At 70.6% G+C, this 49,396-nt stretch carries 40 protein-coding genes and 1 pseudogene; 17 read left to right on the plus strand and 24 right to left on the minus strand.

The window, feature by feature from the left end; all coding sequences use genetic code 11:
- A pseudogene (locus tag RT323_RS07685) lies at positions 1 to 203 on the plus strand (short-chain dehydrogenase); the annotation flags it as partial.
- Between the two features lie 3 nt (positions 204 to 206).
- Here RT323_RS07685 and RT323_RS07690 read toward each other — a convergent pair.
- The 5 genes from RT323_RS07690 to RT323_RS07710 all read right to left on the minus strand — a co-directional run bounded on the left by RT323_RS07690 (position 207) and on the right by RT323_RS07710 (position 6,183).
- Positions 207 to 1,478: an MFS transporter gene (locus tag RT323_RS07690; protein WP_313406665.1), complete on the minus strand. Its 1,272-nt coding sequence runs from the start codon at positions 1,476 to 1,478 to the stop codon at positions 207 to 209.
- Positions 1,479 to 1,558: 80 nt separating this feature from the next.
- Complete coding sequence (locus RT323_RS07695; protein ID WP_313406668.1) at positions 1,559 to 2,779, minus strand: dihydrolipoamide acetyltransferase family protein; 1,221 nt, start codon at positions 2,777 to 2,779, stop codon at positions 1,559 to 1,561.
- Entirely contained in the window at positions 2,776 to 3,747 is a 972-nt protein-coding gene (locus RT323_RS07700; protein ID WP_313406671.1) for a transketolase C-terminal domain-containing protein, read from the minus strand. The genes RT323_RS07695 and RT323_RS07700 overlap by 4 nt, the downstream gene beginning before the upstream one ends.
- Entirely contained in the window at positions 3,738 to 4,772 is a 1,035-nt protein-coding gene (gene pdhA / locus RT323_RS07705) for a pyruvate dehydrogenase (acetyl-transferring) E1 component subunit alpha (protein WP_313406674.1), read from the minus strand. The genes RT323_RS07700 and pdhA overlap by 10 nt, the downstream gene beginning before the upstream one ends.
- A 361-nt stretch (positions 4,773 to 5,133) precedes the next feature.
- Positions 5,134 to 6,183 carry a histidinol-phosphate transaminase gene (locus RT323_RS07710; protein ID WP_313406676.1) on the minus strand — a complete coding sequence of 350 codons (1,050 nt, stop codon included), beginning with the start codon at positions 6,181 to 6,183 and terminating at the stop codon, positions 5,134 to 5,136.
- A gap of 61 nt (positions 6,184 to 6,244) precedes the next feature.
- Between RT323_RS07710 and RT323_RS07715 the strand changes: the two genes are divergently transcribed.
- The 7 genes from RT323_RS07715 (at position 6,245) to RT323_RS07745 (ending at position 12,601) form a co-directional block, all read left to right on the plus strand.
- Positions 6,245 to 7,201 (plus strand): EamA family transporter, encoded by a 957-nt coding sequence (locus tag RT323_RS07715; protein ID WP_313406678.1) that lies wholly within the window; start codon positions 6,245 to 6,247, stop codon positions 7,199 to 7,201.
- Positions 7,202 to 7,211: 10 nt separating this feature from the next.
- Complete coding sequence (locus RT323_RS07720; RefSeq protein WP_313406681.1) at positions 7,212 to 7,589, plus strand: phage holin family protein; 378 nt, start codon at positions 7,212 to 7,214, stop codon at positions 7,587 to 7,589.
- On the plus strand, positions 7,586 to 8,071 hold the full coding sequence (locus RT323_RS07725; RefSeq protein ID WP_313406684.1) for a low molecular weight protein-tyrosine-phosphatase: 486 nt from the start codon (positions 7,586 to 7,588) through the stop codon (positions 8,069 to 8,071). Before RT323_RS07720 ends, RT323_RS07725 begins: the two co-directional genes overlap by 4 nt.
- A gap of 76 nt (positions 8,072 to 8,147) precedes the next feature.
- Positions 8,148 to 9,017, plus strand: a complete 870-nt coding sequence (locus RT323_RS07730) for a fructosamine kinase family protein (protein ID WP_313406687.1) — start codon at positions 8,148 to 8,150, stop codon at positions 9,015 to 9,017.
- Positions 9,018 to 9,034: 17 nt separating this feature from the next.
- Complete coding sequence (locus tag RT323_RS07735; RefSeq protein WP_313406690.1) at positions 9,035 to 9,727, plus strand: response regulator transcription factor; 693 nt, start codon at positions 9,035 to 9,037, stop codon at positions 9,725 to 9,727.
- Positions 9,724 to 11,136, plus strand: a complete 1,413-nt coding sequence (locus RT323_RS07740; RefSeq protein WP_313406693.1) for a HAMP domain-containing sensor histidine kinase — start codon at positions 9,724 to 9,726, stop codon at positions 11,134 to 11,136. The genes RT323_RS07735 and RT323_RS07740 overlap by 4 nt, the downstream gene beginning before the upstream one ends.
- A 70-nt stretch (positions 11,137 to 11,206) precedes the next feature.
- Entirely contained in the window at positions 11,207 to 12,601 is a 1,395-nt protein-coding gene (locus RT323_RS07745) for a trypsin-like peptidase domain-containing protein (protein WP_313406696.1), read from the plus strand.
- 118 nt (positions 12,602 to 12,719) lie between these two features.
- Here the strand turns inward: RT323_RS07745 and RT323_RS07750 are convergent, their stop codons facing one another.
- The 5 genes from RT323_RS07750 to RT323_RS07770 all read right to left on the minus strand — a co-directional run bounded on the left by RT323_RS07750 (position 12,720) and on the right by RT323_RS07770 (position 22,177).
- Positions 12,720 to 14,591 carry an anthranilate synthase family protein gene (locus RT323_RS07750; protein ID WP_313406699.1) on the minus strand — a complete coding sequence of 624 codons (1,872 nt, stop codon included), beginning with the start codon at positions 14,589 to 14,591 and terminating at the stop codon, positions 12,720 to 12,722.
- Positions 14,592 to 14,736: 145 nt separating this feature from the next.
- Positions 14,737 to 15,915, minus strand: coding sequence for a hypothetical protein (locus RT323_RS07755; RefSeq protein ID WP_313406701.1), 1,179 nt, complete (start codon positions 15,913 to 15,915; stop codon positions 14,737 to 14,739).
- A gap of 49 nt (positions 15,916 to 15,964) precedes the next feature.
- Positions 15,965 to 17,488, minus strand: a complete 1,524-nt coding sequence (locus RT323_RS07760; RefSeq protein ID WP_313406704.1) for a metallophosphoesterase family protein — start codon at positions 17,486 to 17,488, stop codon at positions 15,965 to 15,967.
- On the minus strand, positions 17,485 to 19,569 hold the full coding sequence (locus RT323_RS07765) for a UvrD-helicase domain-containing protein (protein ID WP_313406706.1): 2,085 nt from the start codon (positions 19,567 to 19,569) through the stop codon (positions 17,485 to 17,487). Before RT323_RS07765 ends, RT323_RS07760 begins: the two co-directional genes overlap by 4 nt.
- Positions 19,570 to 19,651: 82 nt before the next feature.
- Positions 19,652 to 22,177 (minus strand): PT domain-containing protein, encoded by a 2,526-nt coding sequence (locus RT323_RS07770; RefSeq protein ID WP_313406708.1) that lies wholly within the window; start codon positions 22,175 to 22,177, stop codon positions 19,652 to 19,654.
- A 357-nt stretch (positions 22,178 to 22,534) separates the two neighbouring features.
- On the opposite strand from RT323_RS07770, the gene RT323_RS07775 reads away from it, so the two are divergent.
- From RT323_RS07775 to RT323_RS07785, 3 genes are all read left to right on the plus strand, one after another.
- Entirely contained in the window at positions 22,535 to 23,320 is a 786-nt protein-coding gene (locus RT323_RS07775; RefSeq protein ID WP_313406709.1) for a hypothetical protein, read from the plus strand.
- A 139-nt stretch (positions 23,321 to 23,459) separates the two neighbouring features.
- Positions 23,460 to 24,260 carry a hypothetical protein gene (locus RT323_RS07780; RefSeq protein WP_313406711.1) on the plus strand — a complete coding sequence of 267 codons (801 nt, stop codon included), beginning with the start codon at positions 23,460 to 23,462 and terminating at the stop codon, positions 24,258 to 24,260.
- A gap of 191 nt (positions 24,261 to 24,451) precedes the next feature.
- A complete protein-coding gene (locus RT323_RS07785) occupies positions 24,452 to 25,678 on the plus strand; it encodes a Fic family protein (RefSeq protein ID WP_313406712.1) in 1,227 nt (408 codons plus the stop codon).
- 51 nt (positions 25,679 to 25,729) lie between these two features.
- Here the strand turns inward: RT323_RS07785 and RT323_RS07790 are convergent, their stop codons facing one another.
- The 9 genes from RT323_RS07790 to RT323_RS07830 all read right to left on the minus strand — a co-directional run bounded on the left by RT323_RS07790 (position 25,730) and on the right by RT323_RS07830 (position 36,824).
- Positions 25,730 to 26,392 (minus strand): DUF2510 domain-containing protein, encoded by a 663-nt coding sequence (locus RT323_RS07790; RefSeq protein WP_313406715.1) that lies wholly within the window; start codon positions 26,390 to 26,392, stop codon positions 25,730 to 25,732.
- 63 nt (positions 26,393 to 26,455) lie between these two features.
- On the minus strand, positions 26,456 to 27,202 hold the full coding sequence (locus RT323_RS07795; RefSeq protein ID WP_313406717.1) for an enoyl-CoA hydratase-related protein: 747 nt from the start codon (positions 27,200 to 27,202) through the stop codon (positions 26,456 to 26,458).
- Positions 27,203 to 27,213: 11 nt separating this feature from the next.
- A complete protein-coding gene (locus RT323_RS07800; RefSeq protein ID WP_313406719.1) occupies positions 27,214 to 28,380 on the minus strand; it encodes an acyl-CoA dehydrogenase family protein in 1,167 nt (388 codons plus the stop codon).
- A complete protein-coding gene (locus RT323_RS07805) occupies positions 28,377 to 30,287 on the minus strand; it encodes a biotin carboxylase N-terminal domain-containing protein (RefSeq protein WP_313406720.1) in 1,911 nt (636 codons plus the stop codon). The genes RT323_RS07800 and RT323_RS07805 overlap by 4 nt, the downstream gene beginning before the upstream one ends.
- 46 nt (positions 30,288 to 30,333) lie before the next feature.
- Complete coding sequence (locus RT323_RS07810) at positions 30,334 to 31,935, minus strand: carboxyl transferase domain-containing protein (RefSeq protein WP_313406723.1); 1,602 nt, start codon at positions 31,933 to 31,935, stop codon at positions 30,334 to 30,336.
- Positions 31,932 to 32,975 carry a winged helix DNA-binding domain-containing protein gene (locus RT323_RS07815; protein WP_313406725.1) on the minus strand — a complete coding sequence of 348 codons (1,044 nt, stop codon included), beginning with the start codon at positions 32,973 to 32,975 and terminating at the stop codon, positions 31,932 to 31,934. The genes RT323_RS07810 and RT323_RS07815 overlap by 4 nt, the downstream gene beginning before the upstream one ends.
- A 105-nt stretch (positions 32,976 to 33,080) precedes the next feature.
- Entirely contained in the window at positions 33,081 to 34,238 is a 1,158-nt protein-coding gene (locus tag RT323_RS07820) for an acyl-CoA dehydrogenase family protein (RefSeq protein WP_313406727.1), read from the minus strand.
- Entirely contained in the window at positions 34,235 to 35,980 is a 1,746-nt protein-coding gene (locus tag RT323_RS07825; RefSeq protein ID WP_313406729.1) for an acyclic terpene utilization AtuA family protein, read from the minus strand. The genes RT323_RS07820 and RT323_RS07825 overlap by 4 nt, the downstream gene beginning before the upstream one ends.
- A gap of 88 nt (positions 35,981 to 36,068) precedes the next feature.
- Positions 36,069 to 36,824, minus strand: coding sequence for a hypothetical protein (locus tag RT323_RS07830; RefSeq protein WP_313406732.1), 756 nt, complete (start codon positions 36,822 to 36,824; stop codon positions 36,069 to 36,071).
- Positions 36,825 to 36,983: 159 nt separating this feature from the next.
- On the opposite strand from RT323_RS07830, the gene RT323_RS07835 reads away from it, so the two are divergent.
- On the plus strand, positions 36,984 to 37,655 hold the full coding sequence (locus RT323_RS07835) for a hypothetical protein (RefSeq protein ID WP_313406734.1): 672 nt from the start codon (positions 36,984 to 36,986) through the stop codon (positions 37,653 to 37,655).
- Positions 37,656 to 37,676: 21 nt separating this feature from the next.
- Here RT323_RS07835 and RT323_RS07840 read toward each other — a convergent pair whose 3' ends face one another.
- From RT323_RS07840 to RT323_RS07850, 3 genes are all read right to left on the minus strand, one after another.
- Positions 37,677 to 38,285: a hypothetical protein gene (locus tag RT323_RS07840; protein ID WP_313406736.1), complete on the minus strand. Its 609-nt coding sequence runs from the start codon at positions 38,283 to 38,285 to the stop codon at positions 37,677 to 37,679.
- A 264-nt stretch (positions 38,286 to 38,549) separates the two neighbouring features.
- Positions 38,550 to 39,353 (minus strand): TIGR03084 family metal-binding protein, encoded by an 804-nt coding sequence (locus RT323_RS07845; RefSeq protein ID WP_313406738.1) that lies wholly within the window; start codon positions 39,351 to 39,353, stop codon positions 38,550 to 38,552.
- Entirely contained in the window at positions 39,350 to 39,952 is a 603-nt protein-coding gene (locus RT323_RS07850) for a TetR/AcrR family transcriptional regulator (protein ID WP_313406739.1), read from the minus strand. Before RT323_RS07850 ends, RT323_RS07845 begins: the two co-directional genes overlap by 4 nt.
- 172 nt (positions 39,953 to 40,124) lie before the next feature.
- Here RT323_RS07850 and RT323_RS07855 point away from each other — a divergent pair, with 172 nt between their 5' ends.
- Positions 40,125 to 42,788: an Ig-like domain-containing protein gene (locus RT323_RS07855; RefSeq protein WP_313406742.1), complete on the plus strand. Its 2,664-nt coding sequence runs from the start codon at positions 40,125 to 40,127 to the stop codon at positions 42,786 to 42,788.
- Positions 42,789 to 42,878: 90 nt separating this feature from the next.
- Here RT323_RS07855 and RT323_RS07860 read toward each other — a convergent pair whose 3' ends face one another.
- On the minus strand, positions 42,879 to 43,901 hold the full coding sequence (locus tag RT323_RS07860) for an alpha/beta hydrolase fold domain-containing protein (protein ID WP_313406745.1): 1,023 nt from the start codon (positions 43,899 to 43,901) through the stop codon (positions 42,879 to 42,881).
- Between the two features lie 121 nt (positions 43,902 to 44,022).
- On the opposite strand from RT323_RS07860, the gene RT323_RS07865 reads away from it, so the two are divergent.
- The 4 genes from RT323_RS07865 to RT323_RS07880 all read left to right on the plus strand — a co-directional run bounded on the left by RT323_RS07865 (position 44,023) and on the right by RT323_RS07880 (position 48,047).
- Positions 44,023 to 45,345, plus strand: coding sequence for an ATP-dependent 6-phosphofructokinase (locus RT323_RS07865; protein ID WP_313406747.1), 1,323 nt, complete (start codon positions 44,023 to 44,025; stop codon positions 45,343 to 45,345).
- Positions 45,346 to 45,437: 92 nt separating this feature from the next.
- Positions 45,438 to 46,727 (plus strand): bifunctional o-acetylhomoserine/o-acetylserine sulfhydrylase, encoded by a 1,290-nt coding sequence (locus RT323_RS07870; protein WP_313406749.1) that lies wholly within the window; start codon positions 45,438 to 45,440, stop codon positions 46,725 to 46,727.
- A gap of 4 nt (positions 46,728 to 46,731) precedes the next feature.
- Positions 46,732 to 47,715 carry a homoserine O-acetyltransferase gene (locus RT323_RS07875; RefSeq protein ID WP_313406751.1) on the plus strand — a complete coding sequence of 328 codons (984 nt, stop codon included), beginning with the start codon at positions 46,732 to 46,734 and terminating at the stop codon, positions 47,713 to 47,715.
- A 59-nt stretch (positions 47,716 to 47,774) separates the two neighbouring features.
- A complete protein-coding gene (locus tag RT323_RS07880; RefSeq protein ID WP_313406754.1) occupies positions 47,775 to 48,047 on the plus strand; it encodes a Rho termination factor N-terminal domain-containing protein in 273 nt (90 codons plus the stop codon).
- A gap of 148 nt (positions 48,048 to 48,195) precedes the next feature.
- Here the strand turns inward: RT323_RS07880 and RT323_RS07885 are convergent, their stop codons facing one another.
- Complete coding sequence (locus tag RT323_RS07885; protein WP_313406757.1) at positions 48,196 to 49,056, minus strand: alpha/beta hydrolase; 861 nt, start codon at positions 49,054 to 49,056, stop codon at positions 48,196 to 48,198.
- Between the last annotated feature and the right edge of the window lie 340 nt (positions 49,057 to 49,396).

Here is a 49,396-nt window from a genome sequence, read left to right on the forward strand (position 1 = left end):
ACGCCGGCGCCTGGCCGTCCCTGCGCGCGGCGACCGACCCGGCCCTGACCGGCGGCGAGCACCTCGGCCCGGACGGCTTCCGCCAGACCCACGGGCGGCCGCGACCCGTCGGCATGACGGCCGCCGCGAAGGATCCCGACCTGGCGGCACGGCTGTGGTCCGCCAGCGAGGCGGCGACCGGCGTCACCTTCGACGTGGCTTGAGGGTCAGCCCAGACCGGCGTGCCGGGCCCAGCGGTCCGGATCGTCGCGCAGCACGCGGGCACGTGTCCTGACCCGATAGCGCCAGACCTGGACGAGCCCCAGCGCCCAGAGCACGTACTGGAAGCTCATCGCGGCCTTGAAGCTCTGGTCCGTCCGGTCGAGGATCACACCGACTGCGATGACGGTGGTCAGGCTCGCGAGGAAGCCTGCCTGGTTGACGATCCCCGTCGCGGTCGAGAGCCGGTCCACGGGGTTCGACGTGCGCACGAGGTCGAAGCCGATCATCGACGCGGGCCCACCGACGCCGACCACGATGACCAGGACCACGAGCATCCACGGCGGTGCGTCACCGGGCCAGGCCAGCACGATCGTCCACACCACGACGATGGAGCTCACGATCACCAGCACGATGGTCGAGCGGTGCCACGGATGGTTGCCGATGAGTCGCCCCAGTACCGGTCCCGCGACCATGACGGCGACGACCATCAGCGTCAGCAGCGTGCCGGCGAACGCCTCGGACGTGTGCTCGCCCTCGACGAAGAACGGGTATCCCCACAGCAGCCCGAGCACCGTCGAGCTGAACTGCGTGACGAAGTGCATCCAGAACCCGAGCCGGGTGCCGGGGTGCTCCCACGACGCGGCCAGCGACCGGCGGATGTTCTTCCACGACAGCGGCGCCCCACGGACCGAGCGGGCGTGCGGCTCGTCGCGCACGAAGGCCAGCACCGCGAAGGTCACCAGCAGGCCCAGGGCGGCCGCGGCGAGGTACGCCTTGGTCCAGCCCAACTCGCTGAACGCCCAGGTCATCGGCACCGCGGCGATGATCGCGCCGGACTGGCCGATGGGGCCTGTCAGCAGGGTGATCTGCGGGACCCTACCCGGCGAGAACCAGGCGTTGACCAGGCGCAGCAGGCACACGAACGTCATGGCGTCGCCCAGGCCCACGAAGAACCGCGCCGCCAGTGCCGTGCCGTAGGTCTCGGCGAAGGCAAAGGCGCCCTGCGAGACCGTCAGCACGACGGCTCCGCCCAGCATCACCGCGCGGGGGCCGAAGCGGTCGACGGCCAGGCCCACCGGGATCTGCATGGCCGAGTAGACCAGCAGCTGCAGCATCACGAAGGTCGAGAGCTGGGCCGCGGTGATGTCGAAGCGCTCCGAGGCGACGAGCCCGGCCACCGCGAGGGAGGAGCGGTGGAAGACCGCGAGGAGGTAGGCGGCGAGGCCGACGAGCCAGACGACGTACGCGGCCCTGCTGTTCTGTCCGGCCACGTTCACTGATTCATTCTGCGCCTGTCGCCCCGGCCGCCACGTCCGGGGGTCGCCTCTCGTCGCCCCCGTCCGTGACGGCCTCCGTCTCAGAAGGTCAGGGCCATCGCCGGGTCGCCCAGGATCGTGGCCACGTCCGCCAGGAAGTGCGACGCCTGCTCACCGTCGGCGACGCGGTGGTCGAAGGTGACCGCCAGCGTCGTGACCCAGCGCGGCACGACCTCCTCGCCCACGACCCAGGGTCGCCTCGCGACCTGGCCGAGCGCGAGGATCCCCGATTGCCCGGGCGGCAGGATCGGCGTGCCGCCGTCGATCCCGAACACACCGACGTTGGTGATCGTGAACGTCCCACCCGACATCTGGCCCGGCTGGATCCGACCCGCGCGAGCCGTGCCCACGAGGTCGTCGATGGCCCGGCCGAGGTCGACCAGGGACAACCGCTCGGCCTCGCGCACGATCGGGACGACGAGGCCTCGATCGGTCGCTGCCGCGATGCCCAGACCGACGGACGACGGGTGCTCGATCGTGGACTCGCGCCACTGGGCGTGCAGCTCGGGCGTGCGGCCCAGCGCGAGGCAGACCGCGCGGGCCGCGATCAGCGTCGGCGTCACCCGGACCCCCTCGAACCGGCGATCGGCCTTGAGGCGGGCGACGAGGTCGACCGTCGCGGAGACGTCGACCGTCACCCACTCGGTCGCCTGGGGGACGGCCACGGAGGCGATCATCGCCTCCGCGGTGGCCCTCCGGACACCGGTCACCGGGGATGCCGTGACGGCGGTCTCGTGCATGCGCGCGAAGGCCTCGACTTCGGCTCGGGTGACGACCTCGCCGTCGGACGGGACCTGCGTCAGGTCGATGCCGAGGTCCTTCGCCAGCTTGCGCACGGGCGGCTTCGCCAGGACGCGGATCGAGGTGACCGGGCGTGCTTCGGTCTCACGTGGCGTGCGCGTGCGGCGGCGACGCTCGCTGGGGCCGTACCCGACCAGGACGGCGCGACGTGGCGCGGCGGGCGGGGTCTCGACCGCCTCGGTGCGCTCGCCGGCCGCGTCATCGGCGACCGGCTCCTGCGTGCCCTTCCCGTCACCGATGCGCACGATGACCGTGCCGACCGCGACGGTGTCGCCCTCGGCGACCAGCAGCTCCTCGACCACCCCCGCGAACGGACTGGGCAGCTCCACGATCGACTTGGCGGTCTCGATGTCCACGATCGGGTCGTTGACCTCGACCTCGTCCCCGACACTGACGCGCCAGGCGACGATCTCGGCCTCCGTCAGGCCCTCACCGACGTCAGGCAGGCGAAACTCGCTCATCGGTACTCCCCCGTGACGGCCACGGCGTCCAGGACGCGCTCGACGGTGGGCAGGTGGTCGTGCTCGACCCGGCAGGGCGGGTACGGGATGTCGTAGCCCGTGACGCGCTGGACGGGCGCCTCGAGCGAATAGAAGCACTCCTGGGTGATCTGGGCGGCCAGCTCGGCGCCCAGGCCGAGCGTGCGAGCAGCCTCGTGCACCACCACGACGCGGCCCGTCCTGCGCACGGACTCGTGGACCGGACCGAGGTCCAGTGGCGAGAGCGTGCGCAGGTCGATCACCTCGAGCGACGTGCCCTCGGACTCGGCCTCCGCGGCCGCCTCCAGACACGTCTTCACGGTGGGTCCGTACGTCACCACCGTGACGTCGGAGCCCTCGCGAGCGACGCGGCTCTCGTGCAGGCCGAGGCCCGCGCTGTCGCCGACCTCGCCGGTGTCCCAGTAGCGCTGCTTCGGCTCGAGGAAGATCACCGGATCGTCCGAGGCGATCGCCTGCTGGATCATCCAGAACGCGTCGTGCGCGTTCGACGGGGCGACGACGGTCAGGCCCGCGGTCAGGACGAACTGACCCTCCGGACTCTCGGAGTGGTGCTCGACCGCGCCGATGCCACCGCCGTACGGGATCCGGATGACCATCGGGACCGAGACGGCTCCACCGCTGCGAAAACGCAGGCGCGCGACCTGGTTCACGATCTGGTCGTAGGCCGGGTAGACGAACCCGTCGAACTGGATCTCGACGACCGGCCGGAACCCGCGGTACGCCAGCCCGACCGAGGCGCCGACGATGGCCGACTCCGCCAGGGGCGTGTCCATGACGCGCTGGTCGCCGAAGTCCTTCAGCAGCCCGTCCGTGACGCGGAAGACCCCGCCGAGGCGGCCCACGTCCTCGCCCAGGAGCAGGACCTTCGGGTCGGCGTCCATGGCCGACCGCAGTCCGGCGTTGATCGCCTTCGCGATGCTCAGCTCCATGACCGCACCTCCTCGCGCTGGGCCACCAGCTCCGGTGGCAGGTCGGCGTACACGTGCTCGAAGAGCTCGGCCAGGTCCGGGTCGGGCAGGCTCTTGCAGACCTCGCGCAGATGCTGACCGAGCTGCTCGGCCTCGGCCCGGACCTCCTCGTCGAACGCCGCGAATCCCGGGTCCGTACGCTCGAGCAGCCGCCGCACCCGCAGCAGCGGATCGCGCTCGGCCCACTCGTCGGATTCGTGCGCGTCGCGGTAGCGGCTGGGGTCGTCCGAGGTCGTGTGCGCGCCCATCCGGTAGGTGATCGCCTCGATGAGCGTCGGCCCGCCGCCCTCACGCGCCTTGCGCAGCGCCTCGGAGGTGACCTGGTGGACCGCGAGCACGTCGTTGCCGTCGACGCGGACGCCCTCGAAACCGAAGCCTGCCGCCCGCTGCGCGATCGGCACTCGGGTCTGGCGCTCGAGCGGGACGCTGATCGCGTAGTGGTTGTTCTGGCAGAAGAAGACGACCGGCGCGTTGTAGGAGGCCGCCCACGCGAACGCCTCGTTGGTGTCGCCCTGGCTGGTGGCGCCGTCGCCGAAGTACGTGACGGCCGCGTCCTCCTTGCCCTCGAGCGTCAGGCCGATGCCGTAGCCCACCGCGTGCAGCGTCTGGGCGCCGATGATGATCGCCGGCAGCGCGTACCCGTACCGCGCGGGATCCCAGCCGCCGAGGCTCGTGCCGCGGAACAGGCCCAGCAGCAGCGCAGGGTCGAGGCCGCGGGTCCAGGCGACGGCGTGCTCGCGGTAGGACGGGAAGACGAAGTCCCCGGGTGCGAGTGCGCGGCCGCTGCCGATCTGGGCGGCCTCCTGCCCGAGCATGGGGGCCCACAGGCCCAGCTCGCCGTGGCGCTGCAGCGCGAAGGCCTCGGTGTCGATCCGCCTCGCGAGGACCAGGTCGCGGTGGAAGCCGCGCAGGTCCTCGGGCGTGAAGTCGTGTGGTGCGACGAGTTCGCCGTCAGGCGTCAGCGTCTGGGAAATGGGTAGCCCCATGACTGCCTCCTGTGCCGGGAGCGGGATTACCGCTCCGTTGACGCGGTCCGGGCTCGAGGGTGGTGAGCCGATGGACCGCCGACGTGATGGGCATCACATCTGGCCCCGAGGTTATCAGGTGGTGACGGTTTCCCCGGTTAAGTGGGTTTCCGCTCACTTCACGAGGGTTGCGATCCTCGAGAAGTGACAGGGAACCTCGCGAAGTGCTCGCTCCCGGCCTTGCGGCAGGGGTGACGGTCGCCGCGGGTGCGCCCAGCTCTCGCCCTCGCGTCTCGGTCGCGACTGAACGAGGAAAACCGGCACTTCACGAGGATCGCAACCCTCGCTAAGTGCCAGAGAACCTACTTAACCGGGGAAACCGTCAGCCCATGAACGCAGCCGCGCGGGCGAGCAGGAGGTCGTTGGCCTCGGGGTCGGCGAGCGTGACGCGGACGCCTTCGGGGAACGGGCGGACCGAGAGCGGGAGGACGTGCTCGGCGAACTCGGCCGAGCGGTCGCCGAGCGGCAGCCAGACGAAGTTCGCGTGCGAGTCCGGCACGTCCCAGCCATGCTCGCGCAGCGCCGCGATCACGCGCTCGCGCTCGGCGACGAGGGTCTCGACCCGCTCGTCCAGCGCATCCTGGGCCTCGAGGGAGGCCAGCGCCGCGGCCTGCGCGAGGTCCGTGACACCAAACGGCGGCAGTGCCTTGCGGATCGACTCGGTGATCGCCGGGTGCGCCATCGAGTAGCCGACCCGCAGCCCCGCCAGCCCGAAGGCCTTCGAGAAGGTGCGCAGGACGACGACGTTCTCGTGCGCCGTCAGCGCGTCGAGTCCGGCGACGGCACCGGCATCGCGCACGAACTCGACGTAGGCCTCGTCCACCACGACGAGGACGTGGGGCGGCACCGAGTCCATGAACTCCTCGAACGCGGCCGCCTGGACGACCGGACCCGTCGGGTTGTTGGGCGTGCACACCAGCACGACCTTCGTCCGGTCCGTGATCGCCGCGGCCATCGCCGGAAGGTCGTGGCGGTGGTCGTCCGTCAGCGGCACGCGCACCGAGACCGCGCCCGGGAGATCGACCGCGATCGGGTACGCCTCGAAGGACCGCCAGGCGTAGACGACCTCGTCGCCGGGGCCACACCAGGCGTCCAACAGCGCGAACAGCACCGAAACCGAGCCCGTCCCGAACGCGAAGTGATCAGGCGTCAGCCCGGTCCGCTTCGCGAGCGCCTCGCCCAGCGCCGTCACGCCGGGGTCGGGGTAACGGTTCATCCGCGCCAGCTGCGCCGCGGCCCTCTCGACGACCCCGGGCAGCGGCGGGAAGGGGTTCTCGTTGCTGGAGAGCTTGTACCGCTCGGCCTCGGCGGGCCGCCCGGGCCGGTAGGCGGGAATGGCGGCCAGGACCTCGCGAGGACGGGGTTGCGTCATGGGCCGAGCCTACGACCGAACACGGCGACGAACCGCAGCGATCGGGTGCGAGAATCGCCCGGTGAGCGAGAGTCAGGCGCGACGCGGGCTGGCGCTCGTGGTCACCGCAGCGGTCCTCTTCGGCGTCAACGCCGGCGTCACCCGCATCCCCATCGAGGCGGGCCTGCCCGTCCCGACCTACACCACGACCCGCGTGACCTTCGCGTTCCTGGTCTTCTTCCTCATCGCCGTCGCATTCGACCGCACGGCCCTGCGGATGCCCCGCGGGCGCGACCTGCTGCTGGTCCTCGCGCTCGGCGTCGCCGGCGTGGCGTTCCTGCAGTGGACCTACAACCTCGCGATCATGCGGCTCCCGATCGGGATCGCCCTGCTGCTGGAGTTCCTCGCACCGGTGCTGGTGGTGCTGTGGGTCCGCTTCGTCCGCCGCGAGCCCGTGCACCCGCGCGTCTGGCCCGCGATCGCGTTGGCGCTGCTGGGCCTGGCCCTCGTCGGTCAGGTCTGGAACGGCCTGACCCTCGATGGACTCGGTGTCGTCGTGGCCCTGGCGGCCGCGTTCTGCTTCGCCGCGTACTTCCTGATCGGCGAGTCGCTCACGGCCTCGCCCGTGGAGCCGCTCACCGCGCTGCGCACCGTGGTCTGGTCGTTCGGCGTCGGTGCGATCACGATGAACCTGCTGGGCGGCTGGGACGACTTCTCCGCGCTGGGGACCTCGGCGTCGATGCTGGGCCGGCTCGACCACCTGACGATCCCCGCGTGGCTCGCGATGTGCTCGGTCGTGGTGTTCGGCACCGTGACGCCCTTCTTCCTCTACCTCGCCTCGATGCGGTACCTGTCGAGCTCGAAGGCCTCCGTCACGGCCATGCTCGAGCCGGTCGTGGCCGTGATCGTCGGGTGGGTCTGGTTCTCCGAGGCACTCACCGCGGTCCAGACTCTCGGCGTCATGGCCGTCCTGGCCGGCATCGTGTTGGCCCAGACGGCCCGGCACGTCCCGGCCGACGAGCTGCCGCCTCCCGTCTAGGGTGAGGGCCATGGAACGCTTCCTGTCCACCTGGTTCGTCAGCAGCGTCGCCCTCGCGTTCGCCGCCCTCCTGCTCGGCAGCCGCATGACGATCGGCGACGGTGACGAGACCACCCTCAACCGGGTCCTCGCGCTCGCCGTGGTCGGCCTGGTCTTCACCGTCGTGCACGAGCTGGTGGGCAGTTTCGTCAAGCTGATCTCGCTGCCGTTCATCGTGCTGACACTGGGACTGCTGCTCGTCGTCATCAACGCGTGCCTGCTGTTGCTGACCGAATGGATCACGACGCAGTTCGGCGTCGAGTTCATGGTGGACGGGTTCGGCTGGGCGCTGCTCGCCGGCATCGTCATCTCGGTCTGCCAGTCCATCCTCTCGGCCATCGTGCGATGAGTGACGTGACCCGCGTGGCGCTCGTCTGCCTGGGGAACATCTGCCGCTCCCCGATGGCAGACGTCGTGCTGGAGCACCAGCTGGCCGACGCCGGCCTGACCGACATCCAGGTCTCGTCGTCGGGCACGGGCGACTGGCACGTCGGACAGCCGATGGACGAGCGCGCGGCCGCGAAGCTCACCGCGGCCGGCTACGACGCCACCCGTCACCGGGCCCGCACCTTCACCGCCGAGTGGTTCGACCAGCAGGACCTGATCCTGACGATGGACGCCTCGAACCACGCCGACGTCCTCGCCCTGGCTCCGGACGACGAGCAGCGCGCGAAGGTCCGGATGTACCGCTCGTTCGATCCCGAGGCCGGCAGCCCCGAGGACGAGGTCCCCGATCCTTGGTACGGCGGGCCGGAGGGCTTCGACGACGTGCTCGAGATGGTGGAGCGGACCAGTCGCGAGATCGTGCGGTACCTGGCCGACGGCCGGTGAGGGTCCGGTCGGTGCGCGTGCACCCTCCCGCCAGCACTCGCTGAGCCGCTGGCGCTGAGCCGGTAGGTTTCAGGTCATGGCACGCATGGCGGGAACGGCAGCACTGGCGGAGAAGCTGCTGGACGTGGCCGTGGTCTCGACGACATCCGTCGCGGGCGGCGACATCTGCACGACGACGCGACTGCGCCTGACCGATGGCCGCAGCGCCGTCATCAAGACCCGCCCTCAGGCACCCTCCGGCTTCTTCACCGTCGAGGCCGACGGCCTGCGTCGCCTCCGTGAGGCCGGGGGCGCACCCGCGCCGGCCGTCCTCGCCGCCGACGACGACTGCATCATCCTCGACTGGATCGAGCCCACGAGGCCGACCACCGAGCTGGCCGAGGCGTTCGGTCGCAACCTCGCGGCGACCCACGCATCCGGCGCATCGGCGTTCGGCGCGGAGCGTGACGGCTACATCGGCCTCGCCCCCCTGCCCAACCGTCCTTCCCCCACCTGGGAGGAGTTCTACGCCAGCCGGCGCGTCATGCCGTACGTGAAGGCCGCCGCGGACCGGGGCTCGCTGTCCCTCGAGCAGGCCAGGACCGTCGAGCAGGCGATGAAGAGACTGCCGTCCCTCACGGCCGACCCAGAGCCCCCGGCACTGGTGCACGGCGACCTCTGGTCGGGCAACCTCGTGTGGTCCGCCGACGCCGTCCACCTCATCGACCCCGCCGCTCACGGCGGCCACCGCGAGACGGACCTCGCGATGCTGTCGCTGTTCGGGGCCCCGCACCTGCAGCGCATCATCGACGCGTACCACGAGGCGATGCCGCTGCAGGACGGCTGGGCCGACCGGATCGCCCTGCACCAACTGCACCCGCTGCTGGTCCACGCGATGATGTTCGGGGGCGCCTACGGTCCGCGCGCCGCCGCCGCGGCCCAGAGTCTCCTCGACGGCCGGTCCTGACGGAAGGGGTGGGGTCCATGCGCATCCTCGTCGTCGACGACGACCGCGCCGTGCGCGATTCGTTGCGCCGGTCCCTGGAGTTCAACGGCTACACGGTCGAGATCGCCGGCGACGGAGCCGAGGCGCTGGCCAAGGTGGCGCAGTCCGCACCGGACGTCATCGTGATGGACGTGATGATGCCGCGCCTGGGTGGACTCGACGCCACCCGCGCGCTGCGCGCCGCCGGCAACGACGTCCCGATCCTGGTCCTGACCGCGCGCGACGCCGTCAGCGACCGTGTGGACGGGCTCGACGCGGGCGCCGACGACTACCTGACCAAGCCGTTCGCGCTCGAGGAGCTGCTGGCCCGTGTCCGCGCCCTGCTGCGGCGGGTCATCCGCAAAGCCGAGGACTCCGCGGACGAGCCACCCCTGCAGTTCGCGGACCTGACCCTCGACCCGGTGACCCGTGACGTGCGCCGCGGTGAGCGCCCCATCTCGCTCACCCGCACCGAGTTCGCGCTGTTGGAGCTGTTCATGCAGCGGCCCAAGCGGGTCCTGGAGCGTTCGTTCATCCTCGAGGAGGTGTGGGGCTTCGACTTCCCCACCACCGCCAACTCGCTCGAGGTCTACGTCGGCTACGTCCGGCGCAAGCTCGAGGCCGAGGGCGAGTCCCGCCTGCTGCACACGGTGCGCGGCGTCGGCTACGTCCTGCGCGAGACCCCGCCGTGAAGCTCCTGGAGCGTGCTCACGGGTACGCTCACACGGCGTTCGAGCCGATCACGAAGCGCCTGTCGCTCGCCGGGCGCGTCGCGCTGCTGACCACCGCCGCGGTGGCGGCCGTGCTCACCCTGATCAGCGTGAGCGTCTTCGTGCTGGTGCGCCAGGAGATCGTCGGGGCGCTCGACGACTCGATGCTCAAGCGCGCGAACGAGGCGGTCGCGGCGGGCTACTCGCCGACGAACCTCACCGAGAAGGAGGCGGACCTGCTCGCGTTGGCGGGCATCCGGCTGCTGGCGATCCGCAGCGGTGGCGGCGAGGTCTTCGAGGACGTGACTCGTCCCGACGACACGTTCCCGTACGACAACCGCGAGCGCGAGGTCGCGCTGGGCCTGGCGGAGTACTCGGCGCGGACGACGGACGTCGGCGGGGTGCCCTTCCGCGTCGTCGCGATCCAGGCCGGGCCGGGCCAGGCGTTCGTGCTCGCGCAGTCGATGGAGTCCACGGTCCGCGCGCTCGACCGGCTGCGGGTCGTGCTGATCCTCTCGACGCTCTCGGGCATGATCCTCGCGGGCCTGGCCGGGTGGGCCGTCGCCAGCAATGGCCTGCGCCCCGTGCGTCGCCTGACCGCCGTCGCCGAGCGGATCGCCCGCACTCGCGATCTCACTCCCATCGCGGTCAGCGGCAAGGAGGACGAGCTGACCCGGTTGACGCGGGCCTTCAACGAGATGCTGCTGGCGCTCGACCAGACACAGCGTCGTGAGCGCCAGCTGATCGCGGACGCCGGCCACGAGCTGCGCACTCCCCTGACCAGCCTGCGCACCAACATCGACCTCCTGCGCCAGGCTCACGCCGAGCCCGAGCGCCGCCTCGCCGCCACCGCGCACCGCGAGCTGCTCGACGACGTGCGCGCCCAGCTCGACGAGCTGTCGACGCTCGTGGGCGACCTGACCGAGCTGGCGCGCGACGAGCCCCTGCACCGCGATCCCGAGCCGCTCGACCTGGCCGACGTCGTGCGGCGCGCCGTCGAACGCGTGCACCTGCGCGCCACGTCCGTGACCTTCGACGTCCTGCTCGAGCCCACGTGGGTCGTCGGCGACAGCCAGCTGCTGGAGCGCGCCGTCACGAACCTGCTCGACAACGCCGCGAAGTGGAGTCCCGCGGACGGGACCGTGCGCGTGCGGCTCGCGAACGGCACCGTCACGGTCACCGACGAGGGCCCGGGCATCAACCCCGAGGACCTGCCCCACGTGTTCGACCGCTTCTACCGCTCGACCGAGGCGCGCATGCTGCCCGGTTCGGGACTGGGCCTGGCCATCGTGAAGCGCGCGGCCGATCGTCACGGCGGCTCGGTCCAGGTGACGTCGAGGCCGGGACACGGCGCGACCTTCACGTTCCGGGTACCGCTCGATTCGCCGTGAGCCCACACAATTTCGCTGGAGCCCAGCCTGTTCACAAGCAGTTCTCAGGTCGCCGCAGGAAGGTTGAACCATGACAGACCAGCGTGATCCGTACGCCGACCGCCCGTACGTCCCCCCGACGTCGCCCCAGCAGCCGACCGATGCCGGCGGTGGCTGGCCGTTCGCCGAGCCCCGCGCGCAGGTCGACGCAAGTGACTCCGACACCTACATGTACGACGCGTCGATGGGAGATCACGAGCCCACCGTCGCCGTGAACGAGCCGACCGTCGCGTTCGGCGGCGGCTCGGGATCCGGCGGTGGCGGCCCGGTCCCCCCGGCGTTCGCTCCCGCGCCGGCGCCCCGCAAGAAGCGCCGCGCCGGCCGACTCGTCGCGGCCGTCACGGGCATCGTGCTGCTGTCCGGCGCGTCCGCAGCCGGCGGCGCCGCGATCTACGACGCCATGAACGACGACTCCTCGGTCAGCACCACGACCACCGGCACGTCGCTCGACCGGCCGGCCTCCTCCACGCAGTCGACGAACGACATCAGCGCCGTCGCCGAGGCGGTCCTGCCGTCCGCCGTCGTGATCAACGTGGCCGGTGGCGGCGAGTCCGGCACGGGCACCGGCATCGTCATCAGCGATGACGGCAACATCCTCACGAACAACCACGTCATCGAGGCCGCGGCCGACGGCGGCACGATCACGGTGGCGTTCAACGACGGCACCAACGCGCGCGCCGAGATCGTCGGGCGCGACGTCGCCACCGACGTGGCCGTCATCAAGGCCCAGGACGTCGACGGCCTGACCGCCGCGACCCTCGGCAACTCGCGCGAGGTCCAGGTCGGACAGACCGTCGTGGCGATCGGCTCGCCGTTCGGCCTGGAGTCGACCGTCACGCAGGGCATCGTCTCGGCACTCAACCGCCCGGTCAGCCCCGGCGACGGCTCGGGACTGGAGCAGGGCGGCCCGACCACGACGTTCCCCGCGATCCAGACCGACGCCGCGATCAACCCCGGCAACTCGGGCGGCCCGCTGGTCGACCTCGACGGGCACGTGATCGGCATCAACTCCGCGATCAACACCGGCGGCAGCGGCAACGGCTCGGTCGGCCTGGGCTTCGCGATCCCGATCAACCTCGCCAACAACGTCGCCACGCAGATCCTCAACGGCAAGACCGTCGAGCACGCGCGCATCGGCGTTGAGGTCAGCAGCGCCACGAGCGAGGACAAGATCACCACGATCGGCGCCGAGATCGGCGAGGTCACGATGGGCGGCGCCGGCGAGAAGGCCGGCCTGAAGTCCGGCGACATCGTCACCAAGGTCGACGGCAACCCGATCTCGAGCAACTCCGCCCTGGTCGCCACGATCCGCGGCTACAAGCCGGGCGACGAGGTCACCCTGACGATCCTGCGCAACGGCAAGGCGCAGGAGGTCGAGGTCAAGCTCGACAGCGACAACGGCGCGACCGCCCGCACGCAGGACTGAGGCAGCCCGCGTTCGTCGCCCTGCCCGCCGGCCACTTTTGGAACGCTTTTACGTCCAATTCACGCTCTGGGGCGTAGAAGCGATCCAAAAGTGGGGGCTGGGCGGGCGCGCTCGCCACTCAGTTGAGGACGGCCTCGACGAGGTCGCGCAGGATCGCGTAGCCGTTCTGGGTCAGGATCGACTCGGCGTGGAACTGGATGCCGCGGTAGTGCGGGCCCTCGACCAGGTGGATGTCGCCGGTCTCGGGATCGGTCTGGACGCTGACGCCCTCGGGCAGGCCCGACTCCGGGACGCGGCCCACGAAGGTGTTGTAGAAGCCGACGGTCTCGGTCCGGTCCAGCACCGGCAGCGCACTCTGCGTGCCCTGGAAGACGATGTCCTTGTACGCCAGGTCGAGACCCAGCTGGTGGCACAGCGTCTGGTGGCCCAGGCAGATCGCCAGGAACGGCTGGCGCCGCTCGAGCAGGCGCGCCGTGGCGGCCCGCAGCGTCGCGATCTTCTGGTCGTCGCCGTCGCGCGGGTCGCCCGGACCCGGCCCGATCACGACGAGGTCGTGGTCGTCGAGTGCGGTCTCGGTCCAGGCGTCGTGGCGCACGATCTCAGTCGTCATGCCCATCACGCCGAACACGTGCGACAGCATGTTGACGAAGTCGTCCTCGCCGTCCAGCACCACGACGCGCTTGTTCGACAGAGCGGGCACCTGAGGCGTCCCCGACTGGTCGCTCAGCCAGAACTGGCTGAGCCGCTGGTTGCGTGACCCGAGCGCGATCAGCACGTCGTCCTCACGCGTGAAGGCGTCGAAGCCCTCGACGGCGGGCGGCGCGGCGTCCACGAGGCCGAACGCGCTGAGGATGCCCGACGCCTTGGCCCAGGTCTCGGTCGTCTCGTAGTCGGCATCGGAGTCGCGCACGAGCGTCGCCCCCGCGGTGACGACGAGGTTGCCGTCGAGGTCGACGTCGGCCGTGCGGATGAGGATGGGCGCGTCGAGGCGGGGCTCTCCCTGCTCGTCACGGCCCAGCAGGGCGGCGACGCTGGCGTAGTACCCGCGGCCCTGCGTCTCGTACTGCCTGATCACTCGGCACGCGTTCTCGACGGGACTGCCCGTGACGGTCGCGGCGAACATCGAGTCACGCAGGATCTCGCGCGGATCGCGGTCGGTGCGTCCGGCGAGGAGGTACTCGGTGTGCACGAGGTGCGTCATCGGCTTGAGGTACGGACCCAGCACGAGACCGCCCTCGTGGCACAGGTCGCACATCATCTTGAGCTCCTCGTCGACGACCATGAAGAGCTCGTAGATCTCCTTCTCGTCGGACAGGAACTTGAGCAGCTCGCGCTTGCGGTCGGCATGGGTCTCGAGGCCGCGCATGCGGAAGGTGCCGCTGATCGGGTTCATCCGCAGCTGGCCGTCGTCGAGGCTGACGTGGCGCTCGGGGCTGGCGCCGATCAGGTAGCGGTCGCCGGTGAAGATGCAGAAGGTCCAGAACGCGCCGCGCTCACGCTCGAGCAGGCGGCGGAAGACGCTGAGGGCCTTGGCGTGGTCCCAGTCCGCGACCTGCGCCCGGTAGCGGCGGCCGATGACGACGTTGGCGCCCTCGCCCTGGCCGATCTCGTCGTCGATGACGCGACGGACCATCGTCGCGTAGTCCTCGTCCGAGGTCTCGAAGCCACCTCGGTCGGCGAGGTCGATCGGCTCGTCCGGCAGCACCTCGAGGAGATCCGCCAACGCGACGTCCTCGTTCAGGCGCGCCTCGATGACGGACAGCGGCGTGCCGTCCTGGTGCGCCTCGAAGCCACGCTCGACGACCTGCGCGAACGGGACCAGGACGAGGTGGTCCCACGCCGGACCGGCGCCGTCGGCGAGCGGGACGTCGGCCAGCTTCTCGACGTCGACTCGGGGCCCGCCGATCAGCGTGACCCGGTCGGTCTCGCGACCGCGGATCAGCGCGAACGCGGGCTGGGCCAGCAGGTCGTCGAGGATCGTGTGCGTCATCGGAGTCTTCTTCCCGCGGTCGGACGAACGACGCCCAGACCGCCATGAGGGGTCTGGGCGTGGGGTACGTCGACAGGCCTCCTCAGCGGAGGTGCCACCACATGGTCGTCGACATGGCGTCAGCGTAGCGCTCCCACGTGGACTTTCAGCCGAGGGTGCGCCGGATCCGCTCGCGGGTGCGACGCCAGGCGGCGCGCGCGAACCCGGCCGTGGGCACAGGCTGCGCGCCGGCGGGGTCGCGGACCTTGCCGTGGCCGACGACCTCGGGCAGGCCACTGGCGTGGACGAGGCCCATCAGTGCGGCCGCACCCAGCTCGGGGCGCACGGTGATCTTCGGCGCCGGCTCGCCCTTGGCCCGGATCCCGGTGGCCGGCAGGGCCGAGAGGGCCGCCAGGTCGCCCACCACGCGCACGCCGCTGGCGGCGATCGACTCGGCCATCCGCGCGCCGAGCGCCACCGCCTCCTGTGCCGCCCAGTACGGGGTCGTGAGGCGACGCTCGTTGGGTCGCGGCGTGCGCTGCTGCAGGTACCGCGCCGTCCCGAACCGCATGGCGTGGCGATGGACGGAACGCGGCAGTCCCGACTCCGCGAACTGGCGGTTGAACTGCCGGATCAGCTCGATCTCGGGCCACGTGAGCGACCGGTTGTCCGTCCCCGGGACCTCGAGCGTCCCGGTCCGCAGGCCGAACAGGCTCTCCACGTCACGCAGCAGCTGGTCGGGGGTCGACTCGTCCAGCACCACGACGACGACCCGGTCGGCACCGACGATCCCCGCCCAGCGGGCGACCAGCTCGTCGTGCCGGTGCCGCCACCAGAACGAGGGCGTCAATGCCGTGGTGTCGGCGTTGCGCAGCATCGCCTTGAGCCATCGCCCGTACCCGGTCTTGAGTCCGTTCTGCACGTACTGCTGCCACTGCGACGGCAGGATCCTCACGAGCGGGCGCAGGGTGATCAGGACGTAGGGGTCGTCGCCCCCGAGCTCGCGCACCGCCGCGCGCATCGCGGACTCGCGCGCATCGGCGAAGAACTCGCTGCTGACCAGGACGGAGCGGTCGCGCTGGCGCCGGACCTCGGCGACCAGCCGACGCCACAGACGATCGTTGGGAGGTGCGTCGGACGGCGGCTTCTCGTTCTCGCGGGCGAGCAGCGCCAGCACCTCGTCGATCGGCTGGCTGGCGGCACCGGCGTAGTGCAGGCCCTGCGCGGACACGGCCTCGCGCTCGGCATGGAACGCGCGCTGCAGCGACGTCGTCCCGGTCTTGTGCGGACCGATGTGCAGCACCCGCGCACCGCGCGGGAACCGGAAGTCAGATCGAGGGTCCACGTCCGTCCACGTTAGCGCGGTGGGACCCGCGCCGCGTGCCGAGCGAGGCCTACTCGACCGCGGGCGGGGTCGCGACGGGCAGCGGGGTGTAGTCGCCGATCTCGATCCTCGCGCCGGGCTTGAAGGCCACGACCTGCAACCCGACGGCCCGTCCGTCCTCGAAGGTCAGCACCGCCACCTGCGCCTCACGACGCAGCTTGGTGCCCAGCGCGAAGGCGTAGACCGCGCCACCGGTGGAGCCGATCGTGAGCTTCGTCGTGGTGCCGTTCGGGCCCTCGGTGCTGGTCGGACCGACCTGGTAGTGCAGGTGGCCGCTGATCGCGAGGTCGACGCAGCCCGCGGCGACGGTCTCGTCGGCCGACGCGCCACTGTGCGTGGCCAGCAGGGTGACGTCGCCGTCCTCGCACGCGGTCCGTGCGAGCAGCTCGTCCTGCTCGCGGATCGCGGCGATGTTGTCGCCCTCGTTGCCGTTGTAGCCGGCCGTGAGGCCGGAGCTGCGCGGGTCGCTCTCGCCAAGGATCCGCACGCCCTCGACCTCGATGGGCTCACCGTCGAGGACGATGAAGTCGTTGCGCCGCATCGCGTCGAGGATGTGATCACCGGTGTCGTGGTTGCCCGCCACCGCCACGATCGGCACGTCGGCGAAGGTCTCACGCAGCGAGTTGATGCTGAACGTCTCCCACGACGCGCCGTTGGACGTGTCGTCGCCGAGGTCGAGCACGAAGGAGATGTCGGCCGAGCGGCCGACCTCGCGGGCGACCGGATCCATGCCGACGTTGTCGTGGCGGTCCGTCACGACGAGTGCGGTGGTCTGGCCCTCGTCGGGCGGGCGCACGCCGATCCCGACGGTCTTCTCGGTGAGGTTCTCGTAGAACGCGGTCGAGGCGTTGTACGTGTCGAGGGCGCCCTGCACGATCGCCCTGCTGGTGGCCGTCGCGGCACCGCGCGAGATCTGGACCTGCGCGAGCCGCGGGTTGTCGGGCAGCTCGGGGAACTCCTGACGGATCGGCACCCACGCCGTCGCGCGCTGCGTGCTGGGGTCGGGGACGTAGGCCATCAACGCGCCGAGCAGGACGATCCCCATCAGGCCGGCGACGAGCGCGGTGCGAGGCGCAGGCGGCCACTGCTCACGCAGCTCGCGACGCCGGCGGGCACCGACGGCCCACCAGACCGCGAGCGCCAGGACGATCGCGATGACTGCGGCGGCTGCTCCGCGCTGCAGTGCGGCGGTGGCCATCTCGGTGATCTCGGAGGTCATGGCCGCGATCTCGCCCTCGGGCTGGCTGGCGATGGCCGCGTCCTGGGCCAGCACTCGCTCGAGGTCGGTGTCGGGGCTGTCCCGCAGGACGACCTCGGCACCGATTCCCAGGAGCGCGTCCGAGGGCATCCGCAGCTCGGGCAGCAGCGGCCCGGCGACGATCGTGACGTGACCGTCGAAGGTCGGGCTCGCCATCGCGTTGTGGGCGCCGATCGTGACGGCGCGCTGCGTGTCGACGAACGTCGCGGCCGCCACCGGCAGGCCGACCACGAGGCCGACCGCGATCAGCGCGAGGACTCCGACGACCCGCCTCACCCGGCCACCCGATCCAGCCACGTCCGGCTGGTGCCGATCGTGACGAGGCGCTGGGTGGCACGCGTGAGCACGACGTACAGCGTGCGCCAGCCGGAGGCGGACTCGGCGACGATCCCGTCGGCGTCGACGACCAGCACGGCGTCGAACTCCAGGCCCTTCGTGTCGAGCGGATCGAGGATGCGCAGCCGCTCGTCGGCCGGGATCCCCGCCTCGAGCTCGGCGAGCCGGCCCGCCGGGGCGACGACCGCCACCGTGCCCTCGACCTGCTCGAGCAGCTGGGTGGTCTCGGCTGCCGCTCGCGCGACCAGGTCGCCGGACACGACCTCGTGCCGCGGCTCGATCCCCGTGCGGCGCACCGCCTCCGCGAGGTCGGGGCGCTCGATGCCGCGCACGGCGACCTTCGCGGCGAAGTCGTAGATCTCGGCGGAGTTGCGGTAGTTCGTCGAGAGGCGGAAGCGGTGGACCGGCATCGACCCGAGCGCCTCGTCACGCGCCGCGGCGGACTCGGCGGGCACCGGCCACGACGACTGGGCCTCGTCGCCGACGATCGTCCAGCTGGCGCTGCGGCCACGACGGCCCAGCATGCGCCACTGCATCGGCGACAGGTCCTGGGCCTCGTCCACGAGGACGTGCGCGTAGCCGTCGTCCTCGATGTTGCCCCCGAGCTGGATGCGGTCCTCGCGCTCACGGCGCTCGAAGCTCATGAGCTGCTTGGGGTCGTCGAAGTCGTCGTCGGACCGCGGCGGGACCTCGCCGACGAGGTGACGCAGCTCGTCGATGAGCGGCACGTCCTCGATCGTGGGGTCCTGCGGCCACTCGCGGCGCAGCACCTGCTGCTCGAACGAGGTGAACAGGTCAGAGGCCAGCTCGCCGAGGCGCGAGGGAAGCGTGCGCCACAGGTGGACGGGATCGAGCTCGGGCCACCACTGCTCGAGGAAGATCTCGAACCGCTCGTCGCCGTCGAGCTCGTCGGCGAACGCCTCGGCCCCGCGGTCGAGCGCACGCTCGCCCGATGCGCGCTCCCAAAGTGCCTCGACGAGCAGCTCGCGGGCGGCAGCGCCGGTCGTGTTCGGCAGCCCCATCGTCTGCAGGCGCCGGCGGACGCGCGCGAGGTCGGCTGCCTCGAGCACGAGCCGGTCGTCACGGTAGAAGGTCTCGAAGCGCGACGGGGCGCCGGCCTGCGGCGCCTTGACCAGGCGCGACAGCACGGTCGCCATCTGGGGACGGCCGAGCAGCGCCCCGGCCTCGGGAGCCGCGTGCGTCGTGGCGCGGATGCCCTCGACGACCTGGCCGATCGACCGCAGGGTCACGCTGGTCTCGCCCAGGCTGGGCAGGACGCGCTCGATGTAGTTCATGAAGACCCCGGACGGACCGACGACGAGCACGCCACCGGCCTCAAACCGACGGCGGTCGGTGTAGAGCAGGTAGGCCGCACGATGGAGCGCGACGACGGTCTTGCCCGTGCCCGGGCCGCCGCCGATGATCGTGGCGCCACGGGCGGGGGCGCGGATCGCCTCGTCCTGCTCCTTCTGGATCGTGGCGACGACCGAGTGCATCGAACTGTCGCGGGCGCGGCTGAGACTGGCGAGCAGCGCGCCCTCGCCGACCACGACCATGTCCTCCGGCGCCGACTCGGCGTCGAGCAGCTCGTCCTCGATGCCGATCACCTGGTCGCCGCGGCACCGCAGCACGCGCCGGCGCACGACCCCGGCCGGGTCCTGGCCGGTCGCCCGGTAGAACACCGACGCGGCCGGCGCGCGCCAGTCGATCAGCAGGATCTCGCGGTCCTCGTCACGGACGCCGATCCGGCCGATGTATCGGGGCGTCCCGTCGTTGAGGTCGAGCCGGCCGAACACCAGGCCGTCGTGGGCCGCGTGCAGCGCGCTGAGTCGACGGGTCGCCTGGTAGACCATGGCGTCCCGCTCGACGAGTCCGCCCTCGTGGCCGATGTGACCGCGCGCGAACCCCTCCGCGACGAGCGACTTGGCGACCTTGGTCGACTCGTCCAGGCGCTCGTAGACGGTGTCGACGTACGCCTGCTCGTGCTGGAGCTCGCGGTCGGCGGGCGAAGCGTTGTTCATCGACGTCCTCGGGGTGGAGTGGGCAACTCCCCATTCTAGGCACCGACACCCACCTGGCACCCCGGCTCGTCCGCCTTTCGGGTCAGAGGATGCGCAGCTTCCTCGTCACGGTCTTCGCGGCGACCCTCGCATCGCCCCCGTAGGCGATCGTGAAAGCGTGCTCTCCACGCGGGAGCTGGCCCGCGGTGAGCACGGTGACGCCCAGGAAGAGCCGGCCCTTCGCGACGACCTTCTCACCGCGCTTGACGACGACGGTGCCGGTCGGCAGCGCGCCCTTCGCCGACACCCCGACGGTGAACACCGCCGAGCGGAACAGGCCCAGCGCGCCGACCTTCACCGTCGGCTGGATCATCGCCGGTGCGGTCGGCTGGGTCGTCGGCGCCACCGTCGGCTGCGTCGTGGGCTCCGCGGTCGGCACCGTCGTCGGGTCCACGGGCGGCTGCGTGGTCGGCTCCGACGTGGGCTCCGAGGTCGGCTGGGTCGTGGGCACCGTCGGGATCGAGGTCGAGGGCGTGTCCGTCGGAGGCGTGCCCGTGGGCGGCGTGGTCGTCGGGTCGGTCGGCACCTGCGGCTCGTCGAGGACCGGCGGCGACGGATCGTTCTCGCCCGCCAGCGCGATGCCTCCCAGGAGCCGGTCGCGGCCCGCTGCGCAGTTCGCCACGAACGGGATCGTCGACTCGTCCGCCTTGAACAAGGTGGCATCGATGCGGAAGGTCGCCGGCAGTCCCACCCACAAGGCCCCTGCCGCGTCCTGTGGAGCGGTGATCGCGGGAATCGTGCCCGCACCGTCCATCGTCCACGGGTTGTTCGCCGTCTGAGGAACGCGGGACCGCGGGAGGTCCAGCGTGGTCGCTGGGAGCTCGGCGGTGCGACCCGCGGTGGTGAATGACCACGCCGCGTCGGTGACCGTGGCGCGCGCCTCGCGAGCGCCGAGCAACGACGCCATGGCTTGCCTCAACAGCTCGTTCGTCGTCCAGCGCACGGAGACCGGGCGCGCCTGCAGCACGTCGCCCGGTTGCGCAGTCTCGGCATAGTCCGTCGTCGCGGCGAGTGTGAAGGCCTGGACCCCGAGGTTCAAGCCCCCCGCGTTGACCGCGCACCGGTAGGCGGCGGTGCGGGACAGCGTCCCCGGGCCGACCTCGATCGGGCCGCCGGGCCCGGGCACCGGGTCGGTCGTGGGCTCGTCCGTGGGCGGGGTCGACGGATCATCCGTCGGAGGCGTGTCCGTCGATGGTGTGGCCGTGGGACCGGTCGGCGGATCGGGAACGTCGAGGACCGGGGGTGTCGGGTCGGTCTCGCCCGACAGCGCAATTCCTCCCAAGAGCCGGTCACTCGCCGCGGTGCAGTCAGCCGTCATCGGGATCGTCGAGTCGTCCGCGGTGAACAAGGTGGTGTCGATCCGCATCGCGGTCGGGAGACCGAGCCACAGCGCCCCGGCTGCGTCCTGGGGAGCGGTGATCGGGGGGATCGTGGCCTGGCTGCTCATCGTCCACGGTTCGTTGGCCACCTCGGGAACGCCGGACCGCGGGAAGTCCCAGGCGGTGCGCTCGAGCTCAGAGGTCCGACCGGCTGTGGTGAGGGACAAGGCCGCGTCCCCACCGGCGGTGGAACGCGCCGAGCGGGCGCCGAGCAGCAACGTCGTGGCCTGACGGAGCAGCTCGCTCGCGGTCCAGCTCACCGAGAGCGACCGCGCCTGCAGCACGTCTCCGGGCGCAGCGGTCTCGGGATAGTCCGCCGTCGCGGCCAGCGTGAAGTCCCGGATCCCGAGGTACAGGCCTCCGGCGGTGACCGCGCACTGGTACGCGACCTCGCGCGACAGCTCGCCCGGACCGACCGGCACGGACCCCGGCGGCGGGGGCTCCGTCGTGGGCGACGTGGTCGGATCCGTGCTGGGCGGTGTGTCCGTCGGTCGCGGCCACGTGGTCACCCACGTTCCGCCCAGCGCGAGATCGCCGGGACGTTCGCACGCGAGCGTGGTGGCGATCTCGCCGCCCGGCGTCTGCAGTGCGCCGTCGACAGTGAGACGGGAGGGCATGTCGAGCCACAGCTCGTGCTGGTACCACTCACCACCGGGCGTGTGCGCGAGGTTCGGCACGGCGATCGGCGGCAGCGTGCCCGCCATCGTCAACCGCCAGGGCACACCGACGAGCGGCTCCCGAGGCACGGCCACGTCGAAGGGCTCGAGCCCGACCGGCGCCTCGTGGCCCGCACGCATGGTGAGCCCGACGGGCATCGTCCATTCCTGGTGCGTGGCGCCGAGTCGCTCCACAGCGTCGTACGCGGAATCGGGGAGCGTCACCTCGACGTCGAACGGCTGCTCGGGGATCGTGTCCCCGGGGTCGACCTCCTTCGAGATGGTCGACTCGACCTCGACCCGGACCGAGGACGCCTCGACGTCGAGCCCTTCGCCCTGCAGGCTGCACGAGTACGAGAAGACCCTGCGCAGGTCCCCCGAGCCGAGCGCCCGTGGCAGCTCCGGGTCGAACGTGGCCATCGGCGCGATCGGCTCCGACGAGGTCCCGGCCCACGCGGTCGAGCCGACGATCGTTCCGGCGACGATCGTGGCGGCGACGGCCGCGCCCGCGGCAAACGACATGATTCGAGGCATGGGGACTCCCTGGTCCGCAGGAGCCCGAGCTGCCTGTCACTGGCGGTTACACCGCCGAACGTAGCGCCTCCGCGCCGATCCGCACAGACCGCGAAGCAGCACGTATCACGGAGCGAGAACGGTGCTCTCGGTCAGCAGCGTCCACGGGTGTCGACCGCTCGACGGGGGTCGGCCGACACCCGCGGACGCGTCCATGCGCGGGCCCGGAGCCATGAACCTAGTTCCGCGGAGACGAGGCTCCGGCTGTTCGAGCAGATCTCATCCCGATGAACCATGCCGGATTTGCTGTTTCTGCTGAGACGCATGTTTCTGACGGGATAGTTTCGTCGCAACTCCCCTCTTCCAGAGAGTTCCCCCATGCGCCTGCACACCCTGGCGGCCACGACGGCCATCGCCCTCGTCGCCTCCCTCGCTCCGACGGTGGCCGCCGACGCCGCTGCCAAGCCTGTCTTCAAGGTCTCGATCAGCACCTCGAAGACCAAGGCCGACGTCGGCCAGACCATCAAGGTCTCCGGCAAGGTCGCCGGCCCCAAGGCCGCCAAGAAGCGCCTCGCCGTCCAGGTCAAGGTCGGCAACGGCAGGTGGAAGACCGTCAAGAAGGTCCGTGCCACGAAGAAGCGCCGCTACTCCACGAGCGTCAAGGTCACCACGGCCGGCCAGCAGTACGTGCGCGTCGTCGCCCCGAAGTCCACGAAGGCGCGCATCGGCGTCAGCAAGTCGCGCGGGTTCGTCGGCTGGCGCTGGCTCGACCTGACGAGCCAGCCGAAGTACACGCGCGGCTCGGTCACGGTCGCCCCGGCGACCATCGCCGGTACGTCATACGACAAGGCGATCACGCTCACGGAGGGCGCTCGCGTGGCCTTCAACGTCAACGGCGCCTGCGACACCTACAAGTCCGCCGCCGGCATCAAGGACGGGATCGGCGAGAACGCGACCCTGACGACCTTCGTCTCCACGCCCGGCTGGGGCAACGGCTACCCCGCCGAGCTCACCGCGAACGCAGCGGCCACACCCCAGCGTCAGAGCCTCGACGGCATCTACACCCTCGGCATGGACGCCGAGGCCGGTACCGCCACGGTGGCCAGCCCGACCGTGCACTGCACCGTGAACCGCCTCGCGTCGGCCGCCTCACTGTTCCAGTGACCTCCTGACCGAGTTCGAGGAGGGGGCGCCCGCTCGCGCAGGGGCCCTCCTCCTCCGCTCATCGCATCGCGCCGCACGTCGCGATGAGCGTCGAAACACTGCGGTCACCCACCGTTCGACCCCAAGGAGAAGCTGTTCCATGCGTCTACGCACCATCGCCGTCGCTGCCGTCGTCGGCCTGATCGCCTCGATCGCGCCCGCCACTGCCGCCGAGGCCGCCAAGAAGCCCGTCTACAAGGTCTCGATCAAGATCGGCAAGACCTCCGCCGACGTCCACCAGAACATCACCGTCGTCGGTCGGGTCAAGGGACCCAAGGCCGCGAAGAAGCGCCTGGTGGTCCAGCGCAAGGTCGGCGCCGGGAAGTGGACCAACGTCCGGAAGGTCCGCACCAACAAGGTGGGCCGCTACGCGACGAAGGTCAAGGTCGCCACCGCCGGCCAGCAGTACCTGCGCGTCGTCGCCCCCAAGTCGAAGAAGGCACGCGCGGGCGTCAGCTCGCGTCGCGGCTACGTCGGCTGGCGCTGGCTCGACCTCACCGTCCAGCCGTCGCAGACCGAGGGCGACGGTGCGGTGAAGGGTCCGGCCACGATCGCGGGCACGACCTACCCCAAGGCCATCACGTTCGAGAACACCGGAACCTACTTCAACACGGCCGGCGTGTGTGACATCTTCAAGTCGACTGCCGGCGTCGTCGACGGCGGGACCCCGTCGGGTACGGTCCTGGCCCTCATGGCCTCGGACTACCAGCTGGGGTCGGAGACCGATCCCCGCGAGACCTCGCTCGAGCTGACGGCCGGTCAGGCGCCCCAGCCGTTCCGCGCCTCGCTGCGCGACACGCGGCTGTTCGCGTTCGGGTCCGTGAACGGCCGGATCGCCGTCGTGTCGCCGCTGGCGCACTGCACGGTGAACGCGCTGCCGGCGCCGTCGCTCGGCTTCTGATCGCCAGACGACGAACGCCCTGACCTCGGGCGTGCTCACGCGGTCCTTGCCACACCTCGACGTCCGAGGCGTGGCGAGGACCGCGTCGTTGCGACGAGGGGCAAGGTGCCCAGGAGGTCTCCGCCGACTCTGGTCATACATAAGGATCATCGCTTATCCTTATGTATGAGTCCCCGGCGAGAAGGATCAGCATGGCCACCACCAACGCACTCGTCCTCGACTGGGAAGACGTCGTCTGGTCCCCGAGGACTCCCCCACCCGCGCTCGATCGGCAGCGCACCGCCGTCGTCGGTCGCCCGTATCGCGCGGCCGTCCCAGCCATCATCGAGACTGCGGACCTGCCGCTCACGCGTGATGTTGCAGCACGGGCGGAGGACGCGCGAGCTGCGGTCACCCGATTCGACGCACACCTGGCATCCCTCTTCGATGGCGAGTTCGCGCCGCTCGCGGCCGTCCTGCTACGCACGGAGTCCGCGTCGTCCTCGCAGATCGAGAACATCACCGTCGGCGCCAAAGCGCTCTCTCTCGCAGACGTCGGACTGGCCAAGTTCGGTTCCAATGCCAGCCTCGTCCAGGCGAACGTCGCAGCGATGAATCGGGCACTCGAGGTGTCGGGTCCGCTGACTGCCGAGCACCTCCTGTCGATCCACGAGTCCCTCATGCACGGCCAAGACACGGCCGCACCGGGCCGATTCCGCGACCAGCAGGTGTGGATCGGCGGGACCGACTATTCACCGCATCGAGCCGAGTTCGTGCCGCCGCAGGCGTCGAGAATCGGCACAGCGATCAGCGATCTGTGCGCGTTCTGTCGCCGGACCGACCTCCCGCTGGTGGCTCAGGCTGCCATCGCGCACGCGCAGTTCGAGACGATCCATCCGTTCAACGACGGAAACGGCCGCGCCGGGCGAGCCCTCGTACATGTCCTGCTCCGCCAAGGTGGCGCCACGACTCGCACGACGGTGCCGGTCTCCGCCGGCCTGCTCTCCGACACCGACGCCTACTACGCGGCGCTCACTGCCTACCGGAGCGGCGACCCCAACCCGATCGTCGCGGAGTTCAGCCGGGCCGCGTTCGCCGCCGTCGCCAACGGGGAGGAGCTCGCCGGCGACCTGAAAGCCATCCACGACCAGTGGTCGGCGAAGCTACGCGCCCGCAGGGACGCGGTGGCGTGGCGCATCCTTCCCTTCCTGCTTCGCCAACCATCGGTCACCTCGAAGCTCATCCAGGTGACGATGGAGGTCACCCAGCCCGCGGCAGACAACGCGCTGCACCAACTCCACGACGCCGGAATCCTCTCCACACCGCGATCCGTCCACGGCGCGGGCCGCAAGAGGAACCTCGTCTGGCAGGCGACCGAGGTTCTCGAGGCCCTGGACGGATTCGGCGAGCGCGCACGGCGGAGTCCGAGGATCCGTTGACCCCGTGGGACGCCGGGCGGCTCTCGCGAAGTCGCGACGAGGCGGCCCCGATCACATCCGGCGTAGGATGTCGGCCTTCTTGTCAGCGAACTCCGCGTCCGTGAGGATGCCGTTGTCCCGCAGCTTCGCCAACTGCTCCAGTTGCCCGATGAAGTCGGGTCCGTCCGCGGCGACGGCCGGCGATGCCGGAGCGGCGACTGAACCCCCCGTCGGCGGCACGCCCTCGTAGCGGATCGTGCTCGTGTTCTTCCGCTCCTGGATCGCCATGCGCGCCTCATACGCAGCCGCGTTGATTGCGTGCTGGCCTTCCCGGAAGTTCGGCACGTCGACCAACTGGACGAGTTCCATGTGACTGCCACGATTGATGTGCAGGACGATGGTGCCGACGCCTCGCGCCTTCTGCGCGAAGCTCTGCCGCACGTCCACGTCGTGGAGCGCTGAGACTGGCACCTGCTGGGAGTCGGTCCTGAGCGTTCCGCGCTCGAAGTAGAGGTAGTGCGCTGTCAACCGGTACTTGCCTCCTCCGATCCCGGCGATCGGCTTGCCCCATCCCTCCCACAACGTAGGCATGCTCATGTCGCCGAGTTGAGGAGACTTGCCCGTCTGCGCGTTGCCCGCGGGAGCGAAATGGTCAGTCCACTGCGCGCCGTCCCAGTAGCGGAGCTGCGTGGGGTCACCGGGCGCCGGATGCCATCCAGCCGATACCGCGTCCATGACAGACCACTCTAGGTTTGCCTCGTCTGATCGACCGTCGAAACGAGCGATCTCACGTGCAGGTCAGCGACCGCGCGAAAGGAAGGCGAGCATCGCCTCGCGCGCCTCGTCGCTGCCGAAGAGTCGCGCCGACTGGGCGGCGATCTCGGGTCCGAGCCGGTCGAGCCGCTCGACGAGGTCGTGGTTGAGCAGCGCCTTCGTCTCGCGGAAGCCCTGCGGGTAGCCCTTCGCGAGCTCGGCCAGGACCTCGGCCAGCGCTTCGTCCAGCGAGTCGTCGGCGACGACCCGCGTGACCAGGCCGATCCCGGCCGCCTCGGCGGCGTCGAACTTGCGACCCGTCAGGAAGACGTCCGAGGCCGCTCGCGGCGCCAGGCGCGGCAGCAACGACAGGCTGATGACGGCCGGCGCGAGGGCGAGGCGGACCTCGGTCAGCGCGAACGTCACCGACTCCGCCGCCAGCACGATGTCGGCCGCACCGACCAGGCCGAGGCCGCCTGCGCGAACCGGGCCGGCGAGCACGACGATGACCGGCTTGGCGCTGACGGCGATGACCCGTTGCAGGTCGACGAGCGCCTGCGCGCCCTCCTCCATGCCACCCTCGGCCGCCTCGGAGAGGTCGGCTCCCGAGCAGAACACGCGATGCGCCGACCGCAGCACGACGACCTTCGCGTCGGCGTCGGTCTCCGCCGCCGCCAGGTGGTCACGCAGCTCGGTGACCAGCTGGCGGCTCAGCGCGTTGCGGTTGTGCTCGCTGTCGAGCGTGATCGTCGCGACGCCGTCCGCGACGTCCAGGTGGACGAGTTCCGTCATGACCTTCCCTCTCAATACGATTTCGGCAGGCCGAGCGAGAACTGCGCCACGAAGTTGAGCGCCATCTGCTTGCTGACCGGGGCGATGTTCGACAGCCGCGAGGCGGCCAGTGCCTGGACGAGACCGTACTCGTTCGCCAGTCCGTTGCCGCCATGCGTCTGGATCGCCGTGTCGACCGACTTCGCGGCCGCGTCACCGGCGGCGACCTTGGCCATGTTGGCGGCCTCGCCCGCTCCCATCAGGTCGCCCGCCGCGTACAGCGCGGCGGCCTTCTGGCCCAGCAGGCGCGTCATCTCGATGTCGATGTGCAGCTGCGCCAGCGGGTGCGCCACCGCTTGGTGAGTGCCGATCGGCTTGCCCCAGACCTCACGCTCCTTGGCGTACGCGACGGCCTTGTTCAGGGCCCAGCGCGCCGTGCCGGTGCCCATCGCGGTGGCCATGATGCGCTCGGGGTTCAGCCCCGCGAAGAGCTGCTCGAGGCCGGCGTCCTCGCTGCCGACCAAGGCATCGGCCGGCACGCGGACGTCGTCGAAGAACAGCGTGAACTGCTTCTCGGGACTGATGACGCCCATGTCGATCTCCTGGGCGGTGAAGCCCTCGGCATCGGTCGGCACCATGAACAGCGCCGGCTTGAGCTTGCCGTTCCTCGCGTCGGCGGTGCGGCCGACGACGAGCACGTGGCTGGCCTCGTCGACGCCCGAGATGTACGTCTTGCCGCCCTTGATGATCCAGCTGCCGTCCTCGGCCTTCGTGGCCGTGGTGACGAGGTTGTGCGAGTTCGACCCGGCGTCGGGCTCGGTGATGCTGAACGCGTACGTCGCGGTGCCGTCGGCCAGGCCGGGCAGCCAGCGCTGCTTCTGCTCCTCGGTGCCGTACTGGGCGATGACGGTGCCGACGATCGCCGGCGAGACGACCATGAGCAGCAGCGGGCAGCCGGCGATCGCCAGCTCCTCGCACACCGCGGCCAGGTCGCCGATGTCGCCGCCGCCTCCGCCGTACTCCTCGGGGATCGAGACGCCGAGGTAGCCGAGCTTGCCGGCCTCGGACCACAGCTCGGCCGTCTTGCGGCCGGACTTGGCGGCGTCGTAGAAGTAGTGCTCGCCGTACTTGGCGCCCAGGGCGGCGACCGCCTTGCGCAGCTCGCGACGCTCCTCGGACTCGATGAAGTTGTTGGTCATGCTCCTGCTTCCTCCTCGATGACGGCGAGGACCGCTCCGGCCTCCACCTGCTGTCCCACGGTCACGGCCAGGCCGCTGACGACGCCGTCGGCCGGCGCCGTGATGGTGTGCTGCATCTTCATGGCCTCGAGAACGACGACGGCGTCGCCCTTGGAGACACGGTCGCCGTCGGCGACCTTCACATCGGTGACCGCGGCCGGCATGGGCGCCAGCAGCGAGCCCTCGGCCACGACATCGGCCGGGTCGACGAACCGCGGCACGGTGCGGAGGCTGACCGAGCCCTCTGGGCCGTCGACGTCGACGACGTCGTCACCGAGCGCGACGGCGTAGCGGCGGGTCACCCCTTCGGTCTCGAGCTGGACCCGGACGGTCTCACCGCCGGCGTCGATCGAGACGACCGTGACCCCGTCGACGGTGAGCCGGCCGCCCTGGCTGCGGTACCGGACCGGCTCCACGCCGTCGTACTCGCGCACGTGCGGCTGGCTCGGGACGTTGCGGTAGCCGGCGGGGATGCGGTTCAGCACGGGCGAGGACGCGGCGGTCACCGTGGCCTCCGCCAGGGCGGCCGCGACCGGCGCGAACGGATCGATCTCGGTGGCGCGCAGCCACTGCGACCCGTGCTCCTCCAGCATCGAGGTCCACAAGTCGGCGTCCTGTACCTGCTGGGCCTCGAGGATCTGGCGCAGGGCCGACCGGTTGGTCGTGACGCCGTGGATCCTCGCCCGGCGCAGCGCGTCGACGAGGGTGCGCAGCGCCGTGGTCCGGTCCGGGCCGTGGGCGATGACCTTGGCGATCATCGCGTCGTAGTGGATGCCGACGGTGCTGCCGACCTCGACGGCCGAGTCCACACGGACGCCGTCGGGGAACTCGAACGCACGGATCGTGCCGGTCTGCGGCGCCCAGTCGTCCGACGGGTCCTCCGCGTACAGGCGGACCTCGACGGCGTGACCCTGCGGCTCGCCGACCTCGCCCTCGAGCGGCTTGCCCTCGGCGATCGCGATCTGTGCTGCGACCAGGTCGATGCCGTGCACCATCTCGGTGACGGGGTGCTCGACCTGCAGGCGCGTGTTCATCTCGAGGAAGAACACCCGGTCGCCGTCCACGAGGAACTCGACCGTGCCGGCACCGCGGTAGTCGACGGCCTCGGCGGCCGCGCGCGCCGCGGTGTGCAGCGTCGTGCGGGCCTGCTCGGACAGGTTCGGGGCGGGCGCCTCCTCGACGACCTTCTGGTGACGTCGCTGGATCGAGCAGTCACGGTCGCCGACCGCCCAGACGGTGCCGTGCGTGTCAGCCAGGACCTGCACCTCGACGTGGCGGGCCCGCGGGAGGTAGGGCTCGACGAAGACGGTGCCGTCACCGAAGGCGGAGGCCGCCTCGGCGCGCGCCTTCTCCAGCTCGCCCTCGAGGTCCTCGAGGCGCTCGACGACGCGCATGCCGCGTCCGCCGCCGCCCGCGCTGGCCTTGACCAGGAGTGGGAGGTCGGCGTCGGTCACGGCGTCCACGTCGACCGAGAGGATCGGGACGCCGGCGGCGCCCATGATCTCCTTGGCGCGGATCTTGCTGCCCATCTCGTCGATGGACTCCGGGCTGGGACCGATCCACGTGAGTCCGGCCTTCTCGACCTCGCGGGCGAAGTCGGCGTTCTCGGACAGGAAGCCGTACCCGGGGTGCACCGCGTCGGCGCCCGTGCGGCGAGCCGCGTCGATCACCAGGTCGGCACGCAGGTACGTCTCGGACGGGGCGCTGCCGGGCAGCCGGACGGCGAGGTCGGCCTCAGCCACGAAGGGCATGCCGGCGTCGGCGTCCGAGTGGACGGCGACGGTCTCGATGCCGAGGTCGCGGCACGTGCGGAACACGCGGCGGGCGATCTCGCCACGGTTGGCGACCAGGACTCTGCGGATGGTCATGCGGGGACTCCAGTTCGTTGGTCGAGGTGGCGGGCGGTGAAGGCGCTCACAGGCGGAACACCCCGTAACCGCCGCGGGCACCCTCGACCGGCGCGTTGGCGATGGCGGACAGGCAGATGCCCAGGATCGTGCGGGTGTCACGCGGGTCGATGACGCCGTCGTCGTAGCCCATGCCGCTCGTGAAGTAGGCGAGCGACTGCTCCTCGATCTGCTGCTCGACGAGGTCCTTGATGCCCTGGAAGCCTTCGGCGTCGAACACCTGTCCCTTCGACTCCGCGGACTGGCGGGCGACGATCTCCATGACGCCGGCCAGCTGCGCCGGGCCCATGACGGCCGACTTGGCTCCGACCCAACTGAACATGAAGCGCGGGTCGTAGGCGCGGCCGCTCATCCCGTAATGACCCGCCCCGTACGAGGAGCCCATCACGATCGAGATGTGCGGGACCTTGCTGTTGGAGACGGCGTTGATCATCTGGGCGCCGTGCTTGATGATGCCGCCCTGCTCGTACTCCGCGCCGACCATGTACCCGGTCGTGTTGTGCAGGAACAGCAGCGGCGTGTCGATCTGGTTGGCCAGCTGGATGAACTGCGCGGCCTTCTGGGCCTCCTGGCTGAACAGCACGCCCTGCGCGTTGGCCAGGATGCCGATCGGGTGCCCGTGCAGCTGGGCGAAGCCGGTGACGAGGCTCTGGCCGTAGAGCGGCTTGAACTCGTCGAACTCGCTGCCGTCGACGAGGCGCGCGATGACCTCGCGCGGGTCGAACGGCACCTTGAGGTCAGTCGGGACGATGCCCAGCAGGTCCTCGGTGGGCAGCAGCGGCTCGCTGTAGCTCGCCTTCGGCGTGGGGCCGGCCTTGCGCCAGTTGATGCGGCGCATGATCTGGCGGCCGAGGCGGATCGCGTCGCGCTCGTCGACGGCCAGGTAGTCGGCCAGACCCGAGGTCTTGGCGTGCATCTGCGCGCCGCCGAGCGACTCGTCGTCGGACTCCTCGCCCGTGGCCATCTTCACCAGTGGCGGACCGCCGAGGAAGACCTTCGCTCCCCCGTCGACCATGACGACGTAGTCGCTCATGCCGGGCACGTACGCCCCGCCGGCGGTGGAGTTGCCGAAGACCAGCGCGACCGTGGGACGACGGTCCTCGCTGGCCTGGGTGATGTTCTTGAAGCTGGCGCCGCCGGGGATGAAGATGTCCTTCTGCGTCGGCAGGTCTGCTCCTCCGGACTCGACGAGGTTGATCGTGGGCAGGCGGTTCTCGGCGGCGATCTGGGCCGCGCGGAAGCCCTTCTTGACCGTGACCGGGTTGGACGAGCCACCCTTCACGGTCGGGTCGTTGGCGATGACCATGCACTCGACGCCCTCGACGACGCCGATGCCCGTGATGATCGAGCCGCCGACGTTGAAGTCGGTGCCCCACCCGGCCAGCGCACCCAGCTCGAGGAACGGGGAGTCGGGGTCGAGCAGCAGCTCGATGCGCTCGCGCGCGGTCAGCTTGCCGCGGCCATGGTGGCGATCGACGTACTTCTGTCCCCCTCCCTCCAGCGCCTTGGCGTGCTGCTGCGCGAGGTCGTCGACGCGTTCGAGCATCGCCTCGCGGTTCTGGGAGTACGTCGCCGACGTCGGGTCGACGGCGGTCCGGGCTGCACTCATGGAGCGTCCTTCCACTGCAGGTCTACGGGGGTGTCGAGGTGGTCGATGAAGGCGGCCGCGTCGGCGTCGATCCGGTCGCGGTCCGCTGACGAGAGGGGCCGTACCGGCGTGAGCTCCAGCAGGAGCGGGCCGGCCTTGCGCTGGGACTTCTTGCGCCGCCACGTGGCGGCGACGACACCGTCGAGCAGGGCGAGGTTCCCGCCCCAGACGTCGATCGTGCCGCCCGAGGCGATCGGCACCTCGTACGCGGAGCGGTCCTGGTAGGCGATGACGAGCTCGTCGAACAGGCTCAGGACGAACGTCGTGCCGTCGGAGGAGACCGGTGCGATCTCGTCGACCTCGGCCAGTGCGAACGCCCGCTTGGCGTCGGTGACCGTGAGGCCGGCCCACCAGGCGAAGTCGTGGGCGGTCGCGGGCGCGTGCCCGGCGAGGTACATCGTGGCGAGCCGTACGAGCGCCTCGTCGTGGTCGAGGTCGGTGGCCGGGATCCGTGAGGCATAGGGGACGAAGGTGTCCCAGTTGCCACGACGGGCGCCGGTCGTGACGACCTTGTCGAGCTCGGCGCTGAACGTGACGTGCCCGAGGGCCTGGCCCCTCAGGTCGACGCCCTTCTCGCGCAGCGCCTCGCCGATCTCCTTGCGCGTCAACGGCGCGTCGGCTGCGTCGACGACCTCGCCGACGAGGTCCACGAGCCGGTCGCGGTCGTCGAGCAGGCCCTCGGAGCGCAGCTGCGGTCGCGACTGCGCCCGGATCCGGTCGGCGGTCAGGTCGAGCATCCAGCCGAGGTCCTCGACACGGACGACGTGCCACGTCGGGCGCAGCACGTGATGACGCACGAGTCGGCCCTCGGCGATCTCGGTCGCGATCGCCTCGCGGCTGGGGCGGTCCTTCGTCCGACGCGCGAGCGACCACAGCGAGTCCTCGAACTCCTGGAACTGGACGGCGCCCAGGGTGCCGACGCAGGACACGAGGTCGCCGAAGGGCTCGCCGACCAGCCGCTGGCGGGCCATCCGCTCACCGCGGACGAGAGCGGACGTCATCGCCGGCCTCCTCCCCAACTTTTGGAACGGGATTCCGCCTCCGGAGCGAATCCGGGCGTAATGCTGTTCCAAAAGTTGGGGGCGGGCGGGCAGGGACGGCTCACGTCAGTACCCCAGCAGCTTCGCGGCGAGGTCCTTCATGACCTCGGTCGCGCCGCCTCCGATGCCCAGGATGCGCGCGTCGCGGTAGTGACGGTCGATCTCGGACTCGCGCATGTAGCCCATCCCGCCGAAGATCTGGACGGCCTCGCTCACGACGTACTCGACGCACGCGACGGCCTGGTTCTTGGCGACGACGGCGTCCAGGATCAGGCTCGGGTCGGACTTGGAGGTGTCGAGGGAGCGCTCGACGACCTCGCGGGTCAGGGCGCGGGCCGCGGCGGTGCGCGAGTGCATCTCGACCAGCTTGTGGCGGATGACCTGCCGCGCGATGAGCGGCTTGCCGAAGGTCTCGCGCTCGCGGGCGTACGCGGCGGCGAGGTCGAGCGCGCGCTGAGCCGTGGCGTAGGACTGCGTCGCGAGGTTGATCCGCTCACCGACGAACTGCTGCGCGATCAGGTAGAAGCCCGCGTTCTCGTCGCCGACGAGGTTCTCGACAGGGACGCGCACGTCCTCGAACGAGAGCTCGGCGGTGTCGGAGCAGTGCCAGCCCATCTTGCGCAGGCTGCGACCGACGGTGAAGCCGGGCGTGCCCTTGTCGATGACGAGCAGGCTGATGCCGCCGTGGCCGGCGTCGCCCGTGCGGACGGCCGTCGTCACGAAGTCGGCTCGCACGCCGCTGGTGATGAACGTCTTGGCGCCGTTGACGACGAAGTGGTCGCCGTCGCGCACGGCGCGGGTCGTGATGTTGGCGACGTCGGACCCGCCGCCGGGCTCGGTGACGCCGAGCGAGCCGATCATCTCGCCGGCCAGCGTCGGACGGACGTAACGGTCGATCAGGTCGGTGTTGCCCGAGTCGATGATGTGCGGCGTCGCGATCGAGTGCGTGAACAGGCTGGCCTGCAGGCCGCTGCTGCCGCCCGCGATGAGCATCGCCTCGGCCGCGATGCACGCGTCGACCATGTCGCCGCCGTCGCCGCCCACCTCCTCGGGGGCGCCGATCGCGAGGAAGCCGGCCTTCGCCGTCTGGCGGTGCAGCTCGCGCGGGAGCTCGCCGGCGTCCTCCCACTCGGCCATGTTCGGCGCGATCTGCGTGCGCGTGTAGTCCTCGACCGCGGTGCGCAGCGCCTGGCGCTCGGGGGTGTTCCAGATGCTGGTGGTCATGCGAGGAGCTCCTCGGGGATGGGGACGACGCGGGCACGGAGCCACTCGCCGACGGCCTTGGCCTGCGGATCGAAGCGGGTCGACGAGGCGACACCCTCGCCGAGCAGTCCGTGGATCAGGACGTTGACGCCGGCCAGGTTGGGCAGCGGGTGGACGTCGATCCGCAGGTCGGCCGCCTCGGGGAGGAGCTGCTTGACCGTCTCAGCGGTGAGGAAGCCCTCGAGCCACGCGTAGGCCTTCTGGCGCTGGGGATGCGTCGCGGGGATCCACACTCCGACGTTGGCGTTGCCGCCCTTGTCGCCGGAGCGCGCGTGGACGAGACGGCCCAGCGCCTCCTCGCGCCCACTTTTGGTGCGCGATTCCGCCTGATCGACCGTTTCGGAGGTAATCCCGTTCCAAAAGTGGGGGGCGGGGGCCGGGGCGGGCGGGTCGGCCGTCACGGCCGGCGGCTCGATCTCCGTCCGGGAGCCGTCGGCGTGGACGACGACGTGCGGGACCTCGGCCTGCGGCACGTAGGCCGCGCGGTAGATGCCGTAGGGCGCGCCGCGGCCGGGAGGGGCCGTCAGCGTGAACCCCGGGTACGAGGCCAGGCCGACCTCGACGGCGGCGCCGCTGAACGAGCGGCCGACCACGTTCTGGTCAGCGTCCTTGACGTGGCAGCGCAGGATCGCGGCGGCCTGCGGCTGGGTCGTGGGGTCGGGGCGATCCGTGCGCATCAGGTCCCACACCAGTTCGGCTGGCGGGTTCGCCTCGAGGGCGGACTCGATCTGGCGACGCAGCCAGGCGGCCTTCTCGTCGATGTCCAGGCCCGTGAGCACGAACTCGACGCTGTTGCGGAAGCCGCCGAACGCGTTGAGGCACACCTTCGTGGTGGGCGGCGGGGCGAAGCCACGCACGCCGGAGATCGCGACGCGGTCGGTGGACTCCTGCGCCAGCGCGATCGTCGTGAGGTCGACGACGACATCGGGGTTCAGGTAGTGCTCGTCCTGGATCTCGTAGACGAGCTGCGCCGTGACGGTGTCGACCGTCACCGCGCCGCCGGTGTTCGCGTGCTTGGTGATGACGACGCCGCCGTCCTGGGCGATCTCGGCGATCGGGAAGCCGATCGGCGTCGAGACGTCGATGTCGCGGAAGCCGCTGAAGTTGCCGCCCGTGGCCTGCGCACCGCACTCGATGACGTGACCCGCGACGACGGCCCCGGCGAGCCGGTCGAAGTCCTCGCGGCCCCAACCGAACTCGGCGATCGCCGGGCCGACCACGACCGAGGCGTCGGTGACGCGGCCCGTGACGACGATGTCCGCGCCCGCCTTGAGCGCCTCGGCGATGCCGAAGGCACCGAGGTAGGCGTTGGCGGTGAGTGCGTCACCGAAGCCGAGCTCCGCCGAGCGCGCGACCAGGTCGTCGCCCTCGACGTGGGCGACCGTGACGTCGACGCCCTGCTCCGCGGCCGCCTCTCGCAGCGCTGTGGCCAGGCCGGTCGGGTTCAGTCCACCCGCGTTGGCGACGATCCTGACCCCACGCTCCTTTGCCAGCGCCATGTTCTCGGTGACCTGCTTGAGGAAGGTCTTCGCGTACCCGAGATCGGTGTCCTTCATCCGGTCGCGGCCCAGGATCAGCATCGTCAGCTCGGCCAGGTAGTCACCGGTGAGGTAGTCCAGCTCGCCGCCCTCGAGCATCTCGCGCATCGCCGAGAGGCGGTCGCCGTAGAAGCCGGAGCAGTTGCCGACACGAAGTGTTCGCACGTGACGAGTGTGCACCGCCGACACAGAAACAGTCAAGACTGTTTGTTTCTATTCTCGCGGCTCCAGTAGTGCCGCAGCGCCCCGACTGTCACGCGCCGAGGATCCGCCGCGCCACCGTCCGCCGGTCCGACGACCGATCCCCCAGCGGGCCGTCGAGCGCGCCTTCGATCGCCGCGTGCACGCGCGACCGATCGGCCGGTGAGAGGTGCCTCAGCGATCGCTCGGCCGCGAGCAGGCCGTGGTACTGCTCGAAGCTCGAGCGGCTCTCACCGATGGCGCTGACCAGCATGTCCGCGGTCGCCAGGCGCGGGTCGGCCTCCGCCAGGGCCAGCGCGGCGATGCGGCTGCCGTCGGTGCCGGTCCCGAAGATCTGGGCCACGTCCGACGGCCCGAGGATCTCGGTGTCGAGGGCGCGCGCCTCGCGCAGCAGGCCCTCCATCCTCGAGGTCCGGTCCCAGCCCGACGGCTCGGTCGCCACGAGGTCCTCGTAGCGCGACCCGACCATCGTCGCCGCCGCGAGCAGTCCCTCGGCCTTGCGCTCGAGGTGCTGAGCCTGTTCGGGCTTGCCCGCCGCCCGTGCTCTCTGCGCCTGGATCCGGGCGGTTCGCGCCTCCCGCTCCAGCTCGAGTCGCACGCCGCCGGCCTCAACGGCCTCGATCCGGTTCGCGAACACCGCCAGTCCGGCGATCGCGACACCGGCTGCGACGAGCGCCGTCGACCCCAGCTGGTTGTCCGTCGTGAACACCGCGAAGCCGCCGACCGCCAGGACCGCGAGACCGACGACGACCGCCGCGATCCGCGCAGACGACGGGAGCACGGGCGTCGGGATCTCGGGCGGCGTCATGCCTACTCCTGCGGTGTCCCGGCGTGCTCCATGGACCCATCGTGCACCCGCGAGCGACCCGGCGACAGCCTCGTTCTCGGCTCCGCGACGACGGGCGTACGGATTCGCTCCCCTCCGTCTCTTCATCGGCGACCACGGTCAACGACATTGGAGAGAACCATGACCAGGTATCGAGCCACCCAGAACACCCTGCCGAGCAACCGGGACCACCACGCCTCGACAACGAGACGCCCACCCGTCCGCACGCTGCTGCTGACCGCAGCCGTCGCAGTGGGGCTACTCGCCGGCGCGTCGGGCGCCCAGGCCCAGCAGGCCACCACACCCGATCCGCTCGGCGGCGCCGCCAGCGCCCTCGACCTGCACCAGGTCAAGGTCGTCAACAACGCCAAGGGCGTCCGGATCGTCGTGAGGATGAGCCCGGTCGACTGGGACGAGTCCAGCCCGGTCGGCGAGTTCCGCCTGCTGTTGGACACCAAGGCGTCCTCGCCCGGAGCCGAGTTCGCCGACGAGGTGGGCATCCCCGGCGATGGCGGATTCCGTGCCCTCAAGGGCTCGGCGACGCACCGACGGAGCTGGACGACCTACCCGTTCCCCGGCACGTGCGGCAAGACGGTGCACGAGCGGTACGACCTCGAGAACGGCACGGTCACCGTCGCGGTCAAGCCGAAGAAGGGCTGCCTCTGGCACCCCAAGTACGTGCGCGTCAACGTCCGGACCATCCAGTCCGGGTACATCGACGGCGACGAGTTCGTGGAGTACACGCCCGCACTCGTCGACCACCTGCCCTACAAGAAGAAGTTCACCCCGTGGGTGAAGTACTCGAAGAAGTAGCAGCGATCGGGTGCCGGCCGCTCAGGCGGCCGGCACCTCGACGTACAACTCGGGAGTGAAGCCGTCGAGGACGACCCGCCCCGCGTCGTCGGGGATGCTCATGCTCTCGCAGCCCTGCACGAAGCGGCCGGCCGGCACGGGATCGGCCGGCAGTTGGCGGCCCTCGGTGCAGGTGGTCAGGACGGGCTCATGCTTCGTGCCCAGATTGTCCTCGAAGTACCGGTTCAACGACGCCACCACGGTCGGCCTGCCGGTGAGGTTCCTGATGGTCACGGCGAGTTCGATGTAGCGCTGTCGACGGTCTCCCGGGTACTCCTCGATCAGCTGCACCGAGTCGAGCGTCAGCATCACGTTCCCGTCCGGACCTTCGACCTCGACGGACTCGTCCACCTGGAGTTCCAGCGGTTCGGCCACCTTCGCCCTCTCGGCGTCCGGCGAGTCCTTCTCGCCCAACGCGTCACGGAGTTCAGAGACCGTCGCGAGCTCAGCGTCGCTCCGTTGTTTCTCGAAGGCCACGCCGCCGTAGAAGGCGACGCCCACCACGACCAGCGCGGCGGCACCGAGGGCCAGCCGGCTCACCGGGATCGAGAACCCGGACGTCAGTTCGCGTTCCTCGTGTCCTGAGTCCACTGCTCCCCCTGTGCTCTTGGCTCGCTGAAGCATGCCCTCAGATGCGGAGCGCTGTCCACCGGAATTCGGCAGATCGAGCCCGATCCGGATGGGTAGCGCCACAGATCGCGCCGGCCACACGTGCGGCACGGCATTGACGAGCAGGGCGCCAGCGGCGGCGCGCTTCAGGTTTGCTGCGCAGGGCCATGAGTCCTCCTTCGCTCCGGGGACGCACGATGATGCACCTGCCCCCGCTCAGGTACCCGAATGCACCATCCTCAGTCCTCAACCGAGCGGCTGGCGCTCAGCCAACGGCAGTGGATCGGCACCGGGCATGCCGGCGAAGGCCTGGACGATGTCGAGCCAGTGGTCGGCGGCGGAGCCGGTGGCGGTGACGTCGACGTCGGAGCGATGGCGGCGGCGCGTGGCCAGCAGCGCGAAGTCCCAGCCGTCACCGGTGACGCGCTGCTCGGCGTCCTCGGGGCCCCACGTCCACAGCTCGCCCGACGGGGCGGTCAGCTCGACGCGGACCGGCACGTCGGGAGCCTGCTCGCCGCGCATCATGTGCGTGAAGGCGAACGTGCGCACGCCGATGTGGCACACGTGCTTGACGCGATCCGTGCGCGCCACCTGGATCCCGAGGGCCTCGGCGACGTCCTGGCCGTGCGCCCACGTCTCCATGAGGCGCGCGGTGACCATCGAGACCGGGCTCATCGGCGGGCCGAACCACGGGATCTTGTTGCCGTCCGGCACCGAGCGCAGCGCCTCGACGAGCTGCGTGCGGCCCTGGCGCCACGCGGGCAGGAGCGCCTCCGGCGGCTCCTGGGCCAGCTCGTCGGTCGCCTGGTCGATGTAGCCCTCGGGGTTCTCCAGCGCCGCCACGATCAGCGCGTCGAACGCTTCCTTGTCGTTGATCGCGTAGGTCGAGGTGATGTCGGTCCAGTGCAGGTGCGCGACCTGGTGCGCGACGGTCCAGCCCTCGGGCGTCGTGACGGTCCCCCACTGGTCGGGGGTGAGCCCGGCGACCCACCCGTCGAGCTGCAGCGATTCAGCGGCCAGGTCGTCCAGGACGGTGTCGAGTGTGGTCATCGTTCCAGTTCTCGGTCGAGGGTGTCGGCCCAGGCGTCGAGGATCGAGGCCCGGCGGGTGGAGTCGTCGGTGAGGGTCGCCGCGAGGCCGAGGCCGCGCAGCAGGTCGAGGGTCGCCTGCACCAACTGGCGGTTGTCGCCGCGCGACTCGTCGACGTCCAGCAGTGCCACGGCGTGCGCGTGGGCGTCGCGACCGACGCGGCGCTCGAGCGGCGCGACCTTGGCGAGCAGCTCGGGGTCGGTGCGAGCCGCCACCCACAGCTCGAGGGCGGCGACGAAGACGGGCGAGGTGAACTGACCCGCCAGCAGCTCGAGGACGGCGCGCGTGCGGCCCTGCTCGGGCAGCGCGGAGGTGTCGACGTCGAGCTCGTCGCGACGGCGTTCCGCCACGTACTCGACGGCACCGACCACGAGGTCGTGCTTGCTGGGGAAGTGGTGCAGCTGTGCACCGCGGCTGACGCCGGCGCGCTGGCTCACCACGGTCGTCGAGGTGCCGGCCCAGCCGACCTCCACGATCGACTCGACCGTCGCCTCCATGAGGCGCTGCCGCATGAGCCGCGTGCGCTCGGGCTGCGGCGTGCGGGTCGGGGTGTCCGTCACCCGGACAGCATGACCGCGCAGCCAGAAACAGTCAAGTCTGTTTGTAAGTACGACCGTCTAGTCATTTGTGATAGTTGAGCACAAAAGTGCCTTCTGAGACGGAAGGGACGCATAGCGTTTCTGGAAGCGCGAGCATGCCCGCCTCGCCTTCTTCCTCACCGAGAGTCACCCCATGTTCCATCGCACGATCTCGGTCGTCGCCAGCGCGCTCATGATGAGCGGCGCGGCGGTCGCCCTCTCCCCCGCGGCCCAGGCCGCACCCGAGACCTACTCAGGCCACCTCCAGGTGATCGTCGGTGACGAGGTCATCGGCTGCGCCGGACCTGACGACTACGCCTACTACACGGGGTACACGACGGATCCCTCCCTCGCGTACGACTTCACGATCGGCGAAGGCGATCGGCAGGAGCTCGTGCTCGAGGAAGACCCGATGAGGAGCTTCGGCAGCATCGACTCGTACTTCATGAACAAGGGGGTCGCCTCCTCCTACACCTTCCTGCAGCCCCTGCTCCCCAACACCGGTCAGACCGCGCTGTGGACCGTCGATCCGGCGACCAAGGAGCTCTCGGCGACGTGGATGTGGCCCGACTCGACCACCGAGCCGCTTCACTCGTGGAGCTATGAACTCGACACCATCCGGTACGTCGGGCTCGCGGTGGACGTCGCCGCGTTCAGTGCAACGCACTCCGGTCCGCGGGGGATCGCCGCGACGTTCCGACTCGGCAGCACCTGCTCGGGCCCCGTCGTCGCGGACGAGGCCCAGGCGATCAACTTCACGTCCTCGGTTCCGAGCTCGGCCCATCCGGGTCAGACGCACACGGTCGCGGCCACGGGTGGCGCGTCCGGCAACCCGGTGACGTTCTCGTCCACGACGACCGACCACTGCACGATCGACGGCACCACCGTCACGTTCGGCAAGCCCGGCACCTGCACGATCGCGGCCAACCAGGCTCGGGGCACCGGATACTCCGCCGCCCCGACCGCCACCCAGGACATCACGGTCAGCGCGATCCCCAGCGCCGTCTCCCTGTCCCTGGACGTCGAGAGCATCTCCGAGGACCAGCACGCCACCGCCACCGCCGACGTGAGCGTCACGGCCGGCTCGCTGGCCGCCGCCGGCGGCGCGGTCCAGTTCGCGGTCGACGGCACCGACGTCGGCTCCCCCGTCGACATTGACGCCGACGGTCGCGCCACGAGCCCCGAGCTCGGCGGCGCCATCGGCACCCTCGAGGTCACGGCCACCTACGTGCCCGCGGACGCCACGAACTACGCCGGCTCCACGGCGTCGGCGACCCTGACCGTCACCGCGAAGGCCTCGCAGGAGATCACCTTCACCTCGACCGCCCCCACCGACCCGCACCCGGGCGACACGTACACGGTCACCGCGACCGGCGGCACCTCCGGCAACCCCGTGACCTTCTCGTCCGCCACCGAGGACGAGTGCACCGTGCAGGGCTCCACCGTGACGTTCCGTCGTGCGGGCACCTGCACCGTCGTGGCCGACCAGGCCGGCGGCTCCGGGCACCATGCAGCCGACCCGACCGAGCAGGACATCCGCGTCAGCGGCTTCACCACCTCGCTCGACCTGACGTTCTCGCCCGCGAACCCGGTCTTCGGCCAGCGCACCACGGCGACGGCGCAGCTCGCCACCAGCGGCGGCTCGCTCGGCCAGGCCGGCGGGGTCGTCCAGTTCCGCGTCGACGGCGACGTGGTCGACCACGTCGCGTACGACAGCCTGGGACGCGCCTCGACCGAGCTCGACCTCGGCGTCGGTGCGCACCAGGTCGAGGCGATCTGGTGGCCTGAGTCGAACTACGTCTACGACAGCAGCTCGGACCTGGCCACGCTGACCGTCGCGGCGGCCGCCACGACGACGAAGGTCTCCGTGAAGCCGAAGGAGCTGACCGCCACGGTCGCGCCCGTCGCCCCCGGCGCCGGCACTCCCACCGGCGAGGTGACCTTCTTCGTCGACGGCACGAAGGTCGGCACCGCCGCCCTCGACAGTGGCGTCGCGAAGCTCTCGCACGCCGTCCCGAACGACCAGGACCGCGCGGTCTCGGCCGAGTACGCCGGCAGCACCGAGTTCAAGGCCTCGTCCACGTCGACGGCGCGTACGAACCCGGTCATCACCGCTCGCGTCAGCTCGAGCGTGAAGGCGCGCAACGGCTGGTACCGCAAGCCCGTCACGATCTCGTTCACCTGCGCGACCAAGGGCGCCGACCTGGTCTCGGCCTGCCCCAAGCCCGTCACGGTGGGCAAGCAGGGCGCCAGCAGCGTGACGCGGACGATCCACACCGCCGACGGCGGCATCGCCACCGCGACCGCCGCGGTCAAGGTGGACCGCTCCAAGCCGCGGGTCGCCCTCAAGGGCGTCAAGGCCGGCCGCAGCTACTTCGACGCTCCCCGTCCGAAGTGCATCGCCAAGGACTCCATCTCGGGGGTGGCGAAGTGCAAGGTGACGAGCAAGCGTCGTGGCAGCAAGATCGTCGTGACGGCGAAGGCGACGGACGTCGCCGGCAACGTCCGGACGAAGCGCGTCGCGTACCGCGTGGCCGACTTCACGATCCGCGGTGCGAAGAAGGTGGGCGACACCTACCGCGTGAAGCACCTCGAGACCTACACGCTGGTCGTGCGCGGAGCGAAGGCGAGCTACGTCTACGCGACGCCCGCGCCGGGCAAGCCGAACCGGGGGTCGGTGCCGTTCAAGAAGGCCGGCAGGAACACGTGGGCCCTCGGCGTGACGATGTCGATGACGACGAGCGGGACCCGCTCGTGGAACCTCGGCTACACGCAGGGCGGCAAGCTGCACGTCGTGAAGGTGAAGGTCACGGGCTGACAGTTTCCCCGGTTAAGTAGGAAAGCTGGCACTTAACGAAGGTCGCAACCCTCGTGAAGTGACAGGAAACCTACTTAACCGGGGAAACCGTCAGGTGCTCAGCTCGCCCTCGAGCACCTCGGGGCGAGCGGCGGCGTCGTCGACCTCGACGGCCGGCGGCTCGCCGATGTGGTGCAGGGCGAACTCGGCGGCCAGCTCGATCGCGAGGTCGGCGTCCCGGATCCGGCCGGCCAGGAGCGGGAACGCGTGCACCTGGCCGCGCCAGAGGTGCACGTCGACCTCGACTCCCTTGTCGTCCAGCAGCAGCGCGAAGGCCTCGACCTCGGGCCGCAGGAACTCGTCCTCCACCGCGACCAGGTGCGTCGGCGAGGAGATGTGGCCCGTCGCGTGCAGCGGGTCGGCGAACCCCTCGATGACGGATCCCTCGGGCAACCACAGCTCACGCAGCGCGGCGACCCGGTGGATCGGCAGCACGGCCTCGCGCACCTTGTCGACGCGGAGCACGTTCTTGTCCTCGCGATCGGGGAAGAGGCTGAGCAGGGGCGAGAACCCGATGAGCGCGGCCGGCGCCTGGAGTCCTCGCCGCGCAGCCAGCTCGGCCACCTTCATGGTCAGGTAGCCACCGGCGGAGTCCCCCGCGACGACGACCTTCGACGGGTCCACGGCGCGGTCCAGCACGGCGGCGTAGGCGCTGATCGCGTCCTGCACCGACTCGGCCACACCGAAGTCGGGCAGCTGGCGGTAGTCCACCGAGTGGACGGTCCCCCCGGTCGCGCGCACGAACGCCTCGAGCAGACCGCGGTACGAGGCGATGCTGCCGGTGAAGAAGCCGCCACCGTGCAGGTACAGCATGGTCAGCTGCGAGGTCGGACCGTCGGAGGGTTCCAGCCTCTCGCCGGGAACGCCGCCGATCTCCCCGGTCTCCACGGCGATGTCCGCGGAGCCGGCGCGGGCCACGCGCGTGGCCAGTCGGTTGATGCGACGGATCGTGCGCTCGTCGACGGGAGCGAGCCCCAGCAGCGGCTTGACGGTCATCCTCGCGCCGCGGCCGACGATGCGGGCCCGGGGCGTCGGGGTGTCGTGGAACGTCGCGGCGGTGTGCACCGACCGCATCTGCCGACCGCGCTTCCGGCCGGAATCCGAACTTGGGGACACATCCCCAGTCTAGGTCGACACCCGCTGCCCGCTGGTCGACTCCGGCTCGGCCGGATCCGCACTCCGATAGCCTGTGAACGTGCTGACACTCGAGGAGTTGCAGGTTCGGACCCTCGGCGAGTGCACTCACGACTCGCCGTTGGCGACCTTCGTCGCCAACCGCAAGACGAACGCGTACTACGTCGCCGAGACGGACCGTGTCCTGCTGGACGACACCGTGTCCCTGCTGGAGGCCCGCGGCGACACCCCGCTGAGCGAGGTCCCCTCCTTCGAGCCCGGCGGCCCTCGGCGCAAGATCTTCTTCGACCCTTCCACCACGAAGGTCGGCATCGTCACGTGCGGCGGCCTGTGCCCCGGCCTCAACGACGTCATTCGCGCGCTCGTCCTGGAGCTGTTCGAGCACTACGGCGTCACCGATGTCACGGGATTCAAGAACGGCTATGCCGGCCTCGTCCCGGGCAAGGCGCCGGACCCGATCACCCTGACCCCCTCGGTCGTCGAGACGATCACCGACCGCGGTGGCACGATCCTGGGCTCGTCGCGCGGCAGCCAGAGCATCCCCCAGATCGTCGACAACCTGGTGCACCGCGAGATCGACATCCTCTTCGTCATCGGCGGCGACGGCTCGATGCGCGGCGCCCACGCGATCGCCGAGGAGGCGCTCGAGCGCAACCTGCCCATCGCGGTCGTCGGCGTCCCCAAGACGATCGACAACGACATCCCGCTGATCGGCACCAGCTTCGGCTTCCAGACCGCCTACGCGAAGGCGGCCGAGTCCATCAAGGGCGCCCGTGTGGAGGTCGAGGCCGCGATCGGCGGCGTGGGCGTCGTCAAGGTGATGGGCCGCAACGCCGGGTTCATCGCCTGCTACTCGGCGCTGGCCAACCACGACGCCGACTTCGTCCTGATCCCCGAGGTCCCGTTCGCCCTGCACGGCGAGAACGGGCTGCTCGCCACCTTGCGCAAGCGGGTGAAGGAGCGCGGCAGCGCCGTCATCGTCCTGGCCGAGGGCGCGGGTCAGGACCTCATCCCCGCCAGCCGGCGCACGGACGCCAGCGGCAACACCGTGCTGGGCGACTTCGCGGGCTTCCTGCGCGGCCAGATCGCGCGCGACTTCAAAGAGCACGAGGAGCCGCTGACGCTGCGGTACTTCGACCCGGGGTACATGATCCGCTCGGTCCCGGCCGACGCCGCCGACTCCGTCTACTGCACGCGCCTCGCCCAGGCCGCCGTCCACGCGGCGATGGCCGGGCGCACCGACATGGTGATCGGGCGCCCCCGCCACCGCTTCGCGCACGTGCCGATCTCGGTGGTCGTGCGCAACACCCAGAGCGTCAACCCCGACGGTGACCTGTGGCTGTCGGTGCTCGAGTCCACGGCCCAGCCCTTCACCATGTCCTGAGCGTGGACGGGCCGTCCGCATCCTGAGACGCCGGGAAGGCGCGTGTGAAGGATGGGACGGTGGAGGGAGTCACCCCCGCCGAAGGAGCACGCATGAGCGAGAACTGGTCGTTCGAGACCAAGCAGATCCACGCCGGTCAGGCGCCCGACCCCACCACGGGCGCGCGGGCGCTGCCGATCTACCAGACCACGTCGTACCAGTTCCGCGACACGCAGCACGCGGCCGACCTGTTCGGCCTCGCCGAGCCGGGCAACATCTACACCCGGATCATGAACCCGACGCAGGGCGTCGTCGAGGAGCGCCTCGCGGCCCTCGAGGGCGGCGTCGGCGCGCTCCTCGTCGCCTCGGGCCAGGCCGCCACGACGGGCGCGCTGACCAACGTCGCCGAGGCGGGCGACCACATCGTCGCATCGGCCAGCCTCTACGGCGGCACCGACTCGCTGCTGCGCCACACGTTCCCCAAGCTGGGCATCCAGGTCTCGTTCGTCGAGGACAACAACAACCCCGACGCATGGCGCGAGGCCGCCCGCGAGAACACGAAGGCGTTCTTCGGCGAGACCATCGGCAACCCGAAGGGCGACATCCTCGACCTCGAGGCGATCAGCACGGTCGCGAAGGAGGTCGGCGTCCCGTTCATCGTCGACAACACCGTCGCGACGCCGTACCTGCTCAACCCGCTCAAGCACGGCGCCGACACGGTCGTCCACTCGGCGACCAAGTACATCGGCGGCCACGGCACGGCGATCGCCGGTGTCGTGATCGACGGCGGCACGTTCGACTACGCCGCCCACGGCGACAAATTCCCCGGCTTCACCGAGCCCGACGCCAGCTACCACGGCCTGAAGTTCGCCGAGGCGCTCGGACCGGCCGCGTACATCACCAAGCTGCGCGTCCAGTACCTGCGCAACGTCGGCCCCGCCGTCGCGCCGTTCAATGCCTTCCTCATCGCCCAGGGCCTCGAGACGCTGAGCCTGCGCCTCGAGCGCCACGTCGAGAACGCGCGCAAGGTGGCCGAGTGGCTGCAGGCGCGCGAGGACGTCGCGACGGTCACGTGGGCCTCGCTCGACGGCAACCCGTACAAGGAGCTCGCGGACAAGTACACGCCGCGTGGCTCCGGCGCCGTCCTGACCTTCGAGCTGCCCGGCGGCGTCGAAGCGGGCCGTCGCTTCATCGACGCGCTCGAGCTGCACAGTCACGTCGCGAACATCGGCGACGTCCGCTCGTTGGCGATCCACCCGGCCAGCACGACGCACTCGCAGGGCACGCCCGAGGAGCACGCCGCCGCGGGCGTCACCCCCGGGCTGGTCCGACTGGCCGTCGGCCTCGAGGGCATCGACGACATCCTGGCCGACCTCGACGCCGGGTTCCGCGCGGCCAAGTAGTCCCGTGACCACGATTCAGCCGCTGGGAGACCTCGCCCTCGAGTCGGGCGAGGTCCTCCCGCGTCTGGAGGTCGGGTACGACACCTGGGGCGAGTTCACCGGTGACAACGCGGTCCTCGTCCTGCACGCCCTGACCGGCGACTCGATCGTCGCCGGTCCCGACGGCTGGTGGAACCGCGTCGTCGGGCCGGGCCTGGGCATCGACACCGACCGCTACTTCGTCGTCGCCGCGAACATCCTCGGCGGCTGCAAGGGCACGACCGGGCCCGCGTCCGAGGCCTCCGACGGACGAGTCTGGGGCAGCCGGTTCCCCGCCGTCACCGTGCGCGACCAGGTCGCCGCCGAGGCGATGCTGGCCGATCACCTCGGCATCGCGACGTGGCACGCGGTCGTCGGCGGATCCGCGGGCGGCATGCGCGCGGTCGAGTGGGCGATCATGCACCCCGGGCGGGTCGAGCGCCTGTTCCTGCTGGCCTCGTCCGCGTACGCCTCGGCCGAGCAGATCGCGTGGACCACCACCCAGGCCGACATCATCCGGGCCGCCGGACCCGTCGCCGGCCTCGAGCTGGCCCGGCGCATCGCCCACACGACGTACCGCAGCGAGGCCGAGCTGGCCGAGCGCTTCGGGCGCGAGGTCCAGCCCGACGGCCGATTCGCCGTCACCTCCTACCTGCAGCACCACGGCGAGAAGCTGGAGAAGCGCTTCGACGGCTGGTCGTACGTGACCCTCGGCGACGCGATGAACAGCCACGACGTGGGCCGCGGCCGAGGCGGGATCGAGACGGCGCTCCGGACGATCACGGCACGCACCGTAGTGGCCGCGATCGACTCCGACCGGCTCTACCCGCCGTACCAGCAGCAGCAGATCGCGGACCTGGTCCCGGGCGCCGATCCCCTCGCGGTGGTGACGTCGCCCCACGGCCATGACGGCTTCCTGATCGAGCACGACCAGGTCGGTGCCCTGGCTCACGATCTGCTCTCCCGCTGACTCTCGGGCTGCGAAAGCGGCCCAGTCGTGGTGTCGTGGAGTCAGGAAGAGGTGATTTCGTGGCCCCGAAGCAGAAGGCTCCCTCGAGCCTGAAGAACCCCGACCTCTACGAGGAGCTGCGCGACGACGGCGCGTCGAAGACGAAGGCCGCCCGCATCTCGAACGCCGCGGCGCGCGACGGCAAGAAGACCGTCGGCAAGCGCGGCGGATCGTCGCCCGCGTACGAGGACTGGACCGTGGCCGACCTGCGCAAGCGCGCCAAGGAGATTGGCCTGAGCGGCTACTCGAGCCAGAAGAAGTCCGAGCTCATCGACTCGCTGCGCAATTCGTAGCGGATGAGGCTCGGGACCGGATCGAGGTGCATCCGGTGAAGACCCCGACCCGTTCCGGCGGTGGCCGTCATTGCCATCGCACTCCCTCGGACCGGTCGGGCGCGTGAGAGGGGCCGGCCCGGTGCGGGCCGGCCCCTTCACCCCTGTGTCAGTCGATCCGGTAGTCCGAGATGCCGTTGAGCGCCGAGGGGCTCGGACCGGGGCTGATGAACTGCTCGTAGCGGGTGTCGTTGTCGACATACCGCTTGAGCCAGGCGATCGAGTACTTCGCGATCGTCGTGTTGCTGGTGTTCGGGGCGAAGTGACTCGCTCCACGCAGCTCGAGGTAGCTGCGGCGCTCCGCGTTTGTCAGTGAGCTGTAGAACGGGATCGCGTGCGACCGCACCGCGGCGACCGAGTCGTTCTGGGCGCCGATCACGAGCGATGCCGCCTCGACCTCGGGCCAGGACTTGTCGAGGTTCCACGGCGTGAGGCCGATCGTGGCCTCGAGCGACCTACGGTCCTTGGCCGCCTCGAGCGTGCCGCCGCCTCCCATGGAGTGACCGATCACGGCCTGCCTCGACGCGTCGACCCGCGAGCGCACCGTCGTGTCCGCCACCGTCTGGTCGAGCGCGGCCAGCAGCTGGTCGCCACGGGACGCCGGCTGGTCGAGCCGGGAGTTCGTGTCGATCGTGACCACGACGAAGCCCTGCGACGCGATGCGCGGCCCCAGCCACGAGATCGTGGACTGCGCCGCCGTGTAGCCGGGTGAGATCGCCACGACGCCGAAGGTGCCGGCGCTGGTCGAGCTCGGGTAGTAGATCGTGCCGCCGCCGAAGCCACGGGCCGCGAACGACGAGATCGTCTTCGTGCTCACGGCGAACGGCCCGCGCGTGGCCTCGATGCTGCTGTTGGTGGGCGCCGGGCCCCGCTCGTACGGGTTGTCGGCGGCGGCGACCGGCTGGACCGCCACTCCCGCGCTCAGTGCCACGCTGGACAGCGCGACGGCGATCATCCTGGACAGTTTCATTCTCGTCTCCTTCTGACGTCCTGGATCGAACCGTCGGGACGAGCTGCGTCATCAACCATGTCGGCTTGCCCCCCGAATGACGACCGATCCGTGTATCTGCACACCCTGTGCAGATTGTTGGGTGCACTCACCATGCGATCGTCCACGGAGAAAAGTCAAGGCCCCGACGTGATCTGTCTCACGTCGGGGCCTTGCTGGTCAATCAGGAGCTGGTGTGCGGCGACCGCGGGGTGCCGGAGCCACGACGGCTGCGGTTGCGGTTGCCCTGCGGGCGACCCTGCGAGCCGCCGCCCGAGCGACCACCCTGCGGGCGACCACCGGGACCGCGACCGCGACCCCC

It is taken from the genome of Aeromicrobium sp. (assembly GCF_032084975.1).
Lineage (GTDB): Bacteria > Actinomycetota > Actinomycetes > Propionibacteriales > Nocardioidaceae > Aeromicrobium.

Coding starts and splice junctions, on each gene's coding strand:
- RT323_RS07695 (WP_313406668.1), bottom strand. CDS start 2,779: ATGAGCGAGTTTCGCCTGCCTGACGTCGGTGAGGGCCTGACGGAGGCC.
- RT323_RS07700 (WP_313406671.1), bottom strand. CDS start 3,747: ATGGAGCTGAGCATCGCGAAGGCGATCAACGCCGGACTGCGGTCGGCC.
- pdhA (WP_313406674.1), bottom strand. CDS start 4,772: ATGGGGCTACCCATTTCCCAGACGCTGACGCCTGACGGCGAACTCGTC.
- RT323_RS07710 (WP_313406676.1), bottom strand. CDS start 6,183: ATGACGCAACCCCGTCCTCGCGAGGTCCTGGCCGCCATTCCCGCCTAC.
- RT323_RS07720 (WP_313406681.1), top strand. CDS start 7,212: ATGGAACGCTTCCTGTCCACCTGGTTCGTCAGCAGCGTCGCCCTCGCG.
- RT323_RS07725 (WP_313406684.1), top strand. CDS start 7,586: ATGAGTGACGTGACCCGCGTGGCGCTCGTCTGCCTGGGGAACATCTGC.
- RT323_RS07730 (WP_313406687.1), top strand. CDS start 8,148: ATGGCACGCATGGCGGGAACGGCAGCACTGGCGGAGAAGCTGCTGGAC.
- RT323_RS07735 (WP_313406690.1), top strand. CDS start 9,035: ATGCGCATCCTCGTCGTCGACGACGACCGCGCCGTGCGCGATTCGTTG.
- RT323_RS07745 (WP_313406696.1), top strand. CDS start 11,207: ATGACAGACCAGCGTGATCCGTACGCCGACCGCCCGTACGTCCCCCCG.
- RT323_RS07750 (WP_313406699.1), bottom strand. CDS start 14,591: ATGACGCACACGATCCTCGACGACCTGCTGGCCCAGCCCGCGTTCGCG.
- RT323_RS07765 (WP_313406706.1), bottom strand. CDS start 19,569: ATGAACAACGCTTCGCCCGCCGACCGCGAGCTCCAGCACGAGCAGGCG.
- RT323_RS07770 (WP_313406708.1), bottom strand. CDS start 22,177: ATGCCTCGAATCATGTCGTTTGCCGCGGGCGCGGCCGTCGCCGCCACG.
- RT323_RS07775 (WP_313406709.1), top strand. CDS start 22,535: ATGCGCCTGCACACCCTGGCGGCCACGACGGCCATCGCCCTCGTCGCC.
- RT323_RS07780 (WP_313406711.1), top strand. CDS start 23,460: ATGCGTCTACGCACCATCGCCGTCGCTGCCGTCGTCGGCCTGATCGCC.
- RT323_RS07785 (WP_313406712.1), top strand. CDS start 24,452: ATGGCCACCACCAACGCACTCGTCCTCGACTGGGAAGACGTCGTCTGG.
- RT323_RS07790 (WP_313406715.1), bottom strand. CDS start 26,392: ATGGACGCGGTATCGGCTGGATGGCATCCGGCGCCCGGTGACCCCACG.
- RT323_RS07795 (WP_313406717.1), bottom strand. CDS start 27,202: ATGACGGAACTCGTCCACCTGGACGTCGCGGACGGCGTCGCGACGATC.
- RT323_RS07800 (WP_313406719.1), bottom strand. CDS start 28,380: ATGACCAACAACTTCATCGAGTCCGAGGAGCGTCGCGAGCTGCGCAAG.
- RT323_RS07805 (WP_313406720.1), bottom strand. CDS start 30,287: ATGACCATCCGCAGAGTCCTGGTCGCCAACCGTGGCGAGATCGCCCGC.
- RT323_RS07810 (WP_313406723.1), bottom strand. CDS start 31,935: ATGAGTGCAGCCCGGACCGCCGTCGACCCGACGTCGGCGACGTACTCC.
- RT323_RS07815 (WP_313406725.1), bottom strand. CDS start 32,975: ATGACGTCCGCTCTCGTCCGCGGTGAGCGGATGGCCCGCCAGCGGCTG.
- RT323_RS07820 (WP_313406727.1), bottom strand. CDS start 34,238: ATGACCACCAGCATCTGGAACACCCCCGAGCGCCAGGCGCTGCGCACC.
- RT323_RS07830 (WP_313406732.1), bottom strand. CDS start 36,824: ATGACGCCGCCCGAGATCCCGACGCCCGTGCTCCCGTCGTCTGCGCGG.
- RT323_RS07835 (WP_313406734.1), top strand. CDS start 36,984: ATGACCAGGTATCGAGCCACCCAGAACACCCTGCCGAGCAACCGGGAC.
- RT323_RS07845 (WP_313406738.1), bottom strand. CDS start 39,353: ATGACCACACTCGACACCGTCCTGGACGACCTGGCCGCTGAATCGCTG.
- RT323_RS07855 (WP_313406742.1), top strand. CDS start 40,125: ATGTTCCATCGCACGATCTCGGTCGTCGCCAGCGCGCTCATGATGAGC.
- RT323_RS07860 (WP_313406745.1), bottom strand. CDS start 43,901: ATGCGGTCGGTGCACACCGCCGCGACGTTCCACGACACCCCGACGCCC.
- RT323_RS07870 (WP_313406749.1), top strand. CDS start 45,438: ATGAGCGAGAACTGGTCGTTCGAGACCAAGCAGATCCACGCCGGTCAG.
- RT323_RS07885 (WP_313406757.1), bottom strand. CDS start 49,056: ATGAAACTGTCCAGGATGATCGCCGTCGCGCTGTCCAGCGTGGCACTG.